The 57,363-nt window shown below is 61.7% G+C and carries 46 protein-coding genes (1 of these 46 only partly in view); 30 read left to right on the forward strand and 16 right to left on the reverse strand.

The features are described 5' to 3' along the window. Positions 1–650, reverse strand: the 5' portion of a protein-coding gene (locus ACZZ0Q_RS07070; RefSeq protein WP_463539597.1) for a sugar diacid recognition domain-containing protein. Its footprint begins 445 nt before the window's first position; only the first 650 of its 1,095 coding nucleotides appear in the window; it begins with the start codon at positions 648–650; its stop codon lies off the left edge, out of view. 273 nt (positions 651–923) lie between these two features. On the opposite strand from ACZZ0Q_RS07070, the gene ACZZ0Q_RS07075 reads away from it, so the two are divergent. From ACZZ0Q_RS07075 to ACZZ0Q_RS07085, 3 genes are all read left to right on the forward strand, one after another. Further along, positions 924–2,246: an MFS transporter gene (locus ACZZ0Q_RS07075; RefSeq protein ID WP_463539596.1), complete on the forward strand. Its 1,323-nt coding sequence runs from the start codon at positions 924–926 to the stop codon at positions 2,244–2,246. A gap of 143 nt (positions 2,247–2,389) precedes the next feature. Beyond that, a complete protein-coding gene (locus ACZZ0Q_RS07080; protein ID WP_463539595.1) occupies positions 2,390–2,857 on the forward strand; it encodes a helix-turn-helix domain-containing protein in 468 nt (155 codons plus the stop codon). Then, on the forward strand, positions 2,854–3,429 hold the full coding sequence (locus tag ACZZ0Q_RS07085) for a PIN domain-containing protein (RefSeq protein ID WP_463539594.1): 576 nt from the start codon (positions 2,854–2,856) through the stop codon (positions 3,427–3,429). Before ACZZ0Q_RS07080 ends, ACZZ0Q_RS07085 begins: the two co-directional genes overlap by 4 nt. A gap of 12 nt (positions 3,430–3,441) precedes the next feature. Here the strand turns inward: ACZZ0Q_RS07085 and ACZZ0Q_RS07090 are convergent, their stop codons facing one another. Next, the gene (locus ACZZ0Q_RS07090) at positions 3,442–3,825 is read right to left on the reverse strand and encodes a cupin domain-containing protein (RefSeq protein WP_463542219.1); all 384 of its coding nucleotides are present in this window, start codon (positions 3,823–3,825) and stop codon (positions 3,442–3,444) included. 177 nt (positions 3,826–4,002) lie between these two features. Here ACZZ0Q_RS07090 and ACZZ0Q_RS07095 point away from each other — a divergent pair, with 177 nt between their 5' ends. Then, positions 4,003–4,320 carry a DUF7693 family protein gene (locus ACZZ0Q_RS07095; protein WP_463539593.1) on the forward strand — a complete coding sequence of 106 codons (318 nt, stop codon included), beginning with the start codon at positions 4,003–4,005 and terminating at the stop codon, positions 4,318–4,320. Positions 4,321–4,451: 131 nt separating this feature from the next. Further along, positions 4,452–5,333, forward strand: a complete 882-nt coding sequence (locus tag ACZZ0Q_RS07100) for a glycosyltransferase (protein ID WP_463539592.1) — start codon at positions 4,452–4,454, stop codon at positions 5,331–5,333. 16 nt (positions 5,334–5,349) lie between these two features. Here the strand turns inward: ACZZ0Q_RS07100 and ACZZ0Q_RS07105 are convergent, their stop codons facing one another. Together ACZZ0Q_RS07105 and ACZZ0Q_RS07110 are read right to left on the reverse strand one after the other, a co-directional pair. After that, complete coding sequence (locus tag ACZZ0Q_RS07105) at positions 5,350–5,652, reverse strand: DUF2061 domain-containing protein (protein ID WP_463539591.1); 303 nt, start codon at positions 5,650–5,652, stop codon at positions 5,350–5,352. After that, positions 5,649–6,158, reverse strand: coding sequence for a DUF892 family protein (locus tag ACZZ0Q_RS07110; protein ID WP_122493740.1), 510 nt, complete (start codon positions 6,156–6,158; stop codon positions 5,649–5,651). Before ACZZ0Q_RS07110 ends, ACZZ0Q_RS07105 begins: the two co-directional genes overlap by 4 nt. 278 nt (positions 6,159–6,436) lie before the next feature. Here ACZZ0Q_RS07110 and ACZZ0Q_RS07115 point away from each other — a divergent pair, with 278 nt between their 5' ends. From ACZZ0Q_RS07115 to ACZZ0Q_RS07135, 5 genes are all read left to right on the forward strand, one after another. Beyond that, positions 6,437–7,321: a manganese catalase family protein gene (locus ACZZ0Q_RS07115; protein ID WP_463539590.1), complete on the forward strand. Its 885-nt coding sequence runs from the start codon at positions 6,437–6,439 to the stop codon at positions 7,319–7,321. A gap of 231 nt (positions 7,322–7,552) precedes the next feature. Then, entirely contained in the window at positions 7,553–8,740 is a 1,188-nt protein-coding gene (locus ACZZ0Q_RS07120; protein WP_463539589.1) for a glycosyltransferase family 1 protein, read from the forward strand. Then, positions 8,728–9,960 carry a UDP-galactopyranose mutase gene (gene glf, locus ACZZ0Q_RS07125; protein ID WP_463539588.1) on the forward strand — a complete coding sequence of 411 codons (1,233 nt, stop codon included), beginning with the start codon at positions 8,728–8,730 and terminating at the stop codon, positions 9,958–9,960. Before ACZZ0Q_RS07120 ends, glf begins: the two co-directional genes overlap by 13 nt. A 9-nt stretch (positions 9,961–9,969) precedes the next feature. Continuing rightward, a complete protein-coding gene (locus ACZZ0Q_RS07130; RefSeq protein WP_463560402.1) occupies positions 9,970–11,112 on the forward strand; it encodes a beta-glucosidase in 1,143 nt (380 codons plus the stop codon). Further along, positions 11,109–12,920, forward strand: coding sequence for an ABC transporter ATP-binding protein (locus ACZZ0Q_RS07135; protein WP_463539587.1), 1,812 nt, complete (start codon positions 11,109–11,111; stop codon positions 12,918–12,920). The genes ACZZ0Q_RS07130 and ACZZ0Q_RS07135 overlap by 4 nt, the downstream gene beginning before the upstream one ends. A gap of 10 nt (positions 12,921–12,930) precedes the next feature. Here ACZZ0Q_RS07135 and ACZZ0Q_RS07140 read toward each other — a convergent pair whose 3' ends face one another. Next, positions 12,931–14,202: a cytochrome P450 gene (locus tag ACZZ0Q_RS07140; RefSeq protein WP_463539586.1), complete on the reverse strand. Its 1,272-nt coding sequence runs from the start codon at positions 14,200–14,202 to the stop codon at positions 12,931–12,933. 97 nt (positions 14,203–14,299) lie between these two features. After that, on the reverse strand, positions 14,300–14,482 hold the full coding sequence (locus tag ACZZ0Q_RS07145) for a con-10 family general stress protein (protein ID WP_122493733.1): 183 nt from the start codon (positions 14,480–14,482) through the stop codon (positions 14,300–14,302). A gap of 283 nt (positions 14,483–14,765) precedes the next feature. Between ACZZ0Q_RS07145 and ACZZ0Q_RS07150 the strand changes: the two genes are divergently transcribed. The 3 genes from ACZZ0Q_RS07150 to ACZZ0Q_RS07160 are packed head-to-tail and all read left to right on the forward strand — an operon-like array spanning position 14,766 to position 18,768. Next, positions 14,766–15,005, forward strand: a complete 240-nt coding sequence (locus ACZZ0Q_RS07150; RefSeq protein WP_463539585.1) for a hypothetical protein — start codon at positions 14,766–14,768, stop codon at positions 15,003–15,005. Positions 15,006–15,041: 36 nt separating this feature from the next. Then, complete coding sequence (ligD, locus tag ACZZ0Q_RS07155) at positions 15,042–17,666, forward strand: DNA ligase D (RefSeq protein WP_463560404.1); 2,625 nt, start codon at positions 15,042–15,044, stop codon at positions 17,664–17,666. A 13-nt stretch (positions 17,667–17,679) separates the two neighbouring features. Next, positions 17,680–18,768 (forward strand): M20/M25/M40 family metallo-hydrolase, encoded by a 1,089-nt coding sequence (locus tag ACZZ0Q_RS07160; protein ID WP_463539584.1) that lies wholly within the window; start codon positions 17,680–17,682, stop codon positions 18,766–18,768. A gap of 8 nt (positions 18,769–18,776) precedes the next feature. On the opposite strand, the gene ACZZ0Q_RS07165 is transcribed toward ACZZ0Q_RS07160, so the two are convergent. Together ACZZ0Q_RS07165 and ACZZ0Q_RS07170 are read right to left on the reverse strand one after the other, a co-directional pair. After that, a complete protein-coding gene (locus ACZZ0Q_RS07165; protein ID WP_463560405.1) occupies positions 18,777–20,273 on the reverse strand; it encodes a hypothetical protein in 1,497 nt (498 codons plus the stop codon). A gap of 414 nt (positions 20,274–20,687) precedes the next feature. Further along, on the reverse strand, positions 20,688–21,641 hold the full coding sequence (locus ACZZ0Q_RS07170; RefSeq protein ID WP_463539581.1) for a LysR family transcriptional regulator: 954 nt from the start codon (positions 21,639–21,641) through the stop codon (positions 20,688–20,690). A 131-nt stretch (positions 21,642–21,772) separates the two neighbouring features. On the opposite strand from ACZZ0Q_RS07170, the gene ACZZ0Q_RS07175 reads away from it, so the two are divergent. The 3 genes from ACZZ0Q_RS07175 to ACZZ0Q_RS07185 are packed head-to-tail and all read left to right on the forward strand — an operon-like array spanning position 21,773 to position 27,278. Next, the gene (locus ACZZ0Q_RS07175; RefSeq protein WP_463539580.1) at positions 21,773–22,555 is read left to right on the forward strand and encodes a response regulator transcription factor; all 783 of its coding nucleotides are present in this window, start codon (positions 21,773–21,775) and stop codon (positions 22,553–22,555) included. After that, positions 22,552–24,918 (forward strand): hybrid sensor histidine kinase/response regulator, encoded by a 2,367-nt coding sequence (locus ACZZ0Q_RS07180; protein WP_463539579.1) that lies wholly within the window; start codon positions 22,552–22,554, stop codon positions 24,916–24,918. Before ACZZ0Q_RS07175 ends, ACZZ0Q_RS07180 begins: the two co-directional genes overlap by 4 nt. Beyond that, a complete protein-coding gene (locus ACZZ0Q_RS07185) occupies positions 24,918–27,278 on the forward strand; it encodes a TonB-dependent receptor (protein WP_463539578.1) in 2,361 nt (786 codons plus the stop codon). The genes ACZZ0Q_RS07180 and ACZZ0Q_RS07185 overlap by 1 nt, the downstream gene beginning before the upstream one ends. On the opposite strand, the gene ACZZ0Q_RS07190 is transcribed toward ACZZ0Q_RS07185, so the two are convergent. Beyond that, positions 27,275–27,409 (reverse strand): hypothetical protein, encoded by a 135-nt coding sequence (locus tag ACZZ0Q_RS07190; RefSeq protein ID WP_463539577.1) that lies wholly within the window; start codon positions 27,407–27,409, stop codon positions 27,275–27,277. The genes ACZZ0Q_RS07185 and ACZZ0Q_RS07190 overlap by 4 nt on opposite strands. Positions 27,410–27,644: 235 nt before the next feature. Between ACZZ0Q_RS07190 and ACZZ0Q_RS07195 the strand changes: the two genes are divergently transcribed. The 8 genes from ACZZ0Q_RS07195 (at position 27,645) to ACZZ0Q_RS07230 (ending at position 44,481) form a co-directional block, all read left to right on the forward strand. Then, complete coding sequence (locus ACZZ0Q_RS07195) at positions 27,645–34,103, forward strand: SdrD B-like domain-containing protein (protein WP_463539576.1); 6,459 nt, start codon at positions 27,645–27,647, stop codon at positions 34,101–34,103. Continuing rightward, positions 34,100–38,311, forward strand: a complete 4,212-nt coding sequence (locus ACZZ0Q_RS07200) for an OmpA family protein (protein ID WP_463539575.1) — start codon at positions 34,100–34,102, stop codon at positions 38,309–38,311. The genes ACZZ0Q_RS07195 and ACZZ0Q_RS07200 overlap by 4 nt, the downstream gene beginning before the upstream one ends. Positions 38,312–38,651: 340 nt before the next feature. Further along, positions 38,652–39,497 (forward strand): two-partner secretion domain-containing protein, encoded by an 846-nt coding sequence (locus ACZZ0Q_RS07205; RefSeq protein ID WP_463539574.1) that lies wholly within the window; start codon positions 38,652–38,654, stop codon positions 39,495–39,497. After that, entirely contained in the window at positions 39,494–40,342 is an 849-nt protein-coding gene (locus ACZZ0Q_RS07210; RefSeq protein ID WP_463560406.1) for a DUF4123 domain-containing protein, read from the forward strand. Before ACZZ0Q_RS07205 ends, ACZZ0Q_RS07210 begins: the two co-directional genes overlap by 4 nt. Then, positions 40,339–41,133 (forward strand): hypothetical protein, encoded by a 795-nt coding sequence (locus ACZZ0Q_RS07215; RefSeq protein WP_463560408.1) that lies wholly within the window; start codon positions 40,339–40,341, stop codon positions 41,131–41,133. The genes ACZZ0Q_RS07210 and ACZZ0Q_RS07215 overlap by 4 nt, the downstream gene beginning before the upstream one ends. After that, on the forward strand, positions 41,130–41,378 hold the full coding sequence (locus ACZZ0Q_RS07220) for a hypothetical protein (RefSeq protein ID WP_463539570.1): 249 nt from the start codon (positions 41,130–41,132) through the stop codon (positions 41,376–41,378). Before ACZZ0Q_RS07215 ends, ACZZ0Q_RS07220 begins: the two co-directional genes overlap by 4 nt. Then, entirely contained in the window at positions 41,375–42,169 is a 795-nt protein-coding gene (locus ACZZ0Q_RS07225; protein WP_463560410.1) for a hypothetical protein, read from the forward strand. Before ACZZ0Q_RS07220 ends, ACZZ0Q_RS07225 begins: the two co-directional genes overlap by 4 nt. Continuing rightward, a complete protein-coding gene (locus tag ACZZ0Q_RS07230; RefSeq protein WP_463560411.1) occupies positions 42,166–44,481 on the forward strand; it encodes a lipase family protein in 2,316 nt (771 codons plus the stop codon). Before ACZZ0Q_RS07225 ends, ACZZ0Q_RS07230 begins: the two co-directional genes overlap by 4 nt. 690 nt (positions 44,482–45,171) lie before the next feature. Here ACZZ0Q_RS07230 and ACZZ0Q_RS07235 read toward each other — a convergent pair. Further along, complete coding sequence (locus tag ACZZ0Q_RS07235) at positions 45,172–46,182, reverse strand: AraC family transcriptional regulator (protein ID WP_463560413.1); 1,011 nt, start codon at positions 46,180–46,182, stop codon at positions 45,172–45,174. 142 nt (positions 46,183–46,324) lie between these two features. On the opposite strand from ACZZ0Q_RS07235, the gene ACZZ0Q_RS07240 reads away from it, so the two are divergent. Beyond that, entirely contained in the window at positions 46,325–47,221 is an 897-nt protein-coding gene (locus ACZZ0Q_RS07240) for a TauD/TfdA dioxygenase family protein (RefSeq protein ID WP_463539567.1), read from the forward strand. On the opposite strand, the gene ACZZ0Q_RS07245 is transcribed toward ACZZ0Q_RS07240, so the two are convergent. The 6 genes from ACZZ0Q_RS07245 to ACZZ0Q_RS07270 all read right to left on the reverse strand — a co-directional run bounded on the left by ACZZ0Q_RS07245 (position 47,218) and on the right by ACZZ0Q_RS07270 (position 53,092). Next, positions 47,218–47,427 (reverse strand): hypothetical protein, encoded by a 210-nt coding sequence (locus ACZZ0Q_RS07245; protein WP_463539566.1) that lies wholly within the window; start codon positions 47,425–47,427, stop codon positions 47,218–47,220. The two genes, ACZZ0Q_RS07240 and ACZZ0Q_RS07245, sit on opposite strands and share 4 nt — an antisense overlap. 11 nt (positions 47,428–47,438) lie before the next feature. Next, a complete protein-coding gene (locus ACZZ0Q_RS07250) occupies positions 47,439–49,496 on the reverse strand; it encodes a pyridoxamine 5'-phosphate oxidase family protein (protein WP_463539565.1) in 2,058 nt (685 codons plus the stop codon). 51 nt (positions 49,497–49,547) lie between these two features. Further along, on the reverse strand, positions 49,548–50,177 hold the full coding sequence (locus ACZZ0Q_RS07255; protein WP_122493714.1) for a glutathione S-transferase: 630 nt from the start codon (positions 50,175–50,177) through the stop codon (positions 49,548–49,550). A 130-nt stretch (positions 50,178–50,307) separates the two neighbouring features. Next, positions 50,308–51,222: a LysR family transcriptional regulator gene (locus tag ACZZ0Q_RS07260; protein ID WP_463539564.1), complete on the reverse strand. Its 915-nt coding sequence runs from the start codon at positions 51,220–51,222 to the stop codon at positions 50,308–50,310. A gap of 4 nt (positions 51,223–51,226) precedes the next feature. Next, on the reverse strand, positions 51,227–52,141 hold the full coding sequence (locus tag ACZZ0Q_RS07265) for a LysR family transcriptional regulator (protein ID WP_463539563.1): 915 nt from the start codon (positions 52,139–52,141) through the stop codon (positions 51,227–51,229). A 66-nt stretch (positions 52,142–52,207) separates the two neighbouring features. Then, positions 52,208–53,092, reverse strand: a complete 885-nt coding sequence (locus ACZZ0Q_RS07270) for a LysR substrate-binding domain-containing protein (protein ID WP_463560415.1) — start codon at positions 53,090–53,092, stop codon at positions 52,208–52,210. 158 nt (positions 53,093–53,250) lie between these two features. Between ACZZ0Q_RS07270 and ACZZ0Q_RS07275 the strand changes: the two genes are divergently transcribed. From ACZZ0Q_RS07275 to ACZZ0Q_RS07295, 5 genes are all read left to right on the forward strand, one after another. After that, entirely contained in the window at positions 53,251–54,369 is a 1,119-nt protein-coding gene (locus tag ACZZ0Q_RS07275; RefSeq protein WP_463539561.1) for a trans-sulfuration enzyme family protein, read from the forward strand. A 19-nt stretch (positions 54,370–54,388) separates the two neighbouring features. Beyond that, positions 54,389–55,276 carry a transporter substrate-binding domain-containing protein gene (locus ACZZ0Q_RS07280; RefSeq protein ID WP_463539560.1) on the forward strand — a complete coding sequence of 296 codons (888 nt, stop codon included), beginning with the start codon at positions 54,389–54,391 and terminating at the stop codon, positions 55,274–55,276. 21 nt (positions 55,277–55,297) lie between these two features. Continuing rightward, positions 55,298–56,044: an amino acid ABC transporter permease gene (locus ACZZ0Q_RS07285; RefSeq protein WP_463539559.1), complete on the forward strand. Its 747-nt coding sequence runs from the start codon at positions 55,298–55,300 to the stop codon at positions 56,042–56,044. Further along, positions 56,041–56,727 (forward strand): amino acid ABC transporter permease, encoded by a 687-nt coding sequence (locus ACZZ0Q_RS07290; protein WP_463539558.1) that lies wholly within the window; start codon positions 56,041–56,043, stop codon positions 56,725–56,727. The genes ACZZ0Q_RS07285 and ACZZ0Q_RS07290 overlap by 4 nt, the downstream gene beginning before the upstream one ends. 187 nt (positions 56,728–56,914) lie before the next feature. Beyond that, positions 56,915–57,340: a helix-turn-helix transcriptional regulator gene (locus ACZZ0Q_RS07295; RefSeq protein WP_463539557.1), complete on the forward strand. Its 426-nt coding sequence runs from the start codon at positions 56,915–56,917 to the stop codon at positions 57,338–57,340. Positions 57,341–57,363 lie beyond the last annotated feature (23 nt).

Consider the following 57,363-nt stretch of genomic DNA (forward strand, 5'->3'; position numbering starts at 1 on the left):
TTCAGACGCTCGGCAAACCGTGTGGGCTCGATGCCGACCGGGCAGCACCACAGCACCGTGTGCGGCGCCGGCGCGCTGCACCAACTGTCGGCGTATTGGCTGCGCAGCCAATCGGCGAGTTCGGTCGAGCTTTGTCCGTCGGCAATTTCGATCAGGTGCGGCGTGCGGCTCAGATGGGGTTTAAGGCCAAGCTGGTGGGCTTCGTCGATCAGCCGTTGCGAGCCGCCCGTTTCGCCCAGCATCACCGCCAACAAATCATCGCAGCGGGTTTTGCGCCATTGCTGTTCGGCCTGGATGCGGCTTTGGTCGACGAGCATTTCGGCCGTCATGCGCACCAGTTCGGCGTAAGTGCGCAGCGCCTGTGGATCGCCAGAAATACCGAGTACGCCGATCAGTTGCTCGTCGTGCATGAGCGGTAAATTGATGCCCGGTTGCACGCCTTTGAGCGTGCGCGCGGCTTGCTCGTCCAGCTCGACAATGCGGTGGTTGGCCAACACCAACTGCGCGCCTTCGTGCCGAGTATTGATACGGTTCGGCTCGCCGCTGGCCAGAATCAGCCCTTGGCTGTCCATCACGTTGACGTTGTGAGGAAGAATGGCCATCGCCCGGTCAACGATGTTCTGCGCCAATTGATGAGTGAGTTCGAACATGCCGCTGGCCCCGAGAAAAACAGTTGGGCAACCATACAACAACTGCTCCGGTCGAATTGTTCTGGGTGCCAAAGGCTGCGAGGTGAACCGGCTGGTTTCCCTAAAAACTCGAGAAAAGTCGCCAACGTTTTGTGCGCGCACACAGAAAATCGTCGGCAAATGGGTGCAAAGCCCCAAAGCCCTGTTACGCCCAAATCACTAAGCTCGAGACGCCCCTAGCACCGGCGACCAGCAGAGTTTGCATACAACAACAAAGCACAGAGGAATGATCCCATGCCTACCCCCTCGATTCGCGATGTGGGCGACGTTGAAGGCGATCACGTCTACCGTCGCGTCACGCTGCACCTGATTCCCTTCCTGTTTATTTGCTACCTGTTCAACTACCTCGACCGCGTCAACGTGGGCTTTGCCAAACTGCAAATGCTCGACGCCCTGAGCTTCAGCGAAACCGTGTACGGGTTTGGCGCTGGCATCTTCTTTATTGGCTATGTGCTGTGCGGTTTGCCCAGCAACCTGGCGCTGAGCCGCTTCGGGCCACGGCGCTGGATTGGCCTGATGATGATCACCTGGGGCGTGTTCTCCACCTGCCTGCTGTTCGTCACCACGCCCATCGAGTTCTACGTGCTGCGTTTTCTCACCGGCATGGCCGAGGCGGGCTTTTTCCCTGGCATCGTGCTGTACCTCTCGCGCTGGTACCCGAACCAGCGCCGTGGGCGAATCATGGCGCTGTTTATGTCGGCGATTCCGGTATCCGGTTTGCTCGGCGGGCCGTTCTCCGGCTGGATTCTCAATCACTTCGCGGCGGGCCAGGGCGGCTTGGCTGGCTGGCAGTGGATGTTCCTGATTCAAGGCGTACCCACCGTGCTGCTCGGCGCCTTGGCGTTTGTGCTGCTGTGCGACAACGCCGAAAGCGCGCGCTGGCTGTCGCCCGAACAACGCGCCCGCGTGGCGGCAGACATCGCGTTCGACGACCGCAGCCGTCCTGTGCAAGCCAATGTTTCCGCGTTGTCGGTGCTGACAATGCCCTTCGTGTGGGTGCTGGGCTTTGTCTACTTCTGCATCCAAAGCGGCGTGTACGCGATCAACTTCTGGCTGCCCTCAATCATCAAAACCCTGGGCTTCAGCGATGCGCTGGTGATCGGCTGGATCAGCGCGTTGCCGTACCTGATGGCGGGCATTTTCATGCTGCTGGTCGGCCGCTCGGCAGACCTGCGCAACGAGCGGCGTTGGCACTTGGTGATACCGATGTGGATGGGCGCCATCGGCCTGGTGATTGCCGCCAATTTCGCCGCAGTGCCGGTCATCGCCATTCTGGGCCTGACCATCGCCACCATGGGCGCGCTGACCGGGCTGCCGATGTTCTGGCCGCTGCCCACGGCGTTCCTGAGCGCCAGCGTGGCGGTAGCCGCTCTGGCATTGATCAACTCGATTGGCCAGATGGCGGGCTTTCTCAGTCCGTATATCGTCGGCTGGATCAAAGACCAGACCGGCTCCACCGATGCGGCGCTCTACAGCCTGGCGGCGTTGACGGTGGTGGGCAGCGTGGTTGCCTTGCGTGTTAGCCGGCCGGCGAAAGGCCCGCCCGCGACGGCGTAAGCGGCCAGAAACAACAGCGGGCGATGCAATGTCGCTCGCTAGAAGAGGCGGCAAACATTTGCTCGTTTCGTTTATTGCGTTTTTCGTTTGTTTCGAATAGCCTCCTCTTCGTGTTGTAAATCCAGCGATTCGGAGGCTTTGCCATGACCCACGCCGATGTGAAAAGCACGCTGCCGCCAGCCGAGCGTGAAGTTGCCGCAGCCGTGCAAGGGCAGCGCACGCTCGCGGCTTATCTCGAAACCGGCCACGAGACCCAGCGCATCGAAATTTTCGACAAAGACGACAACGCCCACACGGTGGAATTGCCCACCTCGGCGCTGCGTTTGCTGGTCGATATTCTCGGTGAGCTCGCGTCGGGGAATGCCGTGAGAGTGGTGCCCATCCACGCCGAGCTGACCACCCAGGAAGCGGCTGACATGCTCAATGTGTCGCGCCCGCACCTGGTGAAGATGCTAGAGAATGGCGAGCTCAAGTTCACCAAAACCGGACGTCACCGCCGGGTGTTGTTCGCCGATCTCATGGCTTACAAAACCAAGCGTGACCAACTCAGTGCCGCCGCAATGGATGCGTTGGCCCAACAGGCGCAGGAGCTGCGTATGGGATATGAATGAGATGCTCGCCGTTTACCGCAGTGTTTGATGCCAACGTGTTGTACCCAGCCCCATTAAGGGACTTGCTAATGTGGCTGGGGTTGTCCGGCTTGTTCCGCGCGCGCTGGACTGAGCAGATTCATGAAGAATGGAAGCGCAATCTATTGAAAGACCGTTCGGATATCTCACCTGAACAAGTAAACCGAACCTCGCAATTAATGGACGCCGCCATTCCCGATGCGGTGGTGCGTGGTTATCAACGCTTATGTGCGGGTCTGCAACTACCCGACCCCGACGACCGCCACGTGCTGGCAGCTGCCATCCGTTGCAACGCCGACGTGGTGGTGACCTTCAACCTGAAGGATTTCCCCGCCCATGCGCTCGCGGCCTATGACATCGAAGCCGTGCACCCGGACGAATTTATTGCTGACCTCGCCGACCTCGATCAAGCGGCCGTGCTCGGTGCTGCGCAACAGCATTTTCGCTCCCTGAAAAACCCACCGTTCACAGTGCAGGCCTATTTCGATTTACTGCTGCGCCAGGGCCTCACTCAAACGGTCAAACGCCTGGTGCGCTTTCAGATGCTCTTCTAGCGACACGGCCGGTTAGGCAAACACAAAATACTTGCGCACCGTTTCCACCACTTCCCACGTGCCTTTCATGCCCGGCTCCACCACGAAAATGTCGCCGGCTTTGAGGTGGATCGGCGCCATGCCGTCGGGCGTGATCACGCAGTAGCCTTCCTGGAAATGGCAGTACTCCCACTTCACGTACTCGACACGCCATTTGCCCGGTGTGCAGATCCACGTGCCCATGATTTTGCTGCCGTCATCGGAGGTGTATGCGTTGAGATTCACCGTATGCGGATCGCCCTCGATGCGCTCCCATTTGCAGGCATCCACAACGGGCATCGGTTGGGTTTCGCGCAATACAGTAATCGGTGGGTTGGCCACGGTTAGCTCCAGCGGTAGGGAAGAAGGCCCCACCATAGAGCGCAACGTGCCGGGGAAATTGTCTGGGCGAGACATGCAGGTGTCTGTTCACGCTGTGGCGCAGTGCCCTGGTTGCGAAACCACCGCCAAGCAAAAAATCCTAAGCGGGGACTGCTCGCCGCCGCCAATAAATGGTAAATGGTGCGGCTGTTTTTCTGTCAGGTTGGAAGCCCGATGCCCACACTGCCGCCGCTTAGCGCCCGCGAGGTGTATCAACTGCTCAAAGACGTCGCCCTCGGCGTGCGGTCTATAAGTCGTGGCGGCGGGCCGGCTTGGCGTGAGTTGGAATTCGGCGCGTTCACTGTGAATGTGGAAAGCTGGCAGCTTACCGTTTTCAACGAAAGCGGCAGTTTGGACCATTGCGTAGGCTGCACCGCACCCGATGGCCGAACCGTCAACGAAGACACTTGGGCCCGCTACGGCACCGACCCGATTCATTTGCTCAGCCGTTGGGAACGCGAACAACTAGAGCGCCAGCTGCGCGAATGTTGAGCGAACGGCGACGCTACCGTCGGGCGGAACTGGCTCACGACCGTCACAGAGCAGCCTCTATATTGAAAGGCGACACCAGGTTTTTCACGCAACATTCCGGCACGTACGACCGGTAAGCAAGGAGCATGGGAATGACCGAAACCATTCGGGTATTTGTGGGCTGCGATCCAAACGACTGCGACCTCGAGCAAATGATGGTGCTGGATTACAGCATCCGTAAACACTGCTCGCAGCCGGTGGATATCCATTGGATGCAACTGTCACGCGACCCGCAGAGCTTTTGGTTTTCCGACCCGCAAGCGCAGCAGGGCTGGCGCACCGAAGCCTGGACCACGCCATTTTCCGGCTTCCGTTGGGGCATTCCGGCGTTCTGCGAGTACCAAGGCAAAGCCATTTACATGGACACCGACGTCATCGTGCTCTGCGACCTGGCGGAAATCTGGAACACGCCGTTCGAGCCCGGCAAAGTGGTCATGGCCAAGGGCGGCGAGCAGTCGTGGCGCTTCTGTGTATCGATGTGGGACTGCGCGGGTGCGCGTGACCATCTGCCGCCAATCGATGAACTACGCAGCAAGCCGGAAATCCATCAGCAACTGAAGAAGTACTACAAGAAAAACCCGCAAGTGATTCAGCCGTTCGACACGCAATACAACAACATCGACGGCGAGAACTCGCCCATCGACCAGATCAAGATTCTTCATTATTCAGACATGGGCACTCAGTTTTCCCATGCGCTGTCTTTCGAACGGTTGCAGCGCGAAGGCGGTACGCATTGGTTCGACGGAACCGTGATGCCGCATCCACGTGCAGACTTGCAAGTGCTGTTTGATCGTTACTACCAGCAGGCGCTGGAGGCCGGTTACAACCTGGACGCCTACCGCATGGCCAAGGTGTTCGGGCCATTTCCCAAGTACTCGCAGAAAACGTACACGGGCAACAAGGTCACGCGGCCCAAGCATTGGTGGCAGCGCTTGGGCTTGTTCAAACCGCAGGCCGCCCACTCGAGGAAGTGATGAAAAAGCAGGGCGGTCAGCGTTGTTGTTCCCGCCCCTGACCGCCCAACAATCCGCTCAAATTGCCGTGACCGTGCCCTTGCTCGCGGTTTACCGCTGCGCCTCGGCGCAGCCACAAGCGCTCGTGAAAATAGAACGCCACTGTGTTGCAAGCCGGCTCGATCAGGGCGATCAATCCGCCGGTCAATACGCTTCCGGTTAGTAGGTACGCCACTGTGAACGCGATGCTGAAATGCAGCACCGCGAACGACAGGGTTTTTGCCAGCGGCGCTTGAGTGTCGCGCGGTGCGCAACAGCCGTGCTGGAAAATGGATTTCATCGTTTGGCTTCCAGCCCTGGTGCTTCAGAGCGGTCCAGGAACGCCTGAGTCAGCTCGTCCAAATGCTCTCTGAGCCAATCGGCCATGGCGATTTCCTGCGGCAGAATCTTCTCGCAGGCCTGTTGCACTTCCTTCGCACCGGCCGCTTTAGCGGCGGCGATGAGCACGGTGTACGTGGCAATTTCCAGGTTCTCGAATACATAGCCCGACATCGCGCCCTTGATCACCTCATCGCTCATGGCCATGCCGCCCACGGCTTGCCCGAACGCCATCAACTTGCCGCCGATGTCTTTTAGCGTCGACGCTTCGCCGCCCAGGCTTTTCAGCGCCTCTTCGAGCAGCTGTTTTTGGCCTCGGGTTTCTTCGATGTGTTTTTCGATGCGGGTGCGCAGTTTGGGGTAATTCTCCAGGCGCGACGCTTGTGCGGTCAGCATCTGTTCGGCTTGTTGTTCCATGGCGTGAGCGTCGCGCAGCCAGTCCAAAAGATTTTCCAGTTTTGTCGCCATTTTCCACTCTCCTGAAGTGATCCGGTTTAGGTCAGTCCTTACTTGGGAGCGTGGCATTTTCGCGTCGGTTCAAATTCTTTATGCAGTCTCGTAAAAACGCTGAACAAGCGAAGCGGCGGGGCTTTGCGAGGTTTTACAAGCGAGCCGGAAAGTGAAAAAAACTGCCTGAACCTTCTTCGCGCCACTCCCCTCATTTACGTCATGGGCAATGAAAACGTCCCATGCCAAGGAGCAATGGAAATGGACTGAACACGTTAACCGTGAGAGGAAAAATCACCATGTTCGTACACAACAAGCGGCTGCAATATACGGTGCGCGTCGGCGCGCCGAACCCAGGTTTGGCCAACCTGCTGCTGGAACAATTTGGGGGGCCGCAAGGCGAGCTGGCAGCCGCAATGCGTTACTTCACGCAAGGCTTGGCTGAAGACGATGCAGGGCGCAAAGACTTGCTGCTCGACATCGCCACCGAAGAGCTCAGCCACCTCGAAATCATCGGCTCTATCGTCGGCATGCTGAACAAAGGCGCCAAGGGCGATCTGGCCGAAGGCATCGAACAGGAAGCCGAGTTGTATCGCTCGCTAACAGGCGGCGGCAACGACTCGCACATCACCTCGCTGCTGTACGGCGGTGGCCCGGCGCTGACCAACTCGGCCGGCGTGCCGTGGACCGCTGCGTACATCGACACCATCGGCGAACCCACCGCAGATTTCCGTTCCAACATCGCCGCCGAAGCACGGGCGAAGATTGTTTACGAACGGCTGATCAACGTCACCGATGATCCCGGCATTAAAGATGCGCTGGGCTTTTTGATGACGCGCGAGCTGGCGCACCAGAAGTCATTCGAAAAAGCCCTGCACAGCATTCAGCCCAACTTCCCGCAAGGGAAACTGCCGGGCGTGCCCGAGTACGTCAGCGTTTACTACAACCTGTCGCAAGGCGAAGGCGACCAGCGCGGTTCGTGGAACCAGGGCGATGAGTGGGAATTCGTCGAGTCGCCGGCACCGGCCGTTGATGGCGGCGATGGCATGGCCACGGTGGATCTGCCTACCAAGCAGCTCACCACGGTTGAGCAGATGGCGTTGCGCACGGCATCAGACCCATCGGCCGACCCGCTCACCGGCGCCGATCTGGGCATGGGCGCGGCCTACAAAAAAGACAGTTGAGTGTGTCGAGGCCCACGGTTGACGTGGGCCTTTTTTTTGCGCGCTGCATGGCTGACGACGCCTGCATTTCGCGCGTGCCAACGCCAAACCAAACGGGCGATGGATGGCGTGTTCGATCAGTTGAACCCTCGAACATCGGTCAATCCATTTTTCGAATGGCCATTTTTTAAGCGAAACGGCGGTGCCAGAGCGTTGCGCACACGCATGGACCGCGGCACGGAGATGGAAACTATGAGCTGGGCAGGACCCTCACAGCAGCCAATTGGCAAATCGCATCACCCGCATATCGCGACCGAACCGGTCGTGGTTTTCGACCCACTCATACCCACGCTGTTGTGCCTTTCGCACTTGCGCTGGAGCTTCGTCTACCAGCGTCCGCAGCACCTTATGTCGCGGTTCGCCCGCGAGTACAACGTGCTGTTTTTTGAAGAGCCGGTACCCACCGATGAAGTCTCGCCGTGGCTCGAAGTGCGGCCAGACGAGGAGGGCGTGCAAGTGCTGGTGCCACGCCTGCCGGCCGGGCTCGACGAGCAGCGCACCCACACCGCGCTGCGTTATCTGCTCGACGACTACCTCGGCAAGCTGGGCGTCGAAGACCTGCTGGTCTGGTACTACACGCCAATGAGCCTGGCCTTTGCCGACCACCTCAAAGCCAACGTGGTGGTCTACGACTGCATGGATGAGCTCTCGGCGTTTCGTGGTGCGCCGCCCGAACTGGTCGAGCGCGAACAGCAATTGCTCGAACGTGCGGACGTGGTATTCACCGGCGGCTTCAGCATCTGGAAAGCCAAACACACCTTGCACCCGAACGTGCATGCCTTTCCCAGCAGCGTCGATGTGGCGCATTTCGCCGCCGCGCGCAAATTCCAGAACAACCCGCCAGACCAGGCCGGCCTGGGCGCGCCACGCCTCGGTTTCTACGGCGTGATCGACGAGCGTTTCGATATCGACCTGCTCGACCAAATCGCCGCGCTGCGCCCCGAATGGCAGTTCGTGATGATCGGCCCCGTGGTGAAAATCGACCCGGCAACCCTGCCCAAGCGCGACAACATTCATTACCTGGGCGGCAAAACCTACGACGAACTGCCGGGCTATCTCGCCGGCTGGAACGTCGCCCTGATGCCGTTCGCTATGAACGAATCCACCCGGTTTATCAGCCCGACCAAAACCCCCGAGTACCTGGCCGGCGGCTGCCCCGTGGTGTCTACGCCGATTGCCGATGTGGTTAGCGGTTACGGCGACAGCGGCGTAGTGCTGATTGCCGCCACGGCCGAGGAGTTTGTCGCGGCCTGTGAGAAGGCGCTGGAACTGGGCGCCGACCGCGAGACGTTTTTAACCGATGCCGACCGTGTGCTCGGCGACATGTCTTGGGATCACACCCAGGCGTCCATGCAGGAGATGATCAAATGCCTTCGTTGATTCCCGAGAGCTTTCTGGCCCCACCCAGCAATGATGACGCCACCGAGCCGCGCCGCCACGGTTTTGATTACCTGATAGTGGGTGCCGGTTTTGCCGGCAGCGTGCTCGCCGAACGCCTGGCCGCAGGCCTGGGCAAACGCGTGCTGGTGGTGGACCGCCGCCCGCACATCGGCGGCAACGCCTACGACCACTACGACGAAGCGGGCGTGCTGGTGCACCGCTACGGCCCGCATATTTTCCACACCAACTCGCAGCGCATCGTCGACTACCTGTCGCGCTTCACTCAGTGGCGCCCCTACGAGCACCGCGTGCTGGCGGCGGTGGACGGCCAGCAAGTGCCCATTCCCATCAACCGCACCACGCTGAATGCCTTGTATGGCCTGAGCCTGGAAACCGATGAACAAGCGGCCGAGTACCTGGCCGGCCGCGCCGAGCGTGTCGAAGACATTCGCACCAGCGAAGACGTGGTGATCAACCAGATCGGCCGCGAGCTATACGAAAAATTCTTCCGCGGCTACACCCGCAAGCAGTGGGGGCTGGACCCTTCGCAGCTGGATAAATCAGTGACTGCGCGCATCCCCACGCGCACCAACACCGACGACCGCTACTTCGGCGACACCTTCCAGCAAATGCCGCTGCACGGGTACACGCGCATGTTCGAGCGCATGCTCAATCACCCGAACATCAAGGTCATGCTCAACACCGACTACCGCGAAGTGCGTGACGAGGTGGAATACGATCACCTGATTTTCTGCGGCCCCATCGACGAATATTTCGACTTCCGCTTCGGCAAACTGCCGTATCGCTCGCTGACCTTTGAACACAAAACCCTCGACCAGGAATGCTTCCAGGCGGTGGGCACCGTCAACTACCCGGCCGAAGATGTGCTGTACACGCGCATCAGCGAATACAAACACCTGACCGGCCAACAGCACGCGAAAACCAGCATCACCTACGAATACCCGTCCGCCGACGGCGATCCTTACTACCCTATCCCGTGTCAGAAAAACACCGAGCTGTACAAGCGCTACCAACGCTTGGCGGCCGAGACACCGGGCGTGACCTTTGTGGGTCGGCTCGGCACCTACAAGTACTACAACATGGACCAGGTGGTGGGGCAGGCATTGGCGTTGTATCAGCGGATCGAGGAAGCCCATCGCGAGGCGGCCGCCCATGCGCGCGCTGAGCAGAGCGAACCGCTGGCCCAGCAGGTGCGATGAGGACGGACGATGCATGTACCTTCGCTGTTCAGCAGTTTTTTCCTCGGCGGTTTTGAATGCTCCACCCACCGGCGCCAGGACGGGCGACGGCTCGACCTGTTGCACGGCACCGGCCATGACCGCTGGGCCGCCAGCGATTTCGCCGCACTGCAACCCCACGGCATTCGCGGTGCGCGCGATGGCCTGCGCTGGCACCTGATCGAAACCACGCCGGGGCAGTACGACTGGTCGAGTTTTCTGCCGCAGCTCAAAGCCGCGAACGAGGCGGGCGTGCAGGTGATCTGGGATTTGTGTCACTACGGCTGGCCGGACGACATCGACATTTGGCGCCCACAGTTTGTGGAGCGCTTCGCTCAGTTTGCGGCAGCGGCTGCACGGGTGATTCGCGACCACAGCGACGCCGTGCCGTTTTATTCGCCGCTGAATGAAATGTCGTTCTGGTCATGGGCCGGCGGTGAAGTGGCGTACTTCGAGCCCTTGGGTGAAGGCCGTGGCGATGAGCTCAAGCATCAATTGGTGCGCGCGAGCATTGCCGCCATCGAAGCCATTCGTGAAGTGGAACCGCGTGCGCGCTTCGTGCAAGTCGACCCGATTATTCACGTGGTGCCCCGTGGCAGCAGCGCCGCCGAGCAGGAAGACGCCGAGCGCTATCGGCTCTCGCAGTTCCAGGCCTGGGACATGCTCGCCGGAAAACAGTGGCCGGGGCTTGGCGGCAAACCGGAGTACCTGGACATCGTTGGGGTGAATTTCTACAACAACAACCAGTGGTTCGCCGGCGGCGGCACCCTCTGGCGTGGCGAACCGTTGTATCGCCCGTTCAGCGGCATGCTGGCCGAGGTGTACCAGCGTTATCGACGGCCCTTACTGGTGGCTGAAACCGGCGCTGAAGGCGACTTGCGCGCCGACTGGCTGCGCTACGTGTGTGAGCAGGTGCGCCTGGCCATGCAGCGCGGCATTCCCATGGAGGGCATCTGTTTGTACCCGGTACTCGACTACCCCGGCTGGACCGACGACCGCCATTGCGAAGTGGGCCTGTTCGGCTTTGCCAACGCCCAGGGCGAGCGCCCGCTGTGCCAACCATTGGCCGATGAGCTGCACTTCCAACAGGCCCAGTTCGCTGCCTTGCAGCGTCAACTAGTGGAGCACGCATGAACCGCCGACCTACTGCCGACGAGGTGCCGTTACCGGGGCGCCCGGTCGCCTTTCTCGCCCACTACGTGCGTCGCCGCCCTTGGCATTTCGGCGGCATGTTTTTATTGATCGTGGGCGCCGGCAGCTGCGCGGTGGCGGTGCAATACGGCATGAAACTGCTGGTGGATGCCATGGCCACCAGCGACCGCCAGCACGCCGATGTGTGGTTTCCACTGAGCGTGTTTATTGGCCTGATCGTGATCGAAAACGTGTTCTGGCGCCTCGGCGGGTGGCTGGGTTGTCGCACGGTGGTGGCCAGTTGCGTGGACCTGCGCGTCGACCTGTTCCGCCACCTCACCGGTCACCCCATGCGCTATTTCGCCCAGCACTACGCGGGCGCGTTGGGCAATCGCATATCGGCCACCGGCCAGGCAGCGGGTGCCATCTATGGCGGGCTGGCCTGGAAGATCATGCCGCCGTGTGTCGACTTCGCGGGCGCCGTGCTGGTGCTGTTCACGGTGCATTGGCAAATGGCCTGGGCGCTGATCGGGTTTGTCGCGGTAGTGGGCGTATTGATCGTTTCGTTCGGCATTCGTGGCCGCAGTAAACACCAACGCTTTGCTGCTCAGGCGGCGCGGGTCGGCGGTGAGCTGGTGGACGTGGTCTCCAACGTTTGGACCATCAAAGCCTTCTCCGCCCGTGACCGCGAAGCACAGCGCCTGGCCGAAGAAATCGGCCTGGAAGCCCGTGCCCAACGCCGGAGCTGGATGTACCTTGAAAAGGCCCGCGTGATCCACGACATCTGCTTGTCGTTGATGGCCGGCGGCATGCTGATCTGGGCCATTCAGCTGTGGCTGGCCGGCACGGTGACGGCGGGTGATGTGGTGATGGTCAGCGCCCTGACGTTCCGCATCCTGCATGGCTCTCGTGACCTGGCCTTGGCCTTGGTGGACACCACGCAGCAGCTCGGCGCAATCGATGACACCCTGCGCATCATCGTGCAGCCCCACGAACTTGATGACCCCGAACCACAACTGGCGTTGTCGCGCGGCGATATCGAATTCCGTCAGGTGACCTTCAGCTACCCCGATGGGCGTAAGGTTTTCGACGGCTTCGACCTGCATATTCCGGTGGGCCAGAAAGTCGGCATCGTCGGCCCCTCGGGCGCGGGCAAGTCGACGCTTATCAGCCTCATCCAACGCCTTGACGATGTGCAGGGCGGAAGCGTGATGATCGACGGCCAAGACATCAGCGAAGTCAGCCAGGACAGCCTGCGCGCGCGCATGGCCGTGGTGCCGCAAGAGACCGCGTTGTTCAACCGCAGCATTCGCGACAACATCCGCTATGGACGGCCCGAGGCGACCGATGAAGAAGTCATCGATGCCGCGCGTCACGCCTTTTGCGATGCGTTTATTCGTGAATTGCCCCAGGGCTACGACACGCCTGTGGGCGAGCGCGGCGTGATGCTTTCCGGTGGTCAGCGCCAGCGTCTGGGCATCGCCCGCGCCTTCGTCAAGAACGCGCCAATCCTGATTCTGGATGAAGCCACCTCGGCGCTGGACACCCATTCCGAAGCGGAAATTCAGGCCGCGCTCGCTAACCTGATGCAGGGCCGCACCGTGCTGGCGGTGGCCCATCGGCTGTCGACCCTGGCCAACTTCGACCGCGTGGTGGTGCTGGAAAAAGGGCGCATCGTTGAAGACGGTCCGCCGGAACACCTGCGCTTGCTCGGCGGTACGTTTGCCGCGTTGTGGAGCATTCAGGCGGCCGGTTTTAAAGAGGGGCGCGACCCGGCCGGTGTGGCCGAACCGGACGTCGCCAAGCGCTGAGCCAGCCACGCTACACCGCTACGTCGTGGGCGCTGTGATACGGCTCACTGAGCACCATATCGGTGAGCACGAACGGCCGGCCGAAGGCCATCGGAAAACGATCACGACACGGCGTTTCTTTCAGTACGGGTGCGTGATAGCTGAGGCGGGTGGCGAAAGCCCGAACGACGGTTTCCATCACCGCCACCGTGAGCCACTCGCCGGCACAGCGATGGCCGGTGTGGGCATCGCCGCCGCCTTGGGAAATGAGTGTGAAGGGGTCCAGGTGCACATTGTTGAAGCGCTCTGGATCAAACATTTCCGGTTGCTTCCAGCTGTCGGTGTTGCGGTTGCTGCCATACAGATCAAGCATCACCCGTGCGCCTTTAACGAAGCGCAGGCCGTTCCAGACAAAGTCGCGGGTCACCCGCGCGGCCACGAACGGAAAGAACGCGTACAGGCGCCGTACCTCCTGAACGAAACCGTGAAGCGCTTGTGGCTCGTGCGCCACGCGCGGCAGCCAATGCGGGTGCCGCGCCAGTTCCACCAGGGCGTACAGAATGAAGTAACTCACCGCCACCACCGGCCGCAGCAAGTTGAGCAACTCGACGGCGGCAATTCGCGCCGGGACGTGTTTCTCACCGGGCTCCTGAAAGCGGGCGATCACATCGAACGGGCTGCCTTTGGACGCCACCGAGGCATCGTCCCGCTGCCGGCGAATCAACCCGGCTGCCCAATGCTCGGCGGTCCTGCGGGCCAGCCCAGCCTGAAAATGTTTAACGCCTTTGCTGCCTGCGCCGGAAATCAACGTCACCAACTGGTGTTGATGCCCGGCACTGATCTCCCGCTCTGGCAATCCTGCCCAGCGGGCCACCGCTTCATACAGCACGGTCTGCATGGCGGGCAGTACGTCCACGCTGCCGTCCTGTGCCCACTGGCGCATCGCGCGACTTAAATGACGATCGATTTCGCTCACCAGCCGCTCGCCTTCCGCACCCGTTAGCAAGCCGATAAACACGTGCTTGCGCGCCCGATGCCGGGGCCCGTCCAGGCCCTGAAGCGCGCCTTTGCCGAACAAGGTGCGCACCAGCGCACGCGGCGCGGCGTTGGTGCGGCACAGGTGCGGGCTTTGATAAAACAACGTGGCCGCCTCGCGGCCTTGCAGGCAATAGGTGCGCTGCAACATCAGCCGGCATTCAAAGGCCGGCGAGTTGAGTTGGCGGCAGCCATTGCTGACAAATTCGTAACCGTCGCGCAGCAGGGCGAGGGTGCTTTCCAACTGCTTCAACCGGGGCATGTTCATTGGCATCACCGTGGCCAGCAATCAAACAAAACCTGCAAAAAACGTCCAACAAAAAAGGGCCTGGAATCCAGGCCCCCTTTCTCACACGGCGATAGCCTTAGCTACGTCCACCGCCGTGGCTGTTTTGGCCGCCTTTTTTGCCAGCCTCGGAGGCTTTCTGACGGTCGTTGGCAAAGTTGCCGCCGCTGTTATGGCCGCCTTTTTTGCCCGCTTCGGATGCCTTCTCGCGGTCGTTGGCGAAGTTACCTGGGTTGCTGTTGCCGGTGCTTTTAGTGGTCATTTTCATCACTCCTAATTTAGCAGTCGAGGTGTGCGAAGCCGTTTGGCCCCCACATGAATTCTGTCCACTGCCGTTTGCGAAGGTTCAGGCTTTTTTGAACAATAAGTCATTGATAAATAACAGATATTATTTCAATTTCAGCTCGATATCAGCGGCGGTTGGCGACGCTAAAACGATATCAAGATGCCGTGTGCCGCTGCGCTGGCCGTATGAAAACGGCTGAACTAAAGCGGCGCGCGTTGCGTCTGCACCCTTAACAGCGACCGATAAAAGGACACCCGCCATGAGCGACAACCGAGGCCACGCGCCGGCTGATAAAACCGCCAACCCGATCAATTCGCCGCAAGCGCAAACCAACCAAACACTGCCGGACGACGAGGCGGTTCTCCAACAGCCAAATCCGAAAACCGAAGACGTCGACAAGGTCATCACGCCGACCTCGATCAAGAACAAAGAACGCGACGCCGAACAGCTCGAAGAGAAAAACCGCGAGGTTGAACGCGAGCTGAACAAGCGCCCCTGACGGCGGCGGCGCCCCTGCATAAACGGACATTGTTCTATGGCCAAGGCACTCGACGAATACAACCGCAAGCGCGACTTTGATGCCACGCCCGAACCCAGCGGCGCCAAGCGCTCCGGCGCGAAAAAAAGCGCCGAGCATGCGCTGCAGTTCTGCATTCAGAAACACGACGCCACGCGCCTGCACTACGACTTTCGCCTGGAGCTGCAAGGAACGCTGAAAAGCTGGGCGGTGCCCAAAGGGCCGAGCCTGGACCCGAAGGTCAGGCGTCTGGCTGTGCATGTTGAAGACCACCCGCTGGACTACGCCACCTTCGAGGGCAGCATCCCGGAAGGGCATTACGGCGCCGGGGACGTGATTGTCTGGGATCGCGGCATTTGGAAACCCGTCGGCGACCCCGTGGCCGGGTACGAAAAAGGCCGGCTGAAGTTCGAGCTTGAAGGCGAAAAACTCAGCGGCCAATGGAACCTGGTGCGCACCCATATGCAGGGCGCCAAAGAGCAGTGGTTTTTGATCAAGCATCAAGACGAAGCCGCCAAGCCCGAAGCCGACTACGACATCGTCCAAGCCCAGCCGGACAGCGTGCTGAGCGACCGCACCATCGTGCCGAAAAAGCGCGGCGCCAAGGGCAAAGCGGCTGAGCCCAAACCCGTGGCCAGCGAGCCGGCCAAGCCCAAGCGCGCGGCGTCGAAAAAAGGTGCCACCCTCAGCGGCGCCGTGAAAGCGGCGATGCCCGAGACCATCAAACCGGAGCTGGCGACGCTGGTGGAAACCCCGCCGGGCGGCGAATGGCGCTACGAAATCAAATTCGACGGCTACCGCATCCTCGCCCGCGTGCAAGACGGCGATGTGCGCCTGTACACCCGCAGCGGTCACGACTGGACCGCGAAAATGCCACGCCAGGCCGAGGCCGTGGCCAGTCTGGGCCTGGAATCAGCCTGGCTGGATGGCGAAATTATCGTCGCCAACGAACACGGCAACCCGGATTTCCAAGCGCTGCAAAACGCCTTCGAGAGCGGGGCCAGTGGCGCCATCGTCTACTACCTGTTCGACCTCATGTACCTCAACGGCATGGACCTGCGCGACGTGCCGGTGGAACAGCGCCGCGCCGCCCTGGAGCAGGTGCTCGAACGCAGCGAAGACGAAGTGGTGCGCTTCTCCGCCGACTTTGAAGAATCCCCCGAAGCCATGCTCAACAGCGCGTGCCAAATGCAACTAGAAGGGCTGATCGGCAAGCGCGTGGGCAGTCGCTACGTCAGCCGGCGTAGCGATGACTGGATCAAGCTCAAGTGCAAACACCGGCAAGAATTCGTCATCGTCGGCTTCACCGAACCCAAAGGCAGCCGCAGTGCTTTTGGCGCGTTGCTGCTGGGCCTGCATGACAAAGACAGCGGCGAGTTGCGCTACGCCGGCAAGGTCGGCACCGGCTTTAACGAGCGCACCCTGGCCACCGTGCATGCGCAGCTCACCCCCCTGGAAGTGAAAAAACCGGCCTTCGCCAACCCGCCAACCGGCTCGGAATTTCGCGGCGTGCATTGGCTGAAACCCTCGCTGCTGGCGGAGGTGGCGTATGCCGAAATGACCCGCGACGGCTCGGTGCGCCACGCGGTATTCCACGGCCTGCGTAACGACAAACCGGCTGAACAGATCACCGAAGAAACCCCCAAAGCGCCGCCCGCCAAAGGCAAAAGCAAAGGCGCCGCTAAAGCCGAGCCAGAAGCCAAGGCTGCGGCCACACCCAAAGCGCAAGCCAAACCCAAAGCCAAGCTGGCTGTGACCAAAGGCAACGAGCAGATCCGCATCACCCACCCCGAGCGCGTCATCGACGCCAGCAGCGGCTCGACCAAGATGCAGTTAGTCGAGTACTACGCCAGCGTCGCCGAGTGGATTCTGCCGCACCTGCTGCATCGCCCCGTGGCGCTGGTGCGCGCGCCGGAAGGCATCGCCGGTGAGTTGTTCTTTCAGAAGAACGCCGAAAAGCTGGCGATTCCGGGCATTGAATCCATGGGCAAGGAATTTGCCGGCCAGCCAGTGATGATGATCAACAACCCGGAAGCGCTGATTGGTGCCGTGCAAATGAGCACCATCGAACTGCACACCTGGAACGCCACCTCGGCCGACTTCCAGCACCCCGACCGCTTTGTGCTCGACCTTGACCCGGACCCGGCCCTGCCGTGGAAAGCCATGGTCGAAGCCACGCAGCTGACCCAGGCCTTGCTCGATGAACTGGGCTTGAAATCATTCCTGAAAACCAGCGGCGGCAAAGGCATTCACCTGGTGGTGCCGCTCAAGCCGAAAGACAGCTGGGAGGCGGTGAAAAACTTTAGCCAGCGCATCGTGCAGCACATGGCGCACCTGATGCCGGACCGTTTTTCTGCCGTGTCGGGGCCGAAAAACCGCATCGGCAAAATCTTTATCGACTACCTGCGTAACAGCCGGGGGGCCACCACCATTGGCGCCTACGCCGTGCGCACGCGTGAAGGGCTGCCGGTGTCGGTGCCCATTTACCGCGATGAAATCTTCGAGCTGAAAAGCGCCAACCAATGGACCATCCATAACTTGCACGAACGCCTCGGCGAGTTGGGCGACGATCCGTGGGAAGGCTACGACAAGGTCAAACAAACCATTACCGCGCAGATGCGCAAGCGTCTGGGCATGAAGTAACAAGGACTGCCGCATGACTGACCACACCCACGATTCGCTCCAGCGCGAGCAGCAATTGCTCACCCGCTTGCTTGCCGCGCGCGGCCCTGGCGGCCAGGAAGACGAAGTGCGCGCCATCTGCCTGGAAGAACTGCAACGCCACTGCGAAGACGCGTGGGTCGACTCGGCCGGCAACGTGCTCGGCGTGATTGGCGCAGCCGCCTGCGCCGGCGCTGCTCCTGAACATGGCGTGAGCGTGATGGCGCACATGGATGAAATCGCCATGGTGGTCAAACGTGTGGAGCCCGACGGCACCTTGCGCGTGATCGCCTTGGGCGGCGCCAACCCGGTGAATTTCGGCATGTGCCCGGTCGAGATCATGGCCGACGAGGGCCTGCTGCCGGGGGTTTTGTCGTTTGGCTCGATGCACGAAACCAGCGGCTCGCTGCAAGGCAAAGACGTGCAAAGCGGCGCGGTGAAATGGGCCGATGTGCACGTGATCACCCGCCAGTCGCCGGAAGCCTTGAATCGCCTGGGCGTGCGGCCCGGCGTGCGCGTGGTGCTGAGCAAACAGTGGCGCAGCCCCTGGCGGGTGAACGACGCCCTGGCCGCGCACTTCATGGACGACCGCGCCCCGGTGGCGGCCGTGCTGCAAGCGGCGCAAGCGCTTGCCGAGCGCCGGGGCGAGCTCACCCGCCCGGTGTACTTCGTATTCACCACCCTGGAAGAAGAGAGCAACGCGGGCGCCGCCTATGCCGCCGCCACCTTGCCGTGCGACGTGGCGATTGCCATTGAAGTCGGCCCGGTGGTGGACGAATACGGCACCGAGCTGAGCGTAAATCCGATCATCAACACGGGTGATCAGAAGGGCTACTACACCCGCTGCGTTGCCACCGAACTGGCTCACGCCGCCGAGCGCTGCGGTTACACGCCACAGTTCGCCCTGCTGGTGGATTTCGCCTCCGACGCCAGCGCGGTGATGGGGCAGGGCACCGTAGCGAAAGCCGGCTGCCTGGCCATTCCCACCGAAAACACCCATGGCTACGAAATGGTCCTCGACGGCGCCATCACCGCGTGCGCCGACACCCTGGTGGCCTACCTGACCGCGCCCGCCGCGGCGTAAGTCCAGGCCTATTTGAAACGGAGCACCTCGACACTCTTGGCCAGGAGCATGTCGGCAAAGGCCGGCAGCTGCGCGACAAAGTCGTCTTCAAGCGCGAGGTAACGGTCTTGTGCGGGCGCATAGACCACCTGCGGTTTTACCCGCGGGATATCGCGGCTGGTCAGTTTCAACACCTCATGGCTGCGTTGATTCCACCACCACGCCAGGGTGTGAGTGCCGAACGTGTTGGAACGGTACGTCCACAGCCACCACTCGCCGTGCCCACGGGCCACCTGCAACTGCCCGTGAAAGGTGCGCAACGTGATGCTGTGCTTGGGCTGGGTCACGAGCATTCGCGTTTCCTGCTGCACCTCGCTGCCAAAACCATCAAGCAGCGCCTTTCTCGTGGCGCCGCTCAGCACATTGAAACGCCAGGCCTGCAATACCGTTTCCTGGTAACCGTCGTGCTCAGTGTTCTGCCGATGGCTTTCGCTGAACAGCAGCACCTCGTCATCACCCAGATAAGCGCTGGCGGCACGCAGCTGATAGGCGGAGCAGGGCAGGGGTTGGCCTTGGCTGACCTGTTGGGTGTCTCGGTTCCAGATCCAACACAGCGGACCGTTGTGCTGCATAAACAGCACGCGGCCTGGGCCGAACGACAGCATGGTCAGCTCGTCCTCGAACTCAAAAATGACTTCGCTGCTGCGTGGCGTAATTCGCCATACGCGAGTGAGAGGACTCGGCTCATACAGCCGCTGCCGTTCGAAGATTTCGCCGTCCACCACCAGGCTGGGTATTTCGAACGCTGGCCATTGCTCGCCGGCCGGGCCGAACGGCTGAACGTCGTCGCCCCGGCGTAGCTCATACACATAGCGATCATCGTGGCCATAGGCGCCCGACACGACGCGGCGCTTCCACAGACTGTGCTCGGCGCTGGCCTCCAGCAGCCGCAAGTCGGCGCCGTCGATGTCGTCGCTGCGGTTCTCCAGCATGTCCTGCTCGGCGGGTGGCCACTGGTTGTAATCAATCAGAAAACACAACCACTGGCCTTCGTCTTCCTCGGTGATGGCAGCGTAGCCATTGCTCAACTGCGACTCGTCGACATACGTCGGCCCCGGATACTCGTGCACCTCCTGCAACCACTTGAGCTTGCTGCTCGGACGTTTTGGTTTCTTCGCAGCGGGCGCGGGGGGCTCAATCAGGCACGGCGTCAGTTCTAAATCGCTGGGGTGGTTTTCCCAGTGCTCAGCGAACGCCTGGCGCAGTGCAGTGGGCACGATCACCGGGCGGTAATCGTCGGCACCGGCATCCAGGTTCCACACGTCATACCCTTGCGCCGCCAACAAGGGCGCCAACGCGTCCAGGCAGCGCTCCGGCATTTCATTGCAGAACTCATCGACCAAGGCTTCGAACGAAGGGCCGGTGAACAGCGGCAGGTCCGGGTAGTAATGCTGGAACAACGCCAACAACTCCCCGCCCGGGAGTTTCCAATCGATATGAATCAGCGGCTCGAAAGAGGCATGCATGGCGTCGGCGTTCCGTGTGACGGTGTGGGCGCTATCTTAGAACGCTGCGGCTGTAGAGCGCTTGTAGCGGTCGCAAATAATGGAACGCGGTAGCCGAACAATCCCCTCGCCCGCTAGCGGGAGAGGGTGCCCGAAGGGCGGGAGAGGGGCCTTTGGGCTGCGAATGCAAAACCCGCTTTTGTAGGAGCCACCTTGGTGGCGAACCCTGGAACAGGAATTCTTGATTTTCGTTTGCAGGGTTCGCTAGCAAGCTAGCTCCTACGGGCTGGTGTGCTGGTTTGGAATTTGGATTTTGCAGGGCCGGCGCATCGCGGCTAAAGCCGCTCCTACAGGTTGCTGTTGCTATTGCTGTTGCTTTTGTGGGAGCGGCTTTAGCCGCGATTCCTGCAAACGCTGATCACCGCCACAGACGCTTCAAAACCCCGCCCCCTGCAACGCCTGCTTCACATGCTCAATAAAGTGCCGCGTCGCCGACGAAATGCCTTTATGCGGCAAGGTCAGCGCCCGCAAGGTCACCACGCCAACTGCTTCATTCGGGCACGCCAGTTCCAACCGCAGCGCGGCCAGTTCTGCTTGGCAGGTGTGCAGCGGCAAATACGCCACGCCCAACCCGGCACACGCGGCTTTTAGCGCGGTTTGCGCCGACTCCACTACCAGCGCCGGGTGGCTGATGCGGCGGGTGTCGTAGGCCAGTTGCCAGGGGTCGGGCAGGGCGGCGCTGCCGGTGGTGATCAGTTGCTGGTCGTTCACGGTGGCCAGTTTCTTTGGGTGGCCCAGTTGTTTGATCAGCGCCGGACTGGCGACGATGGCCATGTTCAGTTCGGCCAGTTCACGGGCAACCATGGAGCTGCTGGTGGTGGAGACAGCGCCCAGCGTCAGCGCCAGGTCGAGGCGTTTGGCGCCCAGGTCGATCGGCCCGTCTTCCACGCTCAGGGCGAACTGCACTTCGGGGTGACGACGCTGGAAGCTGGCCATGGTCGCCAGTGCCCAGTCGGCCAGGGCGCTCGGCACGGCCAGTTTCAGCAAACCGCCGGGCAGGGTGGCCGATTCCTGGGCGCTGAGCAGCACGGCGTCCAGCGCGGCGACCATGTCCAGCGCGTGGCGGTACACCTGCTCGCCAATGGTGGTCATGGTGCACAGGCGCGCGCTGCGGTTGAGCAGTTGCGCATTGAGCTGGCGCTCCAGTTGGGAAATGCGCCGGCTGAGGCTGGATTTGCCCACCCCGGTCTGTTCGGCCGCAGCGGAAAAGCCGCCCGCTTCGATCACGCACACAAACCAGTACAAGTCGCCCAGCAGGTTGGCATGGGTAACGGCTTTGGGTTGCTGCCTGAACAACGGTTGGTTGTCGGATTTCGCGAGCTTGGGCATGTTTCCCCCTGTGTTTGTTGCGCTATCGTAGCGGCCCCGTTACACGCCCACCTTTGAATGCACGGGTGGGGCTTTTGAATGCGGGGACGCTGCCCAAATCAGGGCGAAGTGCGCAGCAGGGGGAAGGGAACATGAGCATGCCGGCCAGTTATGTGCCGCAGATTTTGGTGATCGATGATGTGCCGGAAGACATCCGCTCGATCCTGACCCTGCTGCGCGCGCAACCTTGGCGCCTGTCTCTGGCCACCGACGCCCGCCAGGGCTACCAGCGCGCCCTGGCGCTGCGCCCCGACCTGATTCTGCTGGATGTGCGCATGCCGCAAATGGACGGTTTCACCCTTGGCCGTCTGCTGCGTGAAGCGCCGGCCACCCAGCGCGTACCGATCATTTATCTGACCTCCGCCGGTTCGCTTGAAGAGCGGCTGGAAGGCTTGTCGCTGGGCGGTGTGGATTACGTGCTCAAGTCATGCGAGCCGCAGGAAGTGCTGGCGCGTATGCGCATCCATCTGCAGCTGGCCTGGCGCGAAACGGCGGTTATGCCCAGTCATTCACCGGCTGAATCCGCCTCGCCAGACGAACTGATTCTGCGCGCCGCCATGCGCCTGATTGGCCAAAGCCTCGACGAGTTGCCGTCCCTGGCCGACCTGGCGCGCAAAGTCGGCACCCATGACAAACGCTTGTCGACGATTTTCCGTGAGCACCTGGGCACCACTGTATTTGCCTATGTGCGCGATGCGCGCATCCGCCGTGCGCAAGAGCTGTTGGCCGACAGCACCATGAGCATGCAAGACATCGCCGAGCTGGTGGGTTTTCGCAGCGCCTGTAATTTCACCACTGCATTTCGTGAACGCCAGGGCATCACGCCCAGTCAATTCCGCCAGCAAATGCAGGACGCGGTGCCGGCTGCGCAATGATTCGTCTGTTTGTTCTGCTCGTCACGCTGTGCGGCTCGTCGTGGGCGCTGGCCATGCCGTTGTGTGGCACTGGCGAAATCGACCTGGCCGGGCACGTTGAGCTGCTCGAAGACCCCAGCGCCGCGCTGACGCTGGAGCAGGTGCAAAGCAGCAGCGCGTTCGTCACTCAACAGCACTTGCCTATGGTGCTCGAGTACAGCCGCGCCGCGTACTGGTTGCGCCTGCACATCAGCAATGACGGACCCAACGCCTGCCAACGCTGGCTCACCGTCGGCGACCCGCGTTTGCACGATGTTCAGGTGTTCGTCCAGCGCGGCGCCAACGTTGCGTCCATGCGCGCCGGCGCGGCGTATCCGCTGGAGCAGTGGCCGGTGGCCGATCGTCAGCCGCGTTTCCCGGTGGAGCTGGCAGCGGGCGAGGAGGGCACGGTGCTGGTGCGCGTGGCCAGCCCGTCGCTGTTTATTCTGGCGCCCACGCTGTGGACCGACGACGCGTTGCTCGAGCAGCGCCAATCCGTGTACCTGGCCGACGGCGTGACCCTGGGCATCGTGCTGCTCATTGTGCCGTTCAGCCTGCTCGTCGGCTGGATTCTGGGCTCGCGCCTGCTGCAAGCCCATGCCGGCGTGGTGTGTTTTTATTTGCTGCTTACGGCTGTTATCAACGGCTATCTGGTGATCTGGCCGAGCCTGCTGCGCTGGTCGCTGGAAATCACCACGCTCATCAGCATCCTCTCGTTTATCTGTTTGCTGATTTACGCCCAGTTGCTGCTGGAGGTGCGCCGGCTGCCGGCGGTGTGGCGCTATCTGTTCAATCTGCTGTTGGCGGCGTACCTCGCCGGGTATGCCTGGGACTGGTTTGTGGCGCGGCCAGACGGGCGCGTGTTTGTGCAGTGGGTCGTGCGTTTCGGCATTTATGCGCTGCTGCCGGCCACGCTGTTTGCCGCCTGGCGCCAGGGCGTGCGTTTACGCTGGATCGCCTATGCGGTGCCGGCGTTGTACACGCTGCAATTTCTGGTGCGCTACGTGCTCTCGCTCACTGATGTGCTGCCCGGCCAATCGCGCGATGCGTTTCTCAGCTTGTCCTCCACCTTGCCCGGCGTGGCGCTGCTGGTGTGCACGCTGATCACTGAAGTCGTTCTTAGCCGACGCCGGGAAAACCGCGCGCTCACCGACCTCGACCACCAGCGCCAAGCCGAGCATGAACGCCTGGAAAGCACAGTGGAGCGGCGCACCCGCCAGCTGCGCGAATCGTTGCAAGCGCGCAGCTCACTGATGGCGCGCATCAGTCACGACCTGCGCTCGCCGCTGGTGGGCATCATCGATTACGCGCGCTTGCTGCAAGGCGGCGAATCCAAAGACTACCCGCGCAAAATCGAGCGCCACGCCCGCCAGCAATTGGAAATGATCGACGAGTTGCTGGAATTCTCCCGCAGTGAATTGCAGCAAATGGAACTGACCCTGGCGCCGGGTTACCTCTACGGTTTTCTGCGCGAGATAGAAGAGGAAGCCGCGTTCCTCGCTGGGCGCCAAGGCAACCGCTTCGTCTGTCACCTGGGCGACGACCTGCCGCCGCTGGTGCGCGCCGATTATCAACGCTTGCGCCAGGTGCTGATTAACCTGCTCAGCAATGCCGCCAAGTTCACCCACAACGGCGAGATTCGCTTCGACGTCGAATGCCTACGCGTGGAGGGCGCCAACTCAGTGGTGCGCTTTGCCGTGAGCGACACCGGCATCGGCATCCACCCCGACGAGCGCGAGCACATGCTCTTGCCGTTCCGCCGCGGCAGCAACGCCGCGCATTTCCAGGGCACCGGGCTCGGTCTTTCCATCGTCAGCCAGTTGCTGCTGCACATGGGCGCGGAACTCAAGCTGGATGCGCCCGATGGCGTGGGCAGCCGTTTCACCTTTGACCTGAACCTTGAGCTGGCCGCCGAGGACGAACTGGAAAGCGGCCTGCTCGACAGCCACGGCGGCAGCGTCGAGGGCGGCGAGCGGCGCATTCTTGTGGTCGATGACGTGGCGCATAACCGCGAAGCCCTGTTCGATTTGCTCTCCGGCTACAACTTCGATGTGGACGTGGCCGCTGATGGCCCCAGCGCCTTGGACTACCTTGCAAAAGCGCCGTACTGCCTGTTGATCAGCGACCAAAACATGCCCGGCATGGACGGCTGGGCGCTGCTCGCCAAGGTGCGTCAGCGTTACCCGCACCTGCCGGCGTTGCTGTATTCAGCGTCTCCGGCCAGGCCGCCTGCTGGCATGACCGAGCGTTTCGATGCGGTGTTGCTCAAGCCGGTGGGCAGTGGCGAGTTGCTGGCTTGCATCGAACGCTGGAGCTGCACCAAACATGAGGCGCTGACGGGTTGATGCGCCGCTCCACACTCAGCCTGAAAACCTTTGCTGCGCTCTTGGCCTTGCTGCTGCCAGGCGGCTTGCCCGTTGCCGAAGAAAAGCCTCAAACGGTTGCCGTGAGCGAGCCGCTGCAATTGGAAGAAGTGCGGGTCAGCGCCCGCCACCGTGACGAACGCGCCGACGATGTGCCGGTGGCCATGAACGTGCTCGACGGCGAGCGCCTCGACGCACAAGCGCTGCACGACATGGAAGCCATTCAACAGGCGGTGCCGGCCTTGCTGGTTTCCGTGCCCAACCAGCGCTACGCCAGCTACGGCATTCGCGGCTTGGGCTCCAGCGCCTACAACGATGGCCTGGAAGGCAGCGTCGGGGTGTTTCTTGATGGCGTGTACCTGGGCCGCGCCGGAATGTCGGTTTCCGAGCTGACCGATATCGAGCGCATCGAAGTGCTGCGCGGCCCGCAAGGCACGCTGTACGGCAAAAACACCACGGCTGGGGCGGTGAATGTGTTCAGCCGCGCGCCCACGTTCACCCCCGAAGGCAACGCCGAAATCACCTATGGCGAGCACGGCACCGAGCAGTATCGCGGCACGTTTTCCGGGCCGTTGGTGGACGGCATGCTCGCCGGACGCCTAACCGCGTTCGACGTCAGCCGCGACGGCCTGATCGACAACCGCTACGACGGCCATGACCTCGCCAACCAAAACCGCCAAGGCGTTCGCGGGCAACTGCTGTTCACCCCAACCGACACATTCAGCGCGCGCCTGATCGGCGAATACGGTTGGCAAGACGAACACAGCAACGTGTTTCTGCCCAGCCACTACAGCCAACAAACCTTGCAGCGCGCGGCGTACGTCGGTTATCGACCGCTGAAGGTCGACCCTTACAAACGCGAGGTGCAGCAAGACCAACGAAACAGCACGAAAACCCTGCAAAACGCCGTGACGCTGCAGCTCGATCAGCAGCTTGGAAACGGCGCCACGCTCACCAGCATCAGCGGCTACCGCGACTGGCGTTACAGCACTGATCTGGACGGCGACGGTGGCGGCCTCGACGTTGCCAACGTCGGTGCCGAACTTGACCACCACCAATTCAGCCAGGAACTGCGCCTGAGCGATTCGCTCGGCGACACGCTGGATTACGTGGTGGGCGCGTATTACCTGAAGCAGCATTTCAACCGGCAAATCGATGTTGGTTTCGGCGACGATGCCGCCGCGTTTTTCCTCGGCGACCGGCCGGAAGTGAAGCTGCTCGGCATTCGCCCCTCGATGATTCCCAAATCGTTGCTGGCGGGTTCGCGGCAGACGTTCGACGGGGAACAAACCAGCGTCAGCCAGGCCGTGTTCGGCCAGTTCACCTGGCACGCCACCGAACGCTTGGATATCACGCCCGGCCTGCGCTACAGCCGCGAGAAAAAGCGCGGCTGGTTGTCGCGTTCGGTGTCCGGCCTCGCGCCGTTGGGCAATGACCTGGTCTCGCGCCTCGGCGGACAGCTGTTGCGCGACACCACGTTGGGCAAGCCGTATGGCTATTACCGCGACGATGAAATCGACGAGCACAACGTCTCCGGCCAGCTCGCCGTCAGCTACCGCTTCACCGATGAACTGCTCGGTTACGCCAGCGCCTCGCGGGGTTACAAAGCCGGTGGCATCAACTTGGAAGTGATTCAACCGGGCGCCCAGCCGACGTTTGATCCCGAGCGCGCCACAGCTTATGAAGTGGGCCTTAAACGCAGCTTCTGGAACGAGCGCGCGTCGCTGGATCTCGCCCTGTACCAAACCGATGTCGATGACTACCAGGCGCTGTCGAACTCGGCGCCGGTGGACCAATTCTCGCCGCCGATTCGTAACAACCTGATCAACGTCGGCCAGGTGCGCCTTCGCGGTGTCGAGCTGGACGGCGCCCTGCGGGCCACCGAGCGCCTCGACTTGCGCCTGGGCGTGGCGCTGAGCGACGCGCGCTACACCGACTTTGCCAACGCACCGTGCAGCCCCGGCTCGCCGCAGCTGGTGTGTGATCGCAGCGGCGAACGGCTGTTCAACGCGCCGCGCTGGAGCGCCAGTGCTGGCCTTGACTATCACCGGCCATGGTTGCCTGGGTGGCAACAGTACGTTGGCGTGGACTACAGCTTTCGCAGCAGCTACCAGGGCACGCTCGAAGGCGGACCGGGCAGCGACATGCCCTCGCGCGCCATCACTAATCTGCGCCTGGGCGTGCGCGAAAACGACGCCAGCTGGAGCGCCGAATTCTGGGTGCGCAACCTGTTCGATGAGCGCTACCTGACGGCGGTTTACGCCCAATTAGGTGCCGGCGATTACGGCGTGCTGGTGGGCGACCCGCGCACCGCCGGCGTGACGCTGCGGACACGCTACTAAACAAATCGTTCCTGCCACCGGTCGCCGCTGTGTTTGCCCGCGCGGGTTTTGCCGTCCGCGCTGGCAAAGGTCGGCGCCTGCCACGCGGTGCCGAGGGCGCCCATACGTACCGGCGCTTTGCCGTGTTTCAACCGTGATTCCCTTCCCTTAACGACCTTTGCCGGCCCGGACGCCCGTGCGTTTTTGCGCACCGTTCAGTTGCCGGTTCGCGGCTTGTTCGCGGGTCTGCGTTCGCCGATCTTCGCCGCACTTTTTTGACGCCACCGTAATGACCTTCAGGGCTGCGGCATCTGCCGCCCGGCTCTAGGAGCGTTTTGCTTTGCAAAGCGCAGAGGGCGCGTTTGGCACCATAGGGAGAGTCGCGTTGTGTCGGGTTTGATTCGCAGGAAGCGCTTATACGGCGCCGTGTTGGCAACTGTCTGGACACTGGCGGGAACCGCGCAGGCGGCCACCACCGATTTGAGCCTGACGCAATGTTTGACCAGCCCCAACCCCGGCATTCGCGGTGGCGTGGTCACCGTCGACCTGAACTACGAGAACGGCTCGTCGTCAGCTGCCAGCGGTGCGTCCATTCGTATTCCGTTGCCGGCCACCGCCAGCTATGTGCCGGGTTCGGCCTCGGCCGGCTGTACCCATGACGGCGCCACGCCTGGCGAAGTGACCTGCGCATTTCCAACGCTTGCCGGCGCCTCCAGCGGCACCGTGCGCTTGCAACTGCGCACCTCGGCGCCCACCGGCCCGAGCATCAGCAGCAACGCCGTGTTCACCGCAGGCGCGGGCGACACCGACCCGAACCCGGCCAACAACCAGCAAACCTGTAGCGCCACCATTAACAACGGTGCCGACTTGTCGGCCGTGGTCACCGGCCCGGCCAGCGCTCCGGGTGGCAGCGATATCACCTGGACCGTCAACGGCAACAACGCCGGCCCGGATGCCGCCAGCAACCAGATTTTTACCACCACCTTGCCGGCCACGCTCAGCTACCAGTCTGCCTCGGGCAGCGGTTGGAGCTGCGCCGCCAGCGGCCAATTGCTGACCTGTACCCGTTCCATCAGCCTGGCCTCGGGCAGCGCTTACCCTGCGTTGTCGTTTATTACGCGCCTGGCCGGTTCGGTCACCAGCGGCAACGTGTCGGTGAGCGGCAGCATCAGTTCTGCCACCGCCGACCCGAACGGCAACAACAACAGCAGCAGCGCCAGCGTCAGCGTCAGCCCTGGTGCCGATCTGCAAATCACCCAGGCCGTGCCGTCGCCGTCTCCCGTTGAACCGGGCGAAACCGTGACCTACGTGCTCACCGCCGTTAACGCCGGCCCGAGCCCAGCCACCGATGGCCTTGACGTCACCTTCCAACTGCCGGCCGGTTTCACCCCCGGCACTGCCACGCCAAGCGGTGCAGGGTGGGGCGCCTGCACCTGGAGCGGCCAACTGCTGACCTGCCCGTTCGCCGGCAGCTACGCCAGCGGGCGCAGCAACACCATTACCGTAACGGCCACCGCGCCGAACGACGCCACGCCGACCTCCTACAGCGGCCCGAACGACAACCGCGCGGTGATCACCGGCGGCGCGGCCGGCCCGGTTGATCCGGTGCCGAGCAACAACACGGCCACCCGTCCTCTGCTGGTCAGCCCCGGCAACGCCGTGGACCTGGCCTTCACCAAAACCAAAGCCCCGAACCCGGTGGCCATCGGCACCAACATGACCAGCACCTTGCGCGTGACCAACGTGCAGGGTCCGTACGCCGCGCAGACCGGCACCGTAACGCTGACTGACGTGCTCAACGACAACCAGGAAACCTTCGTCAGCGCCAGCGGCCCCTGGAATTGCACCGCGCAACCGGGCGTGCCAAGCGCCGGCCGCACCTCCGTGGTGTGCACCAACACCGCACCGGTTCCTGTGCGCAACGCCGACAACAACCCGTTGGTGATCATCACCCGCGCCGAACAGGCCGGCGTGCTGAGCAACTCCGCCACCATCGCCCACCCCGGCCAATGGAACAGCATCGGCGTGATCTCCGCGTCGGTCACCGCCACGGCGGCCACTGCATCGGTGGACCTGGCCATCGCCAAGTCGGTGAGCACGCCGTCCAACACCACCACGGCGCCGGGCAACCGCGTCACCTTGCTCAACACCGAAAACACGCTGACCTACAGCTTGGTGGTGCGCAACCTGGGCGACAGCAATAGCAACGCCATTGACGCGATAAACCTGCAAGTGCGCGACCAACTGCCGGCCTACCGCACCGGCACCGTGGTGGGCACGATCACTTCAACGGTCAGCAACACTAACGGTTCGACCGCCACCTTCCCCTGCACCGTAAACGGCACTGGCCTGCTGAGCTGTGACCAGAACGGCGGTGTGCTGAAAACCGGCGACACCCTCACCGTGACCATCCCGATGAGTCGCGCCCTCAACGATGGCGATTTCACCAACCAGGCCTCGGTGTATTCCACCAGCCAGGGCGATCCGGACCGCAGCAACAACGTGGCCTCGGTGGATGTACGCATTCAGCCGATTGCCGACCTGAACATGGTGTCCAAAGTGGTGACGCCCACCACGTTGGAGGCGGGCACCAACGCCACCTACACCCTGACCTTCCGCAACGTCGGCCCAAGCACCGCGCAGAACGTGGTGGTCAAAGATGACTTCCTGATTGGCAACGGCGCGCCGGGCTTCACCTTCATTTCTGCCAGCGCCACGGGCGGCGGCACTTGCTCGGGCCTGACTGCCAACACCTCGTACAGCACCGCCGGCACGCAAACGCTTACGTGCAGCAACTTCACCTTGCCCTCGGGCGAGCAACGCACCATCAGCGTGGTGGTGCGCCCCAACTGGCAAAGCGGTTCGCAAGGCAGCGCGACGCTAACCAACCAGGCGCGCGTATACAGCACCACCACCGCTGAAGACCTGACCGGCGTAACCGGCGATATCGGCACCGACGCCTCCGCCACCCGTGGCACCCAGGGCAACTTCGCCACCGCCAGCCTGACCGTCAGCAACGCCGCGCTTAACGTGTTGATCGTCACCAACGACAACGCGCCAGCCGGCCCCGACCCGCTGGGTTTTGACCCCACCAGTGGCGGCAACAACGCCAACAACGACATTGACTACCTGGCGCGCATCACCAACCAGGGCCCGTCGCTGGCCACCGGTTTGCGCTTCAGCTACGCCATGACGCCACCGGCCGGCAAAACCGTGCGCTTCAACGGCATCGCCACGGCAGCAGGCGGCGCCGACCTGGGCATTTGCGACCAAGTGGGCAGCAGCGTTACCGGCCCGGCGACCATGACCGTGAACTGCGTATTCACCGGCAGCGATGCGCAGCTGGCCACCGGTGCCAGCATTTCGCGCTACCTGACCTTCCGCGCTCTGACCATTCCGGACACCAGCGGCTACACCGTCAGCACCCGCGCGCAGGTGTTCACCAACGAAAACGACACCAACCCGGCCGACGACGCCGACACCGAAACCACCACCATCCGCGTGCGTTCCGACATCGCCATCACCGTGCCGAACCAAGGCCCGGTGGAAGTGCGCGAGCCGTTCAACTGGCGCTTCGAAGTGGACAACAACGGGCCGGGCACCTCCGGGCAAACCGACCTCAGCAGCACGCTGCCGTCCGAGATGGAATACATCAGCGGCTCGCCAGTGACCTGGACCAACACGGTGGATAACACCAGCGGCACCTGCACCGTCACCGGCCAGGCCCTGGCGTGCAATTTCGGCACCGTGACAGCGGGCGCCAAGCCCATCGTCACCGCGCCCGTTCGCTTTATCAGCTACCCCACTGGCGGCACCGCGCAAACCTGCGCCACCGCTACCACCGACCAGATCGACCCGGTGTCGGGCAACAACGTCAGTGCCTGCGGCACCGTGCGGGTGATCAAATCCAGCATCGCCGGCACGGTGTTCGTCGACGGCAACAACGACGGCGCCTTTGGCGCGGGCGAAAACCCGATTCCCAACGCCGCCGTGCGCCTGACCGGTAACGACGCCTACGGCAATGCGGTAGACGTAACCGTACAGACCATCGCCAACGGCAGCTTCCTGTTCGACAACCTGAACTCGGCTGACGCGGCGGGCTACACCATCACCGAAGTGCTGCCCACCGGCTACTTCGATGGTCGCGACACCGTTGGCACCGCCGGCGGCACACATCTGCAAACCGGCAGCACCGACGAAGTGCGCGCCATCGCCCTGGGCCGCGAAGAAGCCGCCACCGGCTACCTGTTTGGCGAGTTGGTGAGCGCCAGCCTGGCCGGCCGCGTGTGCGTAGACGCTAACGACAACGGCATTTGCGAAGCGGGCGAAAAGGGCATTCAGGGCGTGAGCATCAGCCTGGCTGGCAACACCTTGAATGGCGTGGAAGTGTGCACCGTGCAAACCACCTGCACCGTACAAACCGACGCCACCGGCGCCTACCTGTTCACCCTGCCGGCCAGCGATGCCAGCGGCTACACCCTGACCCAGCAAGCCAACAACAGCGCGCCGCTGAACGCCTTCGCCGACGGCCGCGAACACGCCGGCAGCCTGGGCGGCACCGCGACCAACAACCCCGGCGGCAGCGACCGCATCAGCGGCATTGTGGTAGCGCCCGATGAAGACGGCACCGCCTATGACTTCGCCGAAACCGGCTTCAGCCTGTCGGGTCTGGTGTACCTGGACAACAACGACAACGGCAGCCGCGAGCCAGACGAGCAGGGCATTCCCGGCGTGACCGTCACCCTTAGTGGCACCACCGCAGACGGCACCGCCATTTGCGGCACCCTGCTGCCCCTGAGCGCCTGCACCACCGTGACGGCGGCCGATGGCACCTATCACTTCGACGGTTTGCCCAACGGCACCTACCGCGTCAACGAAACCCAACCTGCGGCCTATCAGGATGGCCGCGACACCGCCGGCAGCGGCGGTGGTGCGCCTGGCGGCGTGGGCAGCGATGCCATCAGCACCGCGCAAATCAACGGCGCCGATGTGGTCGGCTACCTGTTCGGCGAGCGCGACGGCGCAGCCACCAGTGCCAGCGTGTCGGGCAAGGTGTGGTTTGAATCGGTCAGCCGCGACGAGCAACAAAACGCCAACGAGCGTGGCCTCGAAGGCTGGCTGGTAGAGGCGCGCAACGCTGGCGGTCAGGTGCTCGCCACCGCGACCACGGCCAACGATGGTTCCTACCAACTGACCTTGTTGCCGGGCGCCTACAGCCTGTCGTTCTTCCACCCCGTGAGCCGCGCGCCGTATGGCACGCCGGTGGCGCAAGACCCGAACGGCGCGGTGAACGGCACGGTGAACCCGGCCAACCGCACCATCGATATCGTGGTAACTGGCGGCGCGCAAATCGTTGAACAGAACCTGCCGGTCGATCCGTCCGGCGTGGTCTACGACGCCGTGACCCGCGAGCCGGTCGGCGGCGCCGTGGTGCGCATCATCGGCCCGAGCGGCTTCAACCCTGCCGTGCACCTGGTGGGCGGCAACGCCAGCGCCGTGCAGAGCACCGGCAGCGACGGCTTCTACCAGTTCTTCCTGACCCCGGCCGCACCGGCCGGTAACTACCAACTGGAAGTAACGCCACCGGCGGGCTACCTGCAACAGCCTTCGGCATTGATTCCGAGCTGCCAGGCCACCTTGGTCGCCACCAACAACGGCGCACCGACGCTGGTACAAAACGGCGCCACGGCCCCCGGCCCTGGCATTCCTGCCCACAACCCGGCCGCATGCCCGGCCTCGGCTGCCGGCCTGCCGGTGGGCAGCGGCACCACCCAGTACTACTTGGCCTTCCGCCTGAGCGGCAGTTCCGATGACGTGATCAACAACCACATTCCGCTCGACCCGATTCTGGGCGGCGCCATTGTGATGACCAAGAACACGCCAAAAGTGAACGTCAGCCGTGGCGAGCTGGTGCCCTATGTGCTGACCGCGCGTAACACGCTGTCCAGCGCGCTGGCCAACATCGCCATCGAAGACCAGATTCCGCCGGGCTTCAAATACATCAAAAACTCCGCGCAAGTGGACGGCGTTCCGACTGAACCGGAAGTGGAAGGGCGGCGCCTGCGCTGGCCGGCTCGCACCCTCAACGGCGGCCAGGTGGTGACCATCAAGGTGCTGCTGGTGGTCGGTTCCGGCGTGGGCTTCAACGAATACGTGAACCAGACATGGGCTCTGAACCTGTCGGCCAACGCCCGGGTATCCAACGTCGCCACCGCCAGCGTGCGCGTGGTGGCCGACCCGACGTTCGACTGCTCCGACCTGATCGGCAAAGTGTTCGACGACAAAAACCGCAACGGTTACCAGGACGAAGGCGAGCCCGGCATTCCTGGCGTGCGCCTGGCCACCCCGAAAGGCTGGCTGATTACCACCGATGAATTCGGCCGTTACCACATCGCCTGCGCCGACGTGCCGAGCGAGATGCGTGGCAGCAACTTCATTCTGAAAGTAGACGAACGCACCCTGCCAACCGGCTACCGCATCACCACCGAAAACCCGCGCGTCGTGCGCATGACCCAAGGCCGTCTGGTGAAAGCCAACTTCGGCGCCAGCGTGCACCGCGTGGTGCGTCTGGACCTCAACAGCGAGGCCTTCGACGCCAGCAACAAACTGACCGCGCAGTACCTGGCGCGGCTCGATGAAGTACTGCCATTGCTGTACGCACAGCCCTCGATTCTGCGTATCGCCTACCGCATGCCGGTAGACGGTGAAGTGAGCGATGCCCGTGCCCGTGTCGACTATGTGAAGGACTGGATCAAAGCCCATTGGGAGCCCCACGACTGCTGCTACGACCTGCAACTGGAGGAAGAAATCGTACCGGCGACTGATAGCGTGGAGGTGATCCGATGAGCATGCGTAAATTGTGGGTATGCGGCATCGCCGCCTTGACCCTGAACCCCTTGGCGCTGGCCGTGGCCGAGCAAGTGGATGGCAAACAATGTGCCCTGAACAAAGGCTGCGGCCTGCATGGGCCACGCGGGGCGATGGAAGATGAATCGCTGGTGCAGAGCCGGCCGTTCACACCGGGTGGTTTGCCGGCACTGCCGGCCAACGCCGAGCGCGAATTGCCGCGCGAGAAACTGATTCTCTGGCAACTCGACGGTGCCCTGGGCGACCGCGATCAGGTGGTAAACGTCAGCGACGAAACCGTCAGCGCCGTGGTGCTCCGTGAAGGCTTGCCTGTAGTGCGTTTCGCCTCGGGCCGTTCGGCCGTGCCGGAACGCGACAGCGACGCCCTGCAAAAACACCTCGACCATCTGGTCGGCAAACGCAACCTGCGCGTGCGCCTGGTCGGCCACACCGACCCGCAGCAGTTGTCGCAACGCAGCCAGGCCATCTACCAAGACAACCAAGGCCTTGGCTTGCAGCGCGCCCGTGAAGTGGCCGAGGTGTTTCGTGAGCGCCTGAAACTCAAACCCGAGCAAATTCAGCTCGACAGCCGCGGCGCCACTCAGCCGCTGATCACCGGCGACAGCCCTCAGGCGTGGACCCTGAACCGCCGCGTGGAAGTGGAAATCTGGTACGACGAAGCGCTCGTCAGCACGCCAGCCAAACCGCAAGCCTGCGCGCCGGGCAGCGTGGCGAAGGCAGCCGTCACGCCGTTTAGCATCAGCGTCGACGGCCAGCCGCAAGACGGCACCCAGCCCGGCAGCGCCGACACGCAGCGCTGCGTTGACGTGGCCCTGGCGCACGACCTGCTGCAAGTGCGCTTCGACAACCTGTCGGCCAAGCCGCGCCTGAACCTGGTGTCTGGCGCGCGGGTGGCGCGTATCGGCGAGCCGATGACCTTCAGCGGCTACAGCAACTACCTGCATTGGATCAAACGTGCCGAGGTGCGCATTCTCGGCAAGCGTCGCCTGTTCGACGAGCCGCAACTGCTTGAGACCGTGGCTCTGGACCCGGAACTGAACGGCACCTGGACGCCGCCCGAAGGCACACCGGAACACGTTTACTACGAACTGCGTGTGTACGACGAAGCCGGTCGTTTCGACGAAACCAGCACGCAGTTGTTGGCCGTGAGCCGTGGCGAGTTGCCCAAGGAAAAACCCGAAGACGTGGCTGCCGACCTGTTGGCCGGCTACGGCGGCAACCGTTTGCAGCGCCATAACATTCCAGTGGCCGGCGGCACCGTTACGCTCAACGGCAAGCAGGTAAAAGACGGCCAGCACGTGTTCGTCATGGGCCGCCCGGTGCCGGTCGACAGCAATGGCACCTTTGCCAGCGCGCAGATCATTCCGCGCGGTTTGCACACCGTGGAAGTGGCCGTGCTCGATGACCAGGGCAAAGGCCGCATCTACCGCCGCGACCTGCGCCTGCCGCAAGACGACTGGTTCACCGTGGCCATCGCCGACTTCACCGTCGGCCAGCAAGACACCAGTGGCCCGGCCCGCGTGGTCACTCAGGAAGACCGCTACTACGACGACAAGCTCTACGCCGACGGCCGCCTGGCGTTCTACACCAAAGGCAAGGTGGACGATAAATACACCGTAACCGGCAGCGTGGACACAGGCGAGGCGCCCGCCGATAGCCTGTTCAGCAATTTCAACGACAAAGACCCGCGCGAATTCCTGCGCCGCATGACCTCCGACTCGGACAAAGGCTGGGCCACCTTCGGCGACGACTCGACGCTGATCGAAGACGCGCCAACCCGTGGCAAGTTCTACGTGAAAGTCGAGGATGAGAAGTCCCATGCCATGTGGGGTAACTTCCGCGAGCAGATTCGCGACACCGAACTGACCCAGATCGACCGCAGCCTCTACGGTGCGCAAGTGCGCTACCGCGACGATGCCTTCACCGCCTTTGGCGAACGCCGCGCGCAGATCGAAGGCTTCGCCGCCGAACCCGGCACCGCCTCGGCCCGTGAAGACTTCCGTGGCACCGGGGGTTCGTTGTACTACCTGCGTCACCAAGACCTCACCGAAGGCAGCGAGCGCGTACGCATCGAAGTGCGCGACAAAGACTCCGGGCTAGTGCTGCATAGCCAGGACCTTTCCGCCGGCATCGACTATGACGTGAACGCGCTGCAAGGCCGGGTCATCCTCACCCAGCCGCTGTCGGCCACCGCCGATGGCAGCACGCTGATCCGCTCCGGCGGCAGCCTGTCCGGCAACCCGGTGTTCCTGGTGGTCGGCTACGAATACTCGCCGGGCCTGGAACAGCTCGACGACCTGGCTTACGGTGGTCGCGCCGCCTACTGGGTAAACGACAACGTGCGCGTCGGCGTAACGGGCAGCATGCAAGAACAGACTGGCCGCGAAGACCAGACCCTCGGCGGCGGCGACCTGTTGCTGCGCCACAGCGAGGGCACCTGGCTGAAACTGGAATCGGCCCAAAGCGAAGGCGACAGCCTCGACCAGCGCTTCTCCTACGACGGCGGTTTCGGCTTTGGCCAGCAAGTGGCCGGCACCGACTCCCGCGCTCGCGCCAACCGGGTGGAAACCGCGTTCGACTTGAAAGACGTGGTTGACGACGCCGAAGGGCGCGGCACCTTCTACTTCGAAAACCGCGACGCCGGCTTCTCGGCACCGGGGCGCTTGTCCGAGCTGGCCACCGATCAGGTGGGCGGTAGCTACACCGCGCCGCTGAACGAAAAAACCGAAGTGACCGTTAAAGCCGACGAAACCGACGAAGACGGCGGCCGTTCGCGCCGCGCCGCCGAAGCGCAACTGGCCTACGACTTCAGCGACGCCTGGCGTTTGTCGGGCGGCATGCGCAACGACCGGCAAACCTACGGCGGTGCCTACCGCAACCTGTACACCGGCACCTACGCCGGTTACGACAACGGCAACTACGACGAAGGCGAGCGCAACGACGCGCTGTTCCAGGCCCTTTACCACGCCCAGGAAGACTGGTCGGTGTACGGCTTTGGCCAGGGCACCGTGACCCGCGACGGCACCCGTCAAGCCAACAACCGCCTCGGCGTGGGCGGCGACTATCGCCTGAACGAACGCACGTCGCTGAACGGCGAATTGTCCGGCGGCAACCTGGGCCTGGGCGCCAAAGCGGGCGTGGGCTACGACGCCTCGGACCGCACTAACGTCTACCTCAACTATCAACTGGACAGCGACCGCAGCGACGACGGTTTCGCCAGCCGCAGCGGCCTGGACAGCAGCGGCCGCACCGGCCAGTTCGTCTCCGGCGCCCGTTCGCGCTGGACCGACACCACCAGCGTGTACGCCGAACAGCGCGTGCAACACGGTGACCAGGCCGGCGTGATTCAAGGCTACGGCCTGGACTTCGCCCCGGACGACCACTGGAGCTACGGCGTAACCACCGAATTCGGCACCTTCAACGAAGAGACCGACTACGCCCTCAAACGCCGCGCCATTGGCGGCAAGGTGGGCTACAGCAACGGCGACTTGCGCTACGCCAGCCGCCTGGAATACCGCGAAGACAGCAGCGACGTGCAAGACCTCAGCGTGTGGCTGATGCGCAACAACATCAGCTACAAGGTCAACCCGGACTGGCGCTTTATCGGCAAGTTGGACTTCTCCGTTGGCAACTCCGACCGTGGCGACTACTTCAACGGCGACTTCGTCGAAGCGTCTTTGGGCTACGCCTACCGCCCGGTGTTCAACGACAAGCTCAACCTGCTGACCAAATACACCTACCTGGCCGACCTGCCGCCGCCCGACCAAGTGTCGACCGCCACCGGCACGTCCGTGGACTACGCCCAGCGCAGCCACGTATTCGCCATCGACGGCATCTACGACCTGACCGAACGCTGGAGCGTGGGCGGCAAATACGCCTACCGCCTGAGCGAACTGCGCATGAGCCGCGACACCTCTGCCGACTGGTTCGACAGCCGTGGGCAACTGGTTGCCGCGCGAGTGGACTGGCACGTCGTGAAAAAATGGGACCTGATGGCCGAAGTCCGCCGCCGCGACGAATTCGCCGCCGAAGACAGCCGCACCGGCATGCTGGTGGGCGTATACCGCCACTTCGGCAACCACTTCAAAGCCGGCGTGGGCTACAACTTCAGCGACTTCAGCGACGACTTGACCGACTTGTCCTATCGCAGCCAGGGCTGGTTCTTTAATGCGGTGGGGAAATATTGAGAACGGAGCAAAGCTGAAACGCGGTGGCCGACCAATCCCCTCGCCCGCATGCGGGAGCGGGTGCCCGAAGGGCGGGAGAGGGGAGCCAAGCGCTACGGCTAATCGCAGCGCCGCCCAGCCGCCCTCACAGGGGATCACCGATCCCTGTAGGAGCGGCTTTAGCCGCGATCCCTGAAAACGACGATCCCGCGCCCGCCTAAAGAAGAAGGGCCTCTAACAGCGAACAAACCCCAGCTTTTTTCCGCCCCGTCACACGGCACCTCCGGTCCCGACCGGCAGCTACCCCCGCTTGCGCGCCGTAGTTTTGCAGCCCTCAACAGCTGCCGAACGAGACGCCCACATGGACGTAACCAGTCCGCTCTTCCGCTCAATCGCCCGCCTGCTCGCGGGCGTCTTGTTCCTCAATCCCCTCGTCAGCACCGCAGCTGAACTCACCCTCGACCCCAACGCCGCAGGCAACGCTGCCATCACCCAAGCGGCTAACGGCGTGCCGATCATCAACATCGCCACCCCCAACGCCAGCGGTTTGTCCCATAACAAATTCACCGACTACAACGTCGGCCAGAACGGCCTGATCCTCAACAACGGCACCGCTGCGTTCAACGAAACCCAACTGGGCGGCGTCATTCTCGGCAACAGCAACCTCAACGGTCGTGCCGCGAACCTGATCCTCAACGAAGTCACCGGCGGCAACCAAAGCCAGCTCAAGGGCTATACGGAAGTAGCCGGGCAGGGCAACAGTTCCAGCTTGATCAGGGGTGACGAACTGCACACCACCCAAGGTCTGCGTAACACTCTGATCGGTGGTACCGAACTGATCAGCATCACCGGTAACAGCAGCACTACAGCAGACGGTACGCTGGTGATTCAGGCCGGTACACAAGTCCATGTCTCCGCCGCCAACGTGGTGATCAATGCCGGAATGAGTTTGACGCTCCAGGCAGGTGGTCAACACATTGTCATCAGCGCAGGCGGAATTTTCAGTAGCGTGCCCATCGTCCAGGGAGGTGCGCCCGTAGCAGGTGTTCCTTCGCTTCAAGCCGCACAGGCACTGGTCAGCGCACCACTGGCGACTATCGCCAATCCGCTGTCCATCTTGACCGCCGCCAAGCAGCAAGCGGCGGACTACTGCCCGCTCTACGAGGCCTGTCGCGACCGCCTATGCAGTATTGGAGAGAGTGCATGAATACGCTTGAGCAATGGCTACAGGAGCAAACCAAGCAGGGACGACACCTTTACTTGGTGTTGGACTCTGATGGCCAACTCGACGAACGCAATGCGTTGGCCAGCGAACTTGGAGTAGACCAGTACCGCAACTTGTATATTGGTACACCTGCTGACTCATTGGCGAACGTTGCACCCTACCTCTTTCACTTGGACGCGGTAGAGCATCCGGCCCTTCAGGTAATGCTCAATACACCTGACCGTCACTGGGGCTGGCTTGCCAGCGCCGCAAGCTCAGACCTTGATGCGTTGGCCCTCCATTGGCAAAACCGTCTGGTGACGGGTGAGCGACCGAACCAAGCGCTTTATCGCTTTCACGATAACCGCGTACTTGGGCGTGCACTGGCCTATCTGCAACCCGAGCAGCGTGCGGACTACCTCGGCCTCATGACCAGCGTGTGTTACTGGCAGGCTGAGCAATGGACTGTCACCGATAACCCTAATCCCGGTGTTCACCCCCTGCCGACAGACCCCGCCTGGTGCCATATCCCTACGCCAGAAGCCATATTCAAGAGCATACAGTTCGACAATACGCGCCGTTACCTAGTCCGCGAACACACCGATCAGTTGCTCAACCTGGCCCAGCAGCAAGACATTGATACTTGGCTACGCGGCCAGCTCGACCTGGCGTACACCTGGGGCTGGCAAGAACCCGACAGCATTCATTTTTTGCTGATGCATAGCTTGCAGGCGTCGGATTACGCCCCACCAAAAACCTGGCTGCCCCAGCCAAACGAAACCCCGGCGATACACTTTGACCGGGTTTATCAGGAAACGCTGTATTGGCAGGGAGATGCGCCCGTATGAAACGCGTCATTCACGGTTTAATTCTCGGCAGTTGCCTCGCCCTGAGCGTAGGCTGCTCAGCCCCCGGGAAGTCCGACACCTTTACCTTTACCGCTGACTTGCCACCGGGCTTTGCCTATGTGGCGACGGTGACTTACGTGCCCGTCTGGGGCCAATCTTGCAACCTGGGCAAACGTGACAACTTAAAACCGCAGTTCAATCGCGAATGGCGGACTGAATACAAGCCTGATGCGCAGATTGAAATACACCGGACCCGCAAGGGCTGCGAACTAGTGCTGAACAGCATTGATCTCGATATCAATGCTCGTTATGGCAAGGATCGAAGTGATTTCAGTGGTGACTCCGGGTATATCGCTTTCAGTGAATCTCTCGACGCTCACGACAAGGGCACCTTCAATGCTGCCGGTGAAAGCCAATTTTCCGGGCAGTGTCAGTGGTTTTTCCGCACGATTGGCCCAAAGCGCTACATAACCAAAATCCTCTACTGCAAAAACACCGATGCCCAGGGCAACGTTACGCGAGGCAAGCCTCTCGCCGCGTACACCCTTGATCAACTGCCGGGCAAAACTGTGAAGCTGAAGATCAAGCTGGCTGATGAGGAAAGACCTTATATGAAGGACACCTGGGTCAAGGTGCCCGGTGGCTGGAAACGTTGTATGGGTGACAATTTTGAAGACCAATATGCCTTTTGCTATGGCAATTACAAAGACTTCAGCACTTTCAAAATGCCCGATGGTCGCAACTGCAGCATTTATCCCGGCTGCACCGAAAACAAGGAAGTGACCCCATGAGTGTTGTTCCCCTGAAAGACGGCGACAAACCGTCCTTTGACGGTCGTATTCATACCTGCCCGTTACGCGGGCACTCGACCAGTTTTCAATTGGTGGATGAACTGGGTGACGGCAAACCCTATGCCGGTTTGGCCTATGAGGTCACCGATTACGAAGACGTCGTCTACACCGGCAAGCTGGACGCCACACACTTTGACCGGGTTTATCAGGAAACGCTGTATTGGCAGGGAGATGCCCCCGTATGAAACGCGTCATTCACGGTTTAATTCTCGGCAGTTGCCTCGCCCTGAGCGTAGGCTGCTCAGCCCCCGGGAAGTCCGACACCTTTACCTTTACCGCTGACTTGCCACCGGGCTTTGCCTATGTGGCGACGGTGACTTACGTGCCCGTCTGGGGCCAATCTTGCAACCTGGGCAAACGTGACAACTTAAAACCGCAGTTCAATCGCGAATGGCGAACTGAATATAAACCTGATGCACAGATAGAAATACACCGCACCCGTAAAGGCTGCGAGTTGATGCTGAACGGCATAGAGCTTGAGATCAACGCGGCATATGGGAAAGATCGAGGCGATTTTAGCCGTGATTCCGGGTATATCGCTTTCAGTGAATCTCTCGACGCTCACGACAAGGGCACCTTCAATGCTGCCGGTGAAAGCCAATTTTCCGGGCAGTGTCAGTGGTTTTTCCGAACCTCGGGAGGCTTGCGTCGCATTGTAAAAATCCTCTACTGCAAAAGCACCGACGCCCAGGGCAATGTCACCAAAGGGCGTCCGTTTGCCGCGTACACCCTCGATCAACTACCGGGCAAAACTGTGAAGCTGAAGATCAAGCTGGCTGACGAGGAAAGACCTTATATGAAGGACACCTGGGTCAAGGTGCCCGGTGGCTGGAAACGTTGTATGGGTGACAATTTTGAAGACCAATATGCCTTTTGCTATGGCAATTACAAAGACTTCAGCACTTTCAAAATGCCCGATGGTCGCAACTGCAGCATTTATCCCGGCTGCACCGAAAACAAGGAAGTGACCCCATGAGTGTTGTTCCCCTGAAAGACGGCGACAAACCGTCCTTTGACGGTCGTATTCATACCTGCCCGTTACGCGGGCACTCGACCAGTTTTCAATTGGTGGATGAACTGGGTGACGGCAAACCCTATGCCGGTTTGGCCTATGAGGTCACCGATTACGAAAACGTCGTCTACACCGGCAAGCTGGACGCCACTGGCTCCGGCAAAGTGGATAACCACTATTGTGGCCCAGTGGTGCTCAAGCTGAATCAGCCCTATCAGGGAAACGAGAAAACCTACACAGTTTTAAGTGGAAGAGATCACTACCCGCTGCCTATTACCGAACTCCAGGTGCGGGCCGAAAAAACTCGCTTTCGGCATAAATCAGGTGTAAGGACTCACTCCAATCCCGCCAGAGGCAAAGACGACAGCTACTATCAGGTTGAGGTACGTGAACTGGTAGAGTTTTACGCGCACTTGCCGTCGCTGGTTAAACGTAGCGCCCCCCCAAACTCCCATGTTTTTTCGTTGTTTCGGCAGCCACGTCAAGCAAAGAACTCAAAAACTCAGCAGACCGGGTTTCTGGATGGCGGGAAGAACGTTGTCGTCACGCCAAATGATTTGGCCATGGCGGAGCTGGGGTTTGCGCCGCCTGCACGCACACCACGAGGCGTCGCCCTGATGCCGAACCGGCACACCTTGCTGGAGGTGCGTCCACTGCGCGCCCTGCGCCCAATGCTATCGCCAAGCAATGATTTCTGCGCGCTCAACCTCTACCAACTGGCGCTGATGTCGACGCTGAGTTATAGCGACTTTGCTCAGCAACCCAGGTTCCATCCGGTAGAAACCGACACAGTAAGCTTTCCCTTGCAGCCGAGCATCGGTAACTGGTTTGGTGACTCTTTGCCAAAATTTGACGAGCTTTGGCAGGTGGACGCGGTGCAGGCGGGGGAAAAGGCGTATTACCCGTTGTATGAGGAGGTGCCGTACTCCAAACGCCTGGAGGTGGTGCCCTTCGATCCAGAACTGTACTCAGAAGTTAATAGCCCAAGCCTGGGTAAAAAACAGGAAAACCCGGCCAGTATTCACTGCTTTGACGACAGTGCAACTGACGAGGGCACCGATACCCAAGCCTTCATTACCCATCATGAGACGCTGATTTTGATCTCGATACGGGGTACCGCTGGAGGGGCTGATGTGCTGCGCGACATGGATGCGACTCAGGTGCCCTTTGAGCAAGGACCTGGCAAGGTGCATAACGGATTTTATGGCGCGGCCAAGGTAGCCTATGATTTTGCAGTCAGCTATCTGGACAGATTTTACATCGGGCAAAAGCTGGTCATTACTGGTCACAGCCTGGGCGGCGCAATTGCGCTGATAGTGTCTGAAATGCTCCGACGTCGACCGGATTTCAATTATGACATTGTGCTTTACACCTACGGCGCCCCACGGGCCGGAGACAAAGTCTTCGTTGAAGGGGCTAAGCCCCTGATTCACCATCGCATAGTCAACCACAACGACCCGGTGCCAAGTGTTCCATCGACATGGATGAATACGTCCACCAAGCGGGAGTACATCGCACAGGGTGTCGTGACGGTGGTGAACCCAACTGTCGGGGTGTCATGGTTTGTGTTGGGCATGATAAACATCCTCGGCGAGCCCTACACTCACCACGGCAAACTGCGACACTTTATGCCGGTCTACTTTAATGCAGGCGTGAAGTCCTCGATCCTCTGGAAGCCAGGTTGCAGCACCATCAAAGACCACGGCTGTGCCAAAGCGCTAAAGGCAACCGACGGCCTACCAGACCGCGGCTCATTCTTGCGACAAGTAATTGATAATGCCGACCACAAAATGGTCGTCAGCTACATTCCAAACTGTTGGGCCAGCCTGCGCCGCTGGCAGGAAGCTCTGGATTCTAATTGCTCGTTGGTGACTGACGATGAGTTTAACCAGGTGGATGAGGCATTAAAGAATGCCAAGCGGCAATTGCTCACCTTAGAGAGCCGCCTGGCTGCAAGCTCTGACAGATATACGAAAGCAGCGGAGAAGGCCGCTCTTCAACAAGAATACGACAACATAGAAACCACGCGGACGCGACTGGGCAAATTACGGGATGACCGTATCAGTGAGGCCGATGTGTATGGTTTGTTCGCGGGACTGCCCGAACTGATTGAGGACGATTTGCCTCGTTGGAAAGCTCATGTGGAGAACTCAGCCCAGGAACAGCTGGCAATGGCCCCGCCAGCAGCCGACGATGATGAGCGGGCGATAGCAGCCATTACGGGAGGGCACACTGTGGGAGCCCCCTACCTTTTGGATATTGATTCGATTGCCTAGCCACAAAGAGAGGGTCTCGTCTCTCAGTTTGCTGAGGGCGGGAAGAAAGCCCCCAGTACTCCGCGTAATCGAGTGGAGAAACCGGTGACGAGGAGCGAAATACACACATAGCTCTCAGCAACACTCTGAGAGGCTTATGCAGCTAAATCGAGCCCTCTATACACCCACTTCAACTTCTTGTTCCTTTACAGGAAGGATATCGAGAGCACCCCCAGAACTCCCCCCAGCGCGCTCCCCCTTGTGCGCCGTCCGACGCACCATGGATGCGCCACAATTGGGGCAGGATGCAGCCCCTGATACCCGAGGAGGAAAGGGGACAGATTTATTAAGCAGCTCTAATTTACAGCCGAATAATAAATCTATTTCTTTTTTCTAAATCTTTGCAGGCTCGGCCAATCGCGGCTAATCGGGATGCCGCCCAGCCGCTCCTACAGGCTGTCGCCGCTGCTTTTGTAGGAGCCACCTTGGTGGCGAACCCTGGAACAGCAATTCTCTAATTTCGTTTGCAGGGTTCGCTAGCAAGCTAGCTCCTACGGCGCAGCGTCTTGGTTTGGAATCCGCGTATTCGAACAAAACTAATCTCGGCCAATCGCAACGCCGCCCAGCAGCTCTCAAAGTCGATCACCGATCCCTGTAGGAGCGGCTTTAGCCGCGATTCCTCAAAACAACAATCGCCCCGAAACACAACCCTCAATTCCCCCCACCCACGCGCTGCCAATATCCCGGCGAATACCCGGTCCACCGACTAAACGCCCGTGAAAAACTCGCGGCTTCCGCGTACCCCAATCGCTGCGCCACAGCGTTCACGTCCAGCCGCGATTCGCTCAGTAGCCGTTTGGCCAGGCGCTTTTTTATTTGTTCGTTCAGTCGCTGAAACGAGTGCCCTTCACTGGCCAAACGTCTATGCAAGGTGCGTTCAGAAAGCCCTAGGCGTTCGGCGACGGTGTGGCAGGCGAGCAGGGTGTCGGGGTGGGCCATGAGAATGGTTTGGACTTGGCCGGCCGTGGGGCCGTTGGTTTGTGGGTGGGCGATTTCCTGGCATTGCGCTTGGCACCATTGTTCGCCCTGTAGCTGGGCGTCGATGTGGGCTTGGGGCAGGGGGCTTTGCAGTTCCTGGGTGGAGAACAGAATGCCGTCGCGCTCGGTCGACACGCTCACGCCGTAAGGGAACGCGCTGTGCGGTACGGCGCCGCTGGCAGTCATTTCCACGGCCAGGGGGGTGGCTTGGCGTTTGAGCAGTTCGCTGGTGATTTGCAGCGAGCCGGCCAGGCCGCGTTCGACGACGAAGGCGCAGGTGTCGCGGGGCAATACGCTGGAGTCGAACAGCAGCCACATGCCGCGGCGGTCGCGTTCCAGGCGGGTGGGGCAGAGGGTGAGTGCCATCAGTTGGAAGCGGCTGAAGGAGGCGAAGGCTTCGAGCAGGGTGCGGCTGGCGAGCATGGTGAAGCCGAGCAGGCCGAGTGAGGTTAGGTGGTAGCGCTGGCCGGCGAGAAAGCCCAGCCCGGGGCGGTCGCAGTGTTCGAGCAGGTTCCGGATGACGGCGAGTTCTTGCCAGGCTTCGATCTGGGCGGTGCTGGTGTGCACGTCGGCCAGGCGGATGGCGCTGCCTTTCAGGCAACTGTTGGCGTCCAGCCCTTCGGCCTGGGCGGTGTCGAGCAGGTAACGCACGCCGGTCAGGGTGCGGTGTTGGCGCCAGTTCATGGGGCGACCCTCTTGTTGTTATGGCATTTCTTATAGTCCAACCGCTGGCAGTGTTCATCATGAAATGGCAGGAATGATCATGGAGCCGCCTGCTTCGCCGTCTCATGCTGGGGCCACCTGATCGCAGCGAGAACAACAAAAAATGAGCGAATTCATCTACACGCTACCCAGCAGCAATCCACCGGGCCGTTATGAACATTTCAGCGCGACGCCCACTACCGGCGCGTTGGGCGCCGATGTGGAAGGGCTGGATTTACGCGCCCTCAACCCGCACGGTTTTGCCGAGTTACGCCAGGCACTGCTCACTCACAAGGTGCTGTTTGTTCATGGCCAATCGCTAAGCGTCAGCGACCTCGAACGGGTGACGCAGCAGTTCGGTGAGTTCGGCCGCGAGCCTTACGTCACGTGCATGGAAGACCATCCCCACGTGGTGCATGTGGTGAAAGAGGCGGACGAAAAAGCGCCGTTCGTGTTTGGCGGCGCCTGGCATACGGACTGGACGTTTCAGGAATGCCCGCCCGCTTTCACGTTGCTGTACGGGCACGACATTCCGGCCTACGGCGGCGACACCTGTTTCGCCAATTTGGCGCTGGCTTATGAATGGCTGTCGCCGGGCATGAAGGCGCTGTTGGCGCCGCTGGAAGCCGAGCACAGCCCGGAGCGCGCCTACGGGAAAAACGCCAACCACAACGCGCTGCTGGAGAACATGCAGATCCGCTACGGCAGCGATGCCTCGCACGAGGCGCGCAGTCATCCGCTGGTGACGCGCCACCCGGAAACCGGCAAGCAGGTGTTGTTTATCAACCCGGCCTACACCTCGGGCATCAAAGGGTTGCGTCCGCCCGAAGCGCAGCCGTTGCTGGATTATTTGTTCAGTCTCGCCACCTCGCCGGCCTTCACCTGCCGCATGCGCTGGCGCAAGGGCACCTTGGCGATCTGGGATAACCGCAGTACCTGGCATATGCCGATTTCCGATTACCACGGTATGCGCCGCGAGATGTTCCGCACCACGGTAAAGGGCCAGGCGCCGACGCGTTAACGCTGGGCGAACATACCGGCGAACCACTCGCGCAGGCGGGCCAGTCCGTCGGGGATGAAAGGCCGCGTCTGGCATTCATAAGGCGAAACAAGCTGCGGCAGCATGTAGCTGAGTTCGCGTTCCGAGCTGGTGCAGGGCAGCGCGGCGGGTTCCTCGCTGGGATCGTGCCATGGCGACACGGCGTCGTTGAAGGTCAGTGTGCGCATCACGCGTCTCCTTAAAGGTCCAGAACCAGCGGCTGAACGCCGTTTTCGCTGTCGGCCGGCACGGCGCAGCAGATCAGCACCATGTCGTCGTCGGGCAATTGGGCGGGCGGGTTGGGGTAGTGCACCTGACCGCTGATGCGCCGGGTGCGGCAAGTGCCGCATGAGCCACCGCGGCAGCTGAAGTCGGGGTTCAGGCCACGGCTTTCGGCCAGTTCCAGCAGCGTGCCGCTTTGCGGGGTCCAGCGTGCTTCTTTGGCGGAGTTGGCAAAGTACACCGGCACAGGCGCGGTGGCAGGTGGCGGTTGCACGAGCGTGGCGCGCTGCTCGTCGCCCTGGCGGCGCAAGGTTGAGGGGCCGAACGCTTCGGCATGAATGCGCGCGTCGGGGATGCTCAGTTGGCGCAGGCCGTCGTAAATATCCTGGGTAAAACTCGCCGGGCCGCAGAGGTAGAAGTCGTAATCGTCGAGCGGCAAACGGGCTTTAATCTGGGCAATGCTCAGCCTGCCGGCCAGTTCAAAATCCACGCCCAACGTCCCTTGTTCGCCGGCAGTGCTCAGGGCGCGCGTGTGCTGGAACAGGCCATTGGCGCGCTGTTGAAGGGCTTGCAGTTCCTGCTGAAACGGCAGGTCGGCCAGGCTTCTACCGCCTTGAAAGAGAAACACGGGCTGTTGCCGTTGCCCGCTGTCGATCTGCGCGACCAGTTCGCGGGCCATGGACAGCAGCGGCGTAATGCCGACGCCCGCGCCAATCAACACCACCGGCCGCGCGGTGTCGGTTTTCAAGGTGAAGCTGCCGAGCGGGTGGCGAATGTCCAGCACGTCACCGGGGTTTAGTTGCTCATGCAGATGCCGCGATGCCGGGCCCTGGGCTTTGACGCTGATGCGCACATGGCCATCGGCCGGCGCGCTGGACACGCTGTAGGTGCGCACCACGCTGTCGCCATTGCCGAGGTGCAAGCGCACGGGAATATGTTGGCCGGGCAGAAAACTTACGGCGCCGCCGTCCACGGCCTCCAAGTACAGCGAGCGAATGTCGTGGCTCTCCTGTTCCACACGGGTAATGCGCCACGGGTGCCATTGCTTACGCGCTTCGGTCTGGCGCAGGCGCTGGTTGGCGTCGGCCCAGGTGCCGGTCATCAGGCTGGTGGGCGCGAAGCTCTGGAACTGCCAGCGCAGTGACAGCGCTGCCGGGCGCCGCACCACCTGCTGCACGTCGAAGGTCCACAGCCGTTCTGCGCCTTCAAAGGCGGTGATCAGCGGGCTTTCCAGCACCAGTTCGGTATGACCGCTCAGTTGCAGCACATCGCCGGTGGTGAAGTCGACAAACAGCAGCCCGGCTTGCGGGTTGGTTTGCAGGTTGCCCAAGGTGTTGAAGTGCAGATTTCCGGCGTAGTCGGGAATGGTCAGGCGGTTGCCTTGAACCTGAATAAACCCCGGCCGGCCGCCACGGTGCGACACATCCACCGAGCGCTGACCGTCGTCATGCACCACGTAGCTGGCGACGAAAAAGGTGTCGGCGTTGGTGATCACGGCTGTGGCGTCGGCATCCAGTGCGGTGAAGTCCTGACGTGCCGGTTTGCCGGCCGCGTCATCGGCAACGCGGGTGTAGGCGCGCTGTTGGATGTACTGCGGGCAGTTGCCGAAGGCGTGCTCCACGGCGATATCCAGTTGCTGCGCCGAGGCGTGGGTGATTACGCCATTGATGCGGTTGCGCCGCCGCGTATGCAGTTCAATGCCCAGCAGGCCCAGCGCGTTGCCGGCCTGCAGGCCAGAGGCGGCGGGGTCTTGCGGATCCAGCGTGGTGGTCAGGCTCAGTTGCTTGGCATCGGCGGAATGGGCAAAGCCAGGCTCGCCTTCGAGCAGGGTCGCCCAGGGTCGGCCGGCATCGTCCACGGCGCCGACAATCATGAACGGCAGCTGCTGGTAAAACTCGCGGTGCTGGTCGGGCATGTAGTCGCGAATAAACTTCTGGCCGGCGACTTCCATGCGCTCGAGCACACCCACTTTCTGCTGCAGAACGCGTTCGCCATCATGCCAGGGCGAACGGCGGTGTTTGGGCAAGGTTTCCATGGGCGATCCTCCTTGTGAGCTGCCGGGCTGACCGGCAGCGGGGCGCGACGATCAGTTGGCGAGCAAGCCGGCGGCGGTCGGCGGCATCGGCACAAAGCCTGGCAGCGCTTCAACCCGTGCCAGCCAGGCGCGCAGGTTGGGGTAGGCCTCCAGCGACACGTTGCCCTCTGGCGCATGGGCGATGTAACTGTAGTTCGCGACATCGGCGATGCTCGGCTCGGCACCAGCCAGGAAGGCGGTATTGGCCAGTTCCCGTTCCATCATGGCGAACAGCGTGTGGGCGCGGTTGATCACTTCCTCGGCATTGAACGAGGCGCCGAATACCGTCACCAGACGCGCCGCTGCCGGCCCGAATGCCACTTGCCCGGCGGCCACCGACAACCAGCGTTGCACGCGCGCGGCGGCAGCCGGTTCTTCACTCAGCCAGCGGCCTTCGCCGTAGGTTTTCGCCAGGTACACCAGAATGGCGTTGGAGTCGGCGAGCACCGTGCCGTTGTCGTCGATCACCGGCACCTGGCCGAACGGGTTGAGCTTGAGAAATTCCGGTTGCTTGTGCGCGCCTTTGGCCAGGTCGACGAACACCACCTCGGTCGGCAGGTTCATCAGCGACAGCATCAGCTGCACGCGGTGGGCGTGGCCGGAAAGGGGAAAGTGGTAAAGGGTGATCGGCTGCTGTGGCATGGGGTGCACTCCGCTGGAGGGGCGTCGACTGAATGTGACGCTGTGCAGGCATGCTGCGCCCGCCGGCCGTTGAGCAGAATCGCCACGCCGGGCAATGCAGAATTTCAGTTTGTGAAATAACCGGCCGCGTTCAAGGGCGAAAGGCCGGATGGGCGCGCAGGCGCGGGGCGATAAAGTCGATAAAGCTGCGCACCCGCCCGTTGGCTTTGCGCCTTTCGCGGTAGGTCAGGTGCACGGGCAACAGCGGCGCCGGGAAGGCCTGTAGCACCGGTTCGAGTAAACCGTTATGCAGCTCGTGGTGAGCTTCGTAGCGCAGGCAACGAATCAGCCCCAACCCGCATACCGCTGCCTGAATGGCGCCTTGTTGCGTGGAGCAGGTGAGCACCGGCGCGGTTCTTGCCGAGCGCGTCCCGCCCTCAACAGGCAGGCGCCACTCCGAACCCTGGCCGGTGGCGCTGGCCACCAAGGTGCGGTGACTTTTCAAGTCTTCGGCGCTCGCGGGAATGCCCCATTGCGCGAGGTAGGCAGGCGCTGCGCAGATGATCGGCCGCACCTCGCCGACCTGCACGGCAAAGCCGGATGAGTCGGGAAGATGGCCCACCACCAGCGCCACATCGATGCCGTCATCAAGCAGCTTGGGCAGGGTTTCGCGGGCCTGGGTCAGCAGCTGCATGTCGGGGAAGGCGTCGAGGTAATCCACCGCCAGCGGCATAAAAACCTGGTGGGTCATCAGCAGCGGCATCGACACCGTCAGCCTGCCCACGGCATCGCTGTGCAGGCCGCTGGCCGAGCGTTCGGCCTCGGCGGTTTGCGCAAGAATCAGTTGGCAGCGCTCGGCAAATTGCTCGCCCACCGCGCTCAGGGTCACACCGCGTGGGCTGCGCTTCAACAAGGTGGCGCCCAGTCGTGTTTCCAGTGCCGCCACCGTGCGCATCAGGGTGGCGGTGGACACTTTCAGCTCACGCGCCGCCGCTGCCAGGCTGCCCGTGCGGGCCACGGTGGCGAACGTGTGCATTTGTTGGTGGCGGTTGGGCAGCGCGCGCATAGCGTTACGAGCCGCTGAGCTGTTGCAGCGCCGGGTCGTTTACCAGGCGCTCGTAGCAATGGTCGACAAAGGTGCGCACCTTGGCCGACACCTGTTTGCCGCTCTGGTACACCAGGTGCACAGGGATGGGCGCGGTGGCGAATGCGCTGAGCACAATTTCCAGCTCGCCCTTGGCGACCGCTTCGGCCACTTGGTACGACAACACGCAGGTAAACCCCCAGCCCATGCGTGCGGCGTTGATGGCCGCCTGGTTGGAGCTGACCACCAAACGCGGCTGCGGCGTCACGCTCTGGCTGCCATCCGGGCCATTGAAATACCAATGCGCTAACAAGGTGCTGGCCGACGACATCACCACCTGCGCGCCGAGTAAGTCTTCCGGCTTTGTCGGCCTGCCCACACGCTCGAGAAAGGTAGGCGCGGCGCACACCACCGGGCGAATGTCGCCGACCTTCAAGGCGTTGAAATTGCCTTCGGGCAACTGGCCGATGCGCAGGCCGACGTCTACGCCTTCTTCTGCCATGTGCACCAAGCGATCGACCAGCAGCGCGTTAACCGACACCTGCGGGTGCGCGGCGAGGTAGCTGGTAATCAGCGGAATCACGTAAAGCTCGCCGAACATCACCGGCGCCGTCACGGTCAGGTTGCCGCGCGCACGCAGGGCGCTGCCGGCGGCCAGTTCCTCGGCTTCTTCAAGCTCCAGCAGGATGCGTTTGCAGTCTTCCACATAGCGCCGCCCGGCTTCGGTAAGCCGCAGGCTGCGGGTGTTGCGCGCCAACAGCACGGTGCCCAGCCGGCTTTCCAGCGCAGCGATGGCGCGGGTGGCGCTAGGCGGCGACATGCCCAGCAGCTTGGCGCCACCGGCAAAGCTCTCGGCCTCGGTCACGGCCAGCAGCACCTTCATTTCCTGAAATCTATCCATGACGACATCCGGCTTGGCGAGTAGCAAAGAGTAGGGGGTTGCAGCGGTATTGTCCGCAGGCCGCCGTCAGTGGCCAGCCAGGTGCCGCTCGGCAATGCTTACCAGCAAATTGCCCGGCGCCGAAAGCGGCGCCGTGGCGCTGTGGATCACCAGCGTATTGAAGTAGATGTCTTCTTTGAGCGGCAGCAGTTTCAGCCCCGGCCACTCGAACGCTTCCAGGGCGATAGGGTCGACAAGCCCGACCCCGGCGCCGCTGACCACCAGCGAGGCGATGGTCAGCGTGTACGGCGTTTCAATGGTGATGCGCAGGGCCTTGCCGGCTTCGGCCATCACGCCATTGAGAAAGCGTTGGGTCGAGTCGGTAGACGACAAGCCCAGGTATGAATAGTCGGCCAGGCCCAGCACCGACACCTCGCTCATCGCCGCAACGGGATGATCCACCGGCACCGCCAACAAGGCGCGGCGCCGGGCGATGCTGCGGGCGACGATGCCGTGGGTGTCGATCTCTTCGGCGGCAAAACCGATGTCGCAGCGGCCGCTGGCGATCAATTCGCGCACCTCGTTGGAGGAGCAGATATCCAGGCGCACCGACAAGTCCGGCAACTGGCGCTGCAACTCGGCAAGAAACTTCGGCATCGGCCCATAGGCCATGGCCGGCAAGCAGGCGATGGAAAGCAAGCCGCTGCGGCCTTCGCGCAGGCTTTTGGCTTTTTTCTCCAGCTGATCCATACCGGAGTAAAGCTTTTCTACGTCGACGAATAACGACTTGGCTTCCGGCGTCGGCCGCAGCCGGGACGACTCACGTTCGAACAGTTTGAAGCGCAAGTTGCTTTCCAGCTGCGCAATCAAGCGGCTGACCACCGGCTGCGAGGTGTGGATCATTTCGGCGGCGCGCACGGTACTTCCAGTGACCATAACCGCCCGAAAGGCCTCGATTTGTCGCGGGTTCATCGCTTACCTATATCAATAATGAATTGATGCAAGACATCTTCGCATTGGAAGTTATACGTGCAATGCGTCAATTTCGGAACCCTAAGAACCTGGCACGCCAAAGGCCCTCCGTGAAATCACTCTTTCTGCCCGCTGACCTTCGCCCCATTCGCGCGCTAATGCCCGAATTCACGGCGCTGAATATGTCGGTGCACCATGCGTCCACGCTGACCTACACCTCGGCGCGCAGCTTTTTGAATCGTTCGGAGCGCATGTTCGACGGCTTCAGCTACGGCCTTTACGGCACGCCAACCGGCCGGGCGCTGGAAAAGCAGATAGCGACCATTGAAGGCGGCGAGTTCAGCTTGTTGGTGCCCTCGGGCCTGGCCGCCGTCACGCACCCGATGCTGGCGCTGCTCAAGCAAGGCGACCACGTGTTGCTCGCCGACTGCGTGTACGGGCCGACGCGGGATTTGTGCACCTCGCTGCTGGCGCAATACGGCATCACCCACACGTTTTTCCCGGCGGATGCGGCCACCATCGAACCCTGGCTCACCGATTCCACGCGCCTGGTGGTGCTGGAGTCCCCGGGCTCTTACACCATGGAAATTCAGGACATTTCGGTCATCTCAGCACAAGCGCACAAGAACGAAAGCCTGGTGTTGATGGATAACGCATGGGGTTTTGGGCAGATCAATTGCTTCGAGCATGGCGTGGACATCGTCAGCACCGCGCTGTCGAAATACGCCAGCGGCCACTCCGATGTGTGCATGGGCGTGTGCACGGTGAAAGACCGCAAGCTGTTCGAGCGCTTGAAAACGGCGTTCATGGCGCTGGGCACCGGCGTTGCGGCGAGCGACGCATACCTGGTATTGCGCGGCCTGCAGACGCTACCGGTGCGTCTGGCCGAGCACGCCAGACGCGGTTACCACATCGCCAAATGGCTAATAGGCGTGGACGCCGTGGAGCAGGTATTTTTCCCGGCACTGGAAAGTGACAGCCAGCATGAGCGCTTCAAGCGCTACTTCAGCGGTGGCAACGGTGTGATCAGTTTCACGCTCCGTGAAACCAATCAAGCCCGCATCGAGCGCTTCGTCGATAGCCTGAAGCACTTCCAGATCGGCGCCAGTTGGGGCGGTACCCAAAGCCTGGTGGCCTTGGCCAACATCAGCGCCAGCCGCACCTCGGTTCCGTGGAAACAATCGCCATGGATCGTGCGTCTGCACATCGGCCTGGAACCATTGGACCTGTTGCAGCGCGACCTCGAAGTGGCGCTGGCAACGCTTTCGAAGAAATAAAACTGGGGCAGGATCAACGATGAAAACGGCTTTGGCATTCGCTGCGCTGCTACTGATTGCACCACTGGGCTTGGCACAGGCGGCCGGCACGTTGGACAAAATCAAAGCGACCGGTGCCATTACCCTGGGCACCCGCGAAGCCTCGACGCCGTTCAATTTCATCGACGACAACGGCAACCACGCAGGCTTTGGCTGGGAGATTTCCCAACGCATCGCTCAACGTGCGCAGCAAGAACTTGGCTTGGACACGTTGCACATCAACACCCTCAACCTCACGCCGCAAACCCGAATTCCCCTGGTGGCCAACCAAACCGTCGACCTGGAATGCAGCTCCACCACTAACAACACCGAGCGGCAGAAACAGGTGGCGTTCTCCAATACCTTTTTTGTCGTGGGCACGCGGCTGTTAACCCGCAAAGATTCCGGCGTTAACGACTTCGCCGACCTGGCCGGCAAGTCGGTAGTGGTTGAAGCTGGCACCACCTCCGAACGCCTGCTGCGCACGTTGAACAGCGAGAAAAACCTCGACATCCGCATCCTGTTATCCAAAGACAACATCTCCAACTTCACCACCGTCGAGACGGGCCGCGCGGTGGCTTCGATGGGCGACGACATCATGTTCTACGGCAACATCGCCACCGCGAAAAAGCCCGAGCTGTGGACTGTAGTCGGCACGCCGCAGTCGCTCGAAGCCTACGGCTGCATGCTGCGCAAGGACGATCCGGCGTTCAAGAAGCTCGCCGACGAGGTGATTGTCGGTATGCAGCAATCTGGGGAAATGCACCAGCTCTATGACAAATACTTCAACACCCGAATCAACGTGAAAGGCGGCTTGGAAATACACGCACCGCTGTCGGCCGAAAACGCGCAGCTCTACCAAAATCCCAACGACCGGGCGCTTCAGTAAGCCTGTCAGGACCGCACGTTTATGAACTACAGCTGGGACTGGAGCTTCTTTCTCAAACCGTCCATCACAGGCGAGGGCCTGTATGGGCTGCTGCTGGCTGAGGGCGTGCTGTGGACGCTGGCGCTGTCGTTGTTGTCGTGGGGCTTGGCGCTGGGGCTGGGCACGCTCACCGGCATGGCCAGGGGCTCGGCCAACAAGGCCGTGCGCTGGAGCGCGGCGGTGTATGTGCATTGCTTTCGCAATACGCCGCTGCTGGTGCAGTTGTTTCTTTGGTACTTCGTGGTGCCGGAGCTGTTGCCGACAACGTGGGGCGACGCGCTGAAGCAGATGAACCCGATGCTGAACCAGTTCCTCAGCGTGGTCATGTGCCTGACGCTGTACACCACGGCCGGCGTGGCAGAGCAGGTGAGGGCCGGCCTGCAATCGGTGTCGGCGGAGCAGGCCATGGCGGCGCGGGCCATGGGGTTTGGGCGGTGGGGCGTGTACCGGTTTGTGCTGCTGCCGCAGGCGTTTCGCGTGGTGCTGCCGTCGTTGACGTCGGACTTTATGAACGTGTTCAAGAACTCGGCGGCGGCGCTGACCATCGGGTTGATGGAGCTGACCGGCCAGAGCCGGCAGATCAGCGAGTTTTCCGGTCAGCCGTTTGAGTCGTTTATTGCCGCCACCCTGATTTACATGGGTATCACCTACGCCGTGGTGCTGCTGATGCGTCATCTGGAAGCGAAAACCGCGTTGCCCGAACTGCGCGAAGCCGGGGCGCTGCGGTGAGTTACGAATTTGATTGGAGCGGCATCGTGCCGGCGCTGCCTTATTTGTGGCAGGGCTTGCAGACCACGCTGCTGCTGGTGGGCGTCGCGCTGGTGCTGGGTTTTTCGCTGGGCTGCGTGCTGGCCGTGGTGCGGATTTATGGCCCCCGGCCGTTGGCCAAACTGGCGGCGGGCTACGTCAATCTGTTCCGCGCCATTCCGCTGATTTTGACGATTTTCTGGATGTTTTTTCTGATGCCGTTTGTGCTCAGGGCAATCACGGGCAACCCCTATCTGACGGTGGGGGCGATGTACTCGGCGATTATCGCGCTGGTGCTGGCCGAGTCCGCCTACTTCTGCGAAGTGGTGCGTGCCGGCATCAACAGCGTAAAGGGCGGGCAGATGGCAGCCGGCAAAGCGTTAGGCATGAGCACCCTGCAGTGCCTACGCCTGATCGTGATGCCGCAAGCGTTGCGCAATATGAGCCCGGCCCTGGTCAGCCAAACCATCGGGCTGCTCAAAGACACGTCGCTGGTGTATGTCATCAGCCTTAACGACTTTCTCGCCGCGGCCGGGCAAATGGGCCAGCGCAATGGCCAGTTGGTGGAGTTCTATTTGTTTACGGCGGCGGTTTATTTAGTGCTGTGCAGTGCCGGAGTCGTACTGGTTAATTATTTACAGAAGAGGAATCGGCAAGTGATTTGAATGTGAGAAAAGCGGTTTCGAAATAGCCGTTTTGAAACAACAAACAAGGATAAGTAAGTCAATAACGAGCGCCGCGCTAGCCAGCAGCGGACGCCAGCAACACCGCGGCTCGCAAGTCAGTCGCCTTTAACTTTCTGCCCAATTATTTGTGCACCCAATCCTTATATCCATTTCAGGAGAATCTGTTATGGCGAGTCTTTCGCGCGCCTATGTTTTGCCCACGGCTGATCATTTTGACCAGTCCAAACAGACTCAAGTAATCGGTGGTTTAGCGCCTTGGCGCGAACGATTGGCTAAACAGATGATTGCGGAAAACCTCGGTTGTCGATTAACCGTTCCGCAATTGGCCGAGGCCTGCGCCATGTCGCGCAGCCATTTTTCCAGGGCCTTCAAACGCACCACCGGCTTGTCGCCGCAAGAATGGATTCACCAGCAGCGCATCGCCCAGGCCAAGCAACTTATCGCCCACTCGGACAAGAGCCTGACCCAGATCGGCGCTGAATGCGGCTTCTGCGACCAGGCGCATTTCTGCCGCACCTTTCTGAAAACCGAAGGCACCAACCCAAGCACCTGGCGCTCCGGTACGGCGGCGATTCAATACGCGTCGATGTAAACGCAGGGTAGGGCGCACGCATT

Source organism: Pseudomonas sp. AC070 (assembly GCF_979258635.1).

What these genes read in the sequence shown, in the direction of transcription:
- ACZZ0Q_RS07075 (WP_463539596.1), top strand. Translation starts at nt 924, where the DNA reads ATGCCTACCCCCTCGATTCGCGATGTGGGCGACGTTGAAGGCGATCAC.
- ACZZ0Q_RS07080 (WP_463539595.1), top strand. Translation starts at nt 2,390, where the DNA reads ATGACCCACGCCGATGTGAAAAGCACGCTGCCGCCAGCCGAGCGTGAA.
- ACZZ0Q_RS07085 (WP_463539594.1), top strand. Translation starts at nt 2,854, where the DNA reads ATGAGATGCTCGCCGTTTACCGCAGTGTTTGATGCCAACGTGTTGTAC.
- ACZZ0Q_RS07090 (WP_463542219.1), bottom strand. Translation starts at nt 3,825, where the DNA reads ATGGTGGGGCCTTCTTCCCTACCGCTGGAGCTAACCGTGGCCAACCCA.
- ACZZ0Q_RS07095 (WP_463539593.1), top strand. Translation starts at nt 4,003, where the DNA reads ATGCCCACACTGCCGCCGCTTAGCGCCCGCGAGGTGTATCAACTGCTC.
- ACZZ0Q_RS07100 (WP_463539592.1), top strand. Translation starts at nt 4,452, where the DNA reads ATGACCGAAACCATTCGGGTATTTGTGGGCTGCGATCCAAACGACTGC.
- ACZZ0Q_RS07105 (WP_463539591.1), bottom strand. Translation starts at nt 5,652, where the DNA reads ATGAAATCCATTTTCCAGCACGGCTGTTGCGCACCGCGCGACACTCAA.
- ACZZ0Q_RS07110 (WP_122493740.1), bottom strand. Translation starts at nt 6,158, where the DNA reads ATGGCGACAAAACTGGAAAATCTTTTGGACTGGCTGCGCGACGCTCAC.
- ACZZ0Q_RS07115 (WP_463539590.1), top strand. Translation starts at nt 6,437, where the DNA reads ATGTTCGTACACAACAAGCGGCTGCAATATACGGTGCGCGTCGGCGCG.
- ACZZ0Q_RS07120 (WP_463539589.1), top strand. Translation starts at nt 7,553, where the DNA reads ATGAGCTGGGCAGGACCCTCACAGCAGCCAATTGGCAAATCGCATCAC.
- glf (WP_463539588.1), top strand. Translation starts at nt 8,728, where the DNA reads ATGCCTTCGTTGATTCCCGAGAGCTTTCTGGCCCCACCCAGCAATGAT.
- ACZZ0Q_RS07130 (WP_463560402.1), top strand. Translation starts at nt 9,970, where the DNA reads ATGCATGTACCTTCGCTGTTCAGCAGTTTTTTCCTCGGCGGTTTTGAA.
- ACZZ0Q_RS07135 (WP_463539587.1), top strand. Translation starts at nt 11,109, where the DNA reads ATGAACCGCCGACCTACTGCCGACGAGGTGCCGTTACCGGGGCGCCCG.
- ACZZ0Q_RS07140 (WP_463539586.1), bottom strand. Translation starts at nt 14,202, where the DNA reads ATGAACATGCCCCGGTTGAAGCAGTTGGAAAGCACCCTCGCCCTGCTG.
- ACZZ0Q_RS07145 (WP_122493733.1), bottom strand. Translation starts at nt 14,482, where the DNA reads ATGACCACTAAAAGCACCGGCAACAGCAACCCAGGTAACTTCGCCAAC.
- ACZZ0Q_RS07150 (WP_463539585.1), top strand. Translation starts at nt 14,766, where the DNA reads ATGAGCGACAACCGAGGCCACGCGCCGGCTGATAAAACCGCCAACCCG.
- ligD (WP_463560404.1), top strand. Translation starts at nt 15,042, where the DNA reads ATGGCCAAGGCACTCGACGAATACAACCGCAAGCGCGACTTTGATGCC.
- ACZZ0Q_RS07160 (WP_463539584.1), top strand. Translation starts at nt 17,680, where the DNA reads ATGACTGACCACACCCACGATTCGCTCCAGCGCGAGCAGCAATTGCTC.
- ACZZ0Q_RS07165 (WP_463560405.1), bottom strand. Translation starts at nt 20,273, where the DNA reads ATGCATGCCTCTTTCGAGCCGCTGATTCATATCGATTGGAAACTCCCG.
- ACZZ0Q_RS07170 (WP_463539581.1), bottom strand. Translation starts at nt 21,641, where the DNA reads ATGCCCAAGCTCGCGAAATCCGACAACCAACCGTTGTTCAGGCAGCAA.
- ACZZ0Q_RS07175 (WP_463539580.1), top strand. Translation starts at nt 21,773, where the DNA reads ATGAGCATGCCGGCCAGTTATGTGCCGCAGATTTTGGTGATCGATGAT.
- ACZZ0Q_RS07180 (WP_463539579.1), top strand. Translation starts at nt 22,552, where the DNA reads ATGATTCGTCTGTTTGTTCTGCTCGTCACGCTGTGCGGCTCGTCGTGG.
- ACZZ0Q_RS07185 (WP_463539578.1), top strand. Translation starts at nt 24,918, where the DNA reads ATGCGCCGCTCCACACTCAGCCTGAAAACCTTTGCTGCGCTCTTGGCC.
- ACZZ0Q_RS07200 (WP_463539575.1), top strand. Translation starts at nt 34,100, where the DNA reads ATGAGCATGCGTAAATTGTGGGTATGCGGCATCGCCGCCTTGACCCTG.
- ACZZ0Q_RS07205 (WP_463539574.1), top strand. Translation starts at nt 38,652, where the DNA reads ATGGACGTAACCAGTCCGCTCTTCCGCTCAATCGCCCGCCTGCTCGCG.
- ACZZ0Q_RS07210 (WP_463560406.1), top strand. Translation starts at nt 39,494, where the DNA reads ATGAATACGCTTGAGCAATGGCTACAGGAGCAAACCAAGCAGGGACGA.
- ACZZ0Q_RS07215 (WP_463560408.1), top strand. Translation starts at nt 40,339, where the DNA reads ATGAAACGCGTCATTCACGGTTTAATTCTCGGCAGTTGCCTCGCCCTG.
- ACZZ0Q_RS07220 (WP_463539570.1), top strand. Translation starts at nt 41,130, where the DNA reads ATGAGTGTTGTTCCCCTGAAAGACGGCGACAAACCGTCCTTTGACGGT.
- ACZZ0Q_RS07225 (WP_463560410.1), top strand. Translation starts at nt 41,375, where the DNA reads ATGAAACGCGTCATTCACGGTTTAATTCTCGGCAGTTGCCTCGCCCTG.
- ACZZ0Q_RS07230 (WP_463560411.1), top strand. Translation starts at nt 42,166, where the DNA reads ATGAGTGTTGTTCCCCTGAAAGACGGCGACAAACCGTCCTTTGACGGT.
- ACZZ0Q_RS07235 (WP_463560413.1), bottom strand. Translation starts at nt 46,182, where the DNA reads ATGAACTGGCGCCAACACCGCACCCTGACCGGCGTGCGTTACCTGCTC.
- ACZZ0Q_RS07240 (WP_463539567.1), top strand. Translation starts at nt 46,325, where the DNA reads ATGAGCGAATTCATCTACACGCTACCCAGCAGCAATCCACCGGGCCGT.
- ACZZ0Q_RS07245 (WP_463539566.1), bottom strand. Translation starts at nt 47,427, where the DNA reads ATGCGCACACTGACCTTCAACGACGCCGTGTCGCCATGGCACGATCCC.
- ACZZ0Q_RS07250 (WP_463539565.1), bottom strand. Translation starts at nt 49,496, where the DNA reads ATGGAAACCTTGCCCAAACACCGCCGTTCGCCCTGGCATGATGGCGAA.
- ACZZ0Q_RS07255 (WP_122493714.1), bottom strand. Translation starts at nt 50,177, where the DNA reads ATGCCACAGCAGCCGATCACCCTTTACCACTTTCCCCTTTCCGGCCAC.
- ACZZ0Q_RS07260 (WP_463539564.1), bottom strand. Translation starts at nt 51,222, where the DNA reads ATGCGCGCGCTGCCCAACCGCCACCAACAAATGCACACGTTCGCCACC.
- ACZZ0Q_RS07265 (WP_463539563.1), bottom strand. Translation starts at nt 52,141, where the DNA reads ATGGATAGATTTCAGGAAATGAAGGTGCTGCTGGCCGTGACCGAGGCC.
- ACZZ0Q_RS07270 (WP_463560415.1), bottom strand. Translation starts at nt 53,092, where the DNA reads ATGAACCCGCGACAAATCGAGGCCTTTCGGGCGGTTATGGTCACTGGA.
- ACZZ0Q_RS07275 (WP_463539561.1), top strand. Translation starts at nt 53,251, where the DNA reads ATGCCCGAATTCACGGCGCTGAATATGTCGGTGCACCATGCGTCCACG.
- ACZZ0Q_RS07280 (WP_463539560.1), top strand. Translation starts at nt 54,389, where the DNA reads ATGAAAACGGCTTTGGCATTCGCTGCGCTGCTACTGATTGCACCACTG.
- ACZZ0Q_RS07285 (WP_463539559.1), top strand. Translation starts at nt 55,298, where the DNA reads ATGAACTACAGCTGGGACTGGAGCTTCTTTCTCAAACCGTCCATCACA.
- ACZZ0Q_RS07295 (WP_463539557.1), top strand. Translation starts at nt 56,915, where the DNA reads ATGGCGAGTCTTTCGCGCGCCTATGTTTTGCCCACGGCTGATCATTTT.